Raw genomic sequence first — 40,885 nt, 5'->3', positions numbered from 1 at the left:
ATCAACAGCTTTTTGGACTCCGTATCGAATATTCAATATATAGGCGCATTGAATCAAAACGGCAACAACGCGGCTGCTTTTACTGTTCATGCCAGTGACGGCACGGTAAATCCGCTGTTGGGAACGGTCAGTGTCAATATTGCCGCCGTCAATGACGATCCGAATGTAACCGGGCTGCCCACGGATATTACGGCTGCGGAGAATACGGCCAGCAATGTTGACCTCTCGGCGGCGAGCTTTTCCGATGTGGACGCGGGCTCGAATTCCGTAACCTTGATCTTAACGGTGAACACAGGTATTCTCTCGGCCTCATCAGGGGGCGGCGTTGCTGTTGCGGGATCGGGTACATCAGAATTAACCTTGACCGGCACGGTCTCCAATATCGATACTTACCTGGACACCGCTTCCAATATCCAGTATACAGGTCCGGCGGGCATGAGCGGCGATAATGCGGCGACGCTTACCCTTGCCGCCAACGATGGAGGAAATACCGGCGCAGGAGGAGGCGCGGACGTCACCCTCGGCACGGTCAATATCGACATTACGGAAGCGCCTCCGGCCGTGACAAACGTAAGCTCGGCGAAAACGGACGGCACCTATGGCATCGGCGAAGTGATTGAGATCACCGTTGCTTTCACGAAACCGGTCACGATCACCGGCACGCCCCAACTGACACTGGAAACCGGAACGGTCGACAGGACGGCCAATTATTCCAGCGGGTCCGGGACGGCCGTTCTGAAGTTCACCTATACGGTGCAGTCGGGCGACGAGTCCGCCGACCTTGACTACGCCTCCGCCGCCGCGCTTTCGCTAAACGGCGGCACGATTCAATCGGCATTGGGCACGGACGCCGTTTTGACATTGCCGCTTCCGGGAGCGTCCGGCTCTCTGTCCGCAAACAAGTCCATCGTGATTCAGGCTTTTCCCTCGGTCAGCCTTACTGTAGACCCCGCATCCATTTCGGAAGCCGGCGGCGCTTCAAGCATTACCGCCATCTTATCTGAGCTTTCCAGCCAAGCTGTAACGGTGACTCTGTCCTATTCGGGAACAGCGACCAGCGGGAGCGATTACAACAGCTCGGCCAGCACGACCATTACGATTCCCGCCGGGGATCTGTCCGCCGATGCGGCTGTCGGCATTACGGCTACACAGGACGCTGACGTGGAAGGCAATGAAACGATCATTATCGATATTACCGAGGTTGCAAAAGGCTTTGAAAACGGTACCCAGCAGCAGACCATCACCATCATGGACGACGACATTGCCACGGTCAGCTCTGTCTCAAGTACAACGGCTGACGGCAGCTATAAGACTGGAGAGGGCATTACTGTTACCGTAACATTTAATGCTCCGGTTACGGTTGCGGGAACTCCTCAGCTGCTTCTTGAAACCGGAACAACCGATCGGGCTGCCGATTATGTGTCCGGTTCGGGAACAGACGTACTGACGTTTAACTACACCGTCCAAGCGGGGGATAGCAGCGGTGATTTGGATTATGCGGGTACAGGATCCCTGACCTTAAACGGGGGCACGATCCAAAACAGCGGGTTCGATGCGGACCTTACTCTTCCCGCGCCGGGCGCTGCCAACTCGCTGTCCGCCAATAAATCAATTGTGATCGACACCATGGCGCCTTCCGCGCCGGGGACGCCGGATCTGGCAGAGGGTTCAGACACGGGCCTAGCCAATACCGACGACATCACGAACGATATCACGCCGACCTTTACAGGGACGGCGGAAGCAAACAGCACGGTAAGCGTGATATCTTCCCTTAACGGAAGTTTAGGAACAGCCGCCGCCGACGGGAGCGGCAACTGGAGCTTCACGGCAGGGGCGCTGGCTTCGGGCAGCCATATTATCACCGCGACGGCGACGGACGCTGCCGGCAACACCAGCGCGGCTTCGGCGGGGCTGTCCATAGGCATCGATACCACGGCGCCGACCGCCACGGTGTCCATGGGCGATACCGCCTTGGCGGCCGGAGAGAGCACCATGGTGACCTTTATCTTCTCGGAGGCGGTAACCGGATTTAACAACGATGACCCGACTATCTCCAACGGCGTTTTGACTCCCGTCATCTCGGCGGACGACGGCGTAACCTATACCGCCACGTTCACCGCGGACAGCGTCAACTCCGATACCAATTCAATTTCCGTAAACCTCGCTGAGATAACCGACATAGCGGGGAACGCCGGCAGCGGCGCCGCGGCTTCGGAGAATTATACGATTATCATAATCACCGTTCCGGACGCGCCCACCATCGGAACGGCGACCGCCGGGAACGGCCAGGCCACCGTCAGCTTTACCGCCCCCGCGTCGGACGGCGGCGCGGCGGTCATAAGCTACACGGTAACGGCGAGCCCGGGAGGAATCACCGCCACGGGTGACTCGAGTCCGATCACGGTGACGGGGCTTACAAACGGTACGGCATACACCTTCGCGGTCACAGCGACAAACAGCGCGGGCACCAGCACGGCCTCCGCGCCTTCAAACAGCGTGACGCCGCAAAGAGCTTCCACAGGAGGCGGCGGATCCTCCACGCCCGCGCAGACATATCATGCCGACGTAAAAGCCGGCGACGGCGGCGGATCCACTCTGCCGGTCACGGTTGACAGGAATACCGGCAGCGCCTCCGTCGACACGGGCTCTCGGAGCAATTTGATATCCGACGGAAAAACCACCGTCATTACGGTACCTTCCATCACCAACGTCAGCACCTACACGCTGGGCATACCGGTTCCGGATTTGTCAATGACCGATAAGCAGGGCAGTCTGACCGTTGACACGGATAAGGGAAGCATTACCGTTCCGTCCAATATGCTGACAGGCGTCGCGGGCGCGGACGGGAATAAGGCGCAAATCACCATCGGCCAGGGTGATAAAGACAACCTGCCCGACGATGTGAAGGAAGCCATTGGCGACCGGCCGCTGGTACAGCTCACGCTGTCCATAGACGGCAAGCGGACAGGCTGGAATAATCCTGCCGCGCCGGTGACGGTGAGCATTCCCTATGCGCCAACCGCGGCGGAGCTGGAGCATCCCGAGAGCATCGTCGTATGGTACATAGACGGTTCTGGCGATGTTGCCACCATCCCCAACGGACATTACGACCCCGCGACCGGCACGGTTATCGTTGATGTCACTCACTTCAGCAACTACGCTGTGGCATATAACAAGGTAATCTTCAATGATGTAGCGGCGGGCGCATGGTACGACAAGGCCGTGAGCTTTATCGCGGCGCGAGAGATTACGGCGGGTACGGGCCATGGAAAATACAGCCCCGAAGCGAAGCTGACGCGGGGCGAATTCATTGTCCTGATGATGCGCGCGTATGGCATATCTCCGGATACCAACCCGGCCGACAACTTCGCAGACAGCGGCAATACCTATTACACCGGTTACCTCGCAGCGGCGAAACGGCTGGGCATATCCGCAGGGGTTGGCGACAACCTGTACGCGCCGGGCAGGGAGATCACCCGGCAGGAGATGTTCACCCTGCTGTACAATGCCCTCAAGGTCATCGGGCAGCTCCCCCAGGGCGATTCCGGCAAAACGCTGCTTGACTTCTCCGATGCTTCGCAAATTGATGAATGGGCGGGAGAAGCTATGGCAGCCTTCGTCGTAACAGGAACCATCGGCGGCAGCAATGGGTCGCTCACACCGCTCAGCACGACCACCAGAGCGGAAATGGCTCAGGTGCTGTATAATCTGCTGGGGATGTAGTCTGAATTAATGCCAAGCTAAACAAGAAAGCAGAGCCGGCCGCAAGTCGAGGCCGGCTTTGCTTTCTTTGTTGCCCCGTAACGGTTACCCCCTCGGTTCATTCGTTGTATCTGGGGTGACCGCACTGGGAGTTCCGGGCCATACACATTGTGAATAAAAGCACGAAACGTGTTGCAGGGCAATACCTGCAGTACGTTTTGTTGTATTCGTGTCACATTAAATATTTTGCTTATAATTATGGCCTGCCAATAATATAATATTGTAAGATATATATAGATGGCAAGAGAAAACAGGCCAACCAATTTGTACCAGGAGAGGGAGGATTTATATGAGTATCATGCTTCCCAGACGTGAGTACGTGGTGAGAGCTCTTAACGAAATGGATCAGACCGACGCTTTATTACTTCGAATGAGATGGGGCTTGGATGACGGCAAACCCATGCCGATCTCGTCATTAGCCAAATATTTCAACCTGACCCAAGACAAGATTATGGAAGAATTGAGAAGGGTCGGATTTCAGGTGTTCATGCTCGCCCGCCAACTAGAGGACACTGAAAAAACCGTACCAAGATCATAGCCCGCTATTACTTAAATACCTCGCCTTTATTTACAACTGCCTTAACTCGCTGCACAATCAATTCCACCAACTTTTCTTTCTTGCGCCAGCGCACGTAACTGCGGGACGGATCCAGGGCGTAATGACTGATAATATTTTTGCATTCCGCAGCGTCCATGTCTTCTAAGGTCTTGATTAAGAGAACGCTTCCCCCTTCCAGGAAAGCCTTGAAGGGATCGACAGAAGGGGGCTCCTTAATTGAGGCCTTCTTCTTTGGCGCCTTTGGCGCCGCTTGGCCGGCCGGCATCAGCTTTTCATTCATATAGGCCTGCCAGGGCACCGACAGCCGACTGGCCAGACGTTTGTTTCCCGCCACTTCTTCAGCCAGGATATGCAGCATCTGAGCCATGCATTCGCTCAGCCTTTCATCGGACATGGCTCAAAACCTCCTCGGTTAATTGACGATACTGCTGATAGGGGGCTTGGTATCCATATTTGCCGTGCAGACTGGGATAGTCCACGGAAAAATCCATGGCCGCTGCCGCTTGCGTACTCTCGGGGAGAATGGTGTCAAATACCCTGCCAAATCCTATTCTGCCCGCATCCATATAAAGAACATGAGACTGGGTGCGGTGCAATACGCTCTGCTGACGGTATTTATTGATCACCACCCCTAAAGGCTTGAGGTCTGCGCCGGTTTCCAGGACCAGCCGGCGCACCCGGCTGACAATCTGGGGTATACCGTAGGTGGACAGAATATCCGGTATCACCGGGATTAAGTAATATTGGCTAAAGACCAGCCCATTCTGAGTAATCAGGCCCAGGTTGGGAGGACAATCGATTAATACTAAATCGTATGCGGCGGCGGTTTCAGCCAGGGCCTCCCCAAGCACTGTCAAGGGCCGCTCGGAGAGAATCCCGCTGGCCTCGATACCGGCCAGATTATCCTGCAGGTCTATCAGGTCCAGACTGGAAGGGAGCAGATCCAGGCCAGGAATGCCGCCGTTGATATTAGAAACTTGATGAACAATGGCTTCCCGGGGATTGAAAACCGCGCGCTGCCGCATACGATCACGGAACAACTGCACTACCGTTTGTCCCCGGACGTTGCGTTTTTTCCATTCGTATTCATTCATCAAGGCCATGGTGGCATTAGTCTGAGGATCAAGATCTATGACCAGGACCTTGAGTTGATGCTGTAAAGCCATGAACTCGGCCAGGGCAACCGTTATAGTGGTTTTGCCCACTCCGCCTTTTAAATTAATAATGCTGATCACTGATGCCATATGTCACACTATCCGCCCAGAATGAACAGTATTTGTCGAAAGATGATTGTACCGTCATTGTATCTTATCACGGACAGAATGAATACCCTTCTCATTAAATGCAGGCTGAATTTACCTAACCGGGTGACAAATGGGGTGACAGGGTGGCAAAAAGGACCCCCGCGCCGCAACCGCCAAAAAAATAAAGGCGGCTCATGGCCGCCTTTCCCAGAAAGATATGAGGAGGACTACAGATTAGATGTCATTTTTTGCACCCCGTCGAGATAGTAACTGCGGTTCACAGTCTGCCCGTCGACGGTCACTATGACCGCCGGGGCGTTTTCCCGGTGAAGTTTACCCTGTAAGTACCACATTTCTTTATAACAGTTTTGCTCAGGCTGGTTTTCTATCCAGGCCGGTCCTTCCTCCCGGTGCAGTCTGCCTGCTTGATACCACTGCTGACATAATATCGAACCGTCGGAATCATAGATGGTTACAGCAGGCGCCCCGATGCGGTGCAGACGGCCATTATAATACCATTCTTCCTGCATGACAGCATTCTGATCGCGAAAATAGAGAATGGAAGCCGGACCATCCTGGCGGTGAAGCTGGTCATTGACATACCAGTGTTCGGCCAAAGGAGTACCATCCATCTTATAGACCGTAACCGCCGGGCCATTATCCCGGTGTTTGGTTTTTTTGATCCTGTCCTTGTAGTAAACCACCATTTCGACCTGCTGGTCATTAAACGAGGGATTAGCGGCAAACAAAGCGATTCCTCCCTGTTTGGTCCTGTAGAAACGGACCACATCAAATTCGTGAATATGTTAACAAAAGGGTAGCATGATATCCGGAATGAATTCAACCGATAAGCACGAACTGCCGTTGTCCAGGCATGAACTGCCGTATAATAGACATAAACTATCAATTTTCGAAAATATGCAACTATTGATACAAAAATGAGACAATACTTATTTTACAATCAAAACTGGACAGGAGGCCTGGCGCAATACTCGGTCACTGACACTGCCCAGAAGCAGGCCGCTGAAAGTACCTAACCCCCTGCTTCCCATTACCACCAGGTCATAACCCCTGGCCGTGATTTCATTAATGATAATTCTTTCGGGAGTCCCCCATACGGTTGTGGTGTTGATCTCCACTTTGCTTGGCGGCAGTTGCTTAACAGTATCATCGATGATGGTTTGCCCCGCTTCTTTGAGATTGTTCACAATAGCTTCGCTTATCAGGGGAGGATCCTGCATGGAACCAAGTCCGGTCAACTGACTTATGTTTATCACATGCAGGAGAGTAACGGAGCCATGGTATTTTTCGGCGATGTCTACCGCTCTCACCGCAGCCATAATTGAATGTTTAGATCCATCTACGGGCACCAGGATTTTTTTAAACATGATCTTGCTCCTCCAATGCTAGTTTGCTATTCCAATATTCTTTTCGATCAGGCGCGAGTTAACGACAGTCGTATATCAATCGCCGCGCACGATCAAGACCGGACACGGCGCCAGTTTGGCGACCCGGTCGCTCACGCTTCCCAATAAGAGACCGCTGATGGCGCCCAGCCCCCGGCTGCCCATAACTATCAGATTAAATCCGCCCTTTTGGGCCTTTTCCACTATGACATCGGCTGGATTGCCCCAGGCCAACTCGGTTTCTATACAGACTTTTTCACTCTGATCCGCGGCCTGAATAGCTTCCAGATTGGACTTCACTTCAGACAGTAGAGCCAGGCCCTCCTGCTCGCGTTCATGGGTGGGATTATTCTTCGAAGCAGGTCTGAGGTAACCGCCCCGATTATTTTGCGCGGTGTTGATGATGTGTAATAAAGTAATCCTACCCCCATGTTTGACTGCCATGAATACAGCCCGCTGCGCAGCGAGATCGGCAAAATCAGAACCATCGACGGGCACCAAAATCTTTTTAAACATGGTCAGGCCTCCTCGCAATAACAATAAATAAGAAAAAGAAAACAATCACTAAAGTTCGAATATTCTGAAAATAATTGACCACTGTATTTATCATAGTATAAACTATAAACACGGGAGAAGGGTTGAAGAAACTTGTCTCGCGAAAACACTCCTATAAGGACACGTTCTTTGAAAATCGATCAAACGATCAGGTTCTGGATCTGACCAAAAGCCTGACAGGTCTAATGAGAATTTGAGCGGGTGATCTCCCCCGGCAAGGAAATAGTGTTTTTGACTGGAGTGATAACAGGAGGTAATGGATTGTATCCAAAAGCTCCACAGTAAGAGGGTTGGCATTAAAAAGGTGCCGGCCTTTTTGTTATTTAGAGAAGAACGATTTGTTTGCCAAAGATGATCCGGGTTTGGCCATTTGGCATAGAAAAATTGGCCTATAAGCCGATAAAATCGCAGCGGATTTGGGTTAGCCGCCGATAACCAAAAGATGGAATCCTGGTAAGCAATCCATTAACGGCAGGGGTTTTAAACCTTCTTCACCACACTATTACAAAATATTATGGGAATATAAGCATTTTGTGCCTGTCGGTGTGATATGATATGAGGAAGGGGGTGATGTTCATGAACAGAGCCTATCTGTTGCAGGAACTCAAGTGTGCCGTCACGGAAATTGTTGAGTTACAAGAGCAGCTCACCCTAACCAATAATTTCCGGGAGGTGAGGCGGATAGAAAAACGCCTCAAAGAAGTGCGGTGTTTGAAAAACTGGTTGCTACAGCAGCTTGACTGCATCACTGACCAGCAAACCGCGTAACCCAATAATCCACTGACAGAGAGGCCAGACCTCCTTATTTTTTTGCCCATTTTGCGGTTCTGTTCATGGCAACAAGAGGAAATAAGATCTTCGCAACGAAATGTTTAGGGGAGGAGGTGTTACTCATGGGAATGTCCAAAGAAGATAAATTTGAATTCATGTTTGATACGGTCTTGGAAATCGCCAGAAAAACCAAGGCCATCCCTTACTCTGATTATCTGCAGGCTAAATTCGATATAGATGAAGCCGATATCGATCTAATGGATAAGATCAGCCGTCCCCTGATAGAGGAATACAAGCAGGGCAAGCGCACCGATTATAGCATCATACAGCAAAGCCTCACCAAAGCGGGTATGCCCCTTAATAAAGTAGACGCCTTGATATGTTTGTTCTATGCTCAGGGGGAAAAGGACGAGTTCTGGGAAATGCTGAAGAATAAGCCGCATTATATTGAAAACCGCTTTAAGCAAATTAAGGACACTATGAAGGCGCTGTACTAAGGCTATAAACCGGTAAGCTGCGAGAAGGCATCAGGGTGAAGCGGGGCGTAGTACCGATTCTGCTGCCGCGAGGATAGACATACCGCGGACTAAGCTTTCTTATGGAGCAGGCGGAAAACAATGAAAAGCAGCCAAGAGCCCATCACTATCAGGCTCACTATCTGCAATGGCGATAAAGATTGGAAGTCCAAGGTAATGATCCACAGAGTAAATGCGATAAGGAAAAGAATATCGATGATCGAAATACGCATGGTCGTTGCCTCACAATCGTTGGGGGGTGAGTTTAAACCTCTTTCTATTGTATAATCTGCGCCCTGGTCATGACAAGGCGCTAGTTTAATAATGGAAATTATTAATGCATATAAAGACATGATAACTGGGAAAGTTTGTAATATAATACATTTAGATTAGTTATACCAGCAGACAAGTTTAAGGTATCTCATTTACCGGGATACCTTTGTTTTCAAAGCCGGGTTTTTCCCAGGGGGTATGAAGTATGAATGAAGTCAATACTGTATCCTCGGCAGCAGATACGGAATGTGAAACCAACTTTAGCAAAGCTTTTCATTCCAGCTCGATAATGAAATTCATACTTGATTATGAAACCCTGAAATTTGTGGATGTCAACCATACCTGGCTTGAAACCATGGGGTATGAGCGCGAGGAAGTGGTGGGGCGAACCGCGACGGAATTGGATGTATACGAAAACATAGGGGTGCGCAAGGAGCTGGTTAGAGCAGTGCAGCAACGCCAGGCGATAAGCAACCAGGAGATCCGCACCCGTACCAAATGCGGACAGATTCTGACCACCATAACCGGAATCGACTATATTTATTATAAAGGCAAACTGTGTATTCTAGGAGAAACGGTGGATATCACCGGGCATAAGCACACCGAACTGGCTTTGCTGCAATCAGAGGAGAAATTCTACAAGGCCTTCAACAGCTCCTTTATCATTCAGATTATCAGCCGCCTGCAAGACGGCCTTATAATAGAGGCCAATGATGCTTGTTGTGCGGCTTTTGCTATGTCCAGGTCCGATATGATCGGCAAGACCTCTAACGAAATGGGGATGTGGGTGTCTGCAGACCAACGTCCGCGCATTATTGAACATTTGTTGCAGGATGGCTATTACTATAACCCCGACTGGAAGTATAAAATAGGATCACAAATCAAGTGCGGCATCGTCAACCTGAAAATGATTAAATTGGCGGGAGAATGGTATATATTAACCAGCCTGGTCGATATAACTGAACGCAAATTGGCTGAACAAGCCTTGGTCGAATCAGAGGAGCGGTTTTATAACGCATTTCACAACAGTCCGGTGATCATGGCGATTTATGATGCCGAGAGTATACAGCATATTGAAATCAATCAGAGGTATACCGCGGTATTCGGCTACACTCCGGAAGAAGCCGTCGGCAAGACCCCGGGCGAATTGGATCTGTGGAAGGACTTTATGCAAAAGCAGTCATTTATCAGCGCTTTGCAGGTTAATGAAAGGGTGGAGAATTTTGAAGCCCAGCTGGTTACCAAGCATGGCGTTGTCAGAACCGTTTTGCTTCAGGTACAAACCATCCATCTCAACGGAATACGCTGTTTCTTGAATTCTATGATAGACATTACCGCACTCAAGAATATGGAACAGGAGATCAACCGCCTGGACCGTTTGCATCTGGTGGGGGAAATGGCGGCTTCTCTGGGGCACGAAATCCGCAACCCCATGACCTCGGTGCGCGGGTTTCTTCAATTGCTCGGTGAAAAGGATGATTTGGCCCACTACAAGGACTACTTCAACCTGATGATAGAAGAGATGGATCGCGCCAATGAGATCGTCACCTCATTTCTATCGATGTCTACCAACAAACTTATCTCGCCGCAGCTGGAGGATTTGAACCAAACCATCAGCAGTATCTTCCCGCTTATTCAAGCAGATGCAACCCGCGCCGATAAGGTGGTAGAGCTGGATTTAGAGCCGCTGCCCAGGCTGATGATCGACCTCAATGAGATTCGCCAGATGATAATCAACCTGGCTCGCAACGGGCTGGAATCAATGCCGGGTCGGGGGACGTTGGTCATAGGCAGCCGGTGCCAGGGCTCTCAGGCGGTGCTTTTTGTGCGCGATCAGGGGACTGGTCTGGACCCGGCTGTGATTAACAAAATAGGCACACCATTTACCACCACCAAGGAAAACGGTATCGGCATCGGTCTGGCTGTATGCTACAGTATAGCCGCCCGCCATAAGGCCGAGATAGAATTTGAGACCAGCCCGAAGGGAACTACCTTCTACGTGAAGTTCAATATTTCTTGAAGTGCGGCTGTACATATAATCGTACACTGTACAAATTCAACAACATCCTGCCGTATAAAGCGGGGTGTTTTTTTACGGCCGGGGGATTCGGAAATCCACCAGTACGGCGGAGATGGCATCTGAGGAGAGGCGACCGGGCGATTGGCACGATTATTGCGATAAAAATTAATAACTTAAAAAGTTTAGCCACCCATTTACATATTCCCCTCTTCTTAAATGTTGGCAACGGTCCGGGGGGACCCGCATTCTTGCGATACCCCCCGGATCGTGCCATAACTTTTTAACTTCCATAGAACGTCAAGAATATTTGTAAGAAAGCATGGGCCGGGGTTTAATGCCCCGGCGCCATCGTTATTACCTATGAATCGGGTCTGGAGTGCCCTGTACTACAGTTCAATCCTGACAATATCCCGCGGGGTCGAAGACAGGTAGCGGGCGCCGCCGGCTCCATCGATGACCAGGTCATCTTCTATTCCCACCACCCCCTCACCGGGGAAGAAGAATTTGGGCTCGATCGCCAAAGTCATGCCCGGCTGCAGAACCTCTCTGGCTCCCTGGCAGATGATGGGGAGCTCATCAAGCTCCAGGCCGATGCCATGGCCGATGAAGCGTACCTGGGAGGGACCGAAACCCATGAAATTCTCGGCGAAAGGGGTCTCCTTTTTAACCCAAGTGAGGATCTCATCATAGACCTCCCCGGCGATGCGCCCGGGGACGAGCGCCCGGCGGATCATTTCTTCGACCTCCAGGGCGGTTTGATAAGCATTTTGCAGCTTTTGAGGAAGGTCTCCCATGACCAGCATCCGGGTCACATCGGCATGATAGCCTTTATAGGCCAGGGCAAAATCCATGACGATGGCCTCGCCGGTCTGAATCGGGCTCTGCGAAGGCCCTATGGGATGCGCCCACGAAGGCCCCAGTCCGCCGGTGGGACCATCGAAATAGGTGGGTACGGCTGCCCGTGCCCCGGCCGCAACTCCCCCGAAATGAAGCTCGCCGCCAAAGCTCCTCAAGCGGATCATGGGTTCGTGTCCAAGCTGTCTGGCCTTGACTTCAAGCAGGCTCTCCAGCTCGATTTCCGTCATGCCAGGGCGCAGCAATGATGATACGTGCTCCAGCAATCCCGAATAAATCTGGCCGGTCCTGGCGATCTGGGCTATTTCCCATTGGGATTTAACCGCCCTGAGCAGGCGCAGGGCATAGGAAACATCGACGAATTTGGTTTGGGCGAAAGCTTTGCGGTAGCGGTTGAAACATGCCACCGGCAGGACGTCATATTCCAGACCAAGTATGCTCGGTACCGGGTGTCCGGCTTCACCGATAATATCAGGCAATCTCGAAATCCCGGTAAGCGGCATAACCTCCCAGGGACATTCCGTCTGGGCCCGTTCTAAATCCCGGTAGGCGAGAATCACCGGTTTGCCCGCATCGGGTATATACACATGCAGGTCCTGGGCCGTACCCGTAAAGTACATGGTGTCAACCCGCTGTACGAGTAGTGCTCCGTCGATTTCTTTGTCCCTGAGGATCTCTTGAAAACAATCCAGTCTCTTTTGCAGCTCATCTCTTGACAACATAAACCCGCCCCCCAATTTTCCTTATTGACGGACTTCAGGGAGCCTCATTTGAACACTTCGATTATGTAATTATTTAAAGCAGTTGGCTTTCGGAAAATAAGGCTGGGCAGGTTGACAGCAAGCAATAGACAACCCCGGCAAATAGTGTTCTGCTCTGTGCTATCATTCCTCTTACTCCTTATCATTCAGTTGCTCGCAATTTTTCTCTGATCTGTTTATTGAGCCGTATCATTCAATTTAAATCTACCATGGAATAAAAATCCATGATGCCTGGACTCCCTTATAATAATATCATCCTTAAGCCTTTTGGTTAACAATTTTTGTATAAATATGTAGAACCCAAGAATTATAGGAAGGATATGACAGGGGAGGTGATTATGGTGAATGAAGCGCAAATCAGATTCATATGGGTGGCAATTATGCACTGTACTTAAATTAGTTCCCTCTGCTTCTACCGATTTGCTTCATACGCAGAGCTCCCCTGAACCGACTCAAGGAAAGATTAACACTCACTAGCCAATGGGACTATATTCTCGATCGAGGCATCCTCGAGCCAGGGAATGGCGACAAAATGATCTTCGCTAATTTCCTTTACTTTATCCAGCCAGGGTTTTTCTGCCTCAGCTCTGGCAAGCAACATGCTGTCCCGGGTATCGGTCAAAGAAAGACACTGATTTACGACCCACCATTTATTATGAATGCCAGCGCGGTGCAATTCCTCCCGCAAACGGCGCGCTTCCCAGACCGGTGTGGCTTCCGGCAGGGTAACGACAACCACATCAGCCTGGCTTTCATCTCTCAGACGGGGCAGCAGCCTTTGTACCGCGAGGGGGATTTCACCTTTGGTCCTTTGTACTTCACGATGGTAGCTCTGGGTGGCATCCAGCAGCAGCAGGGTATGGCCTGTGGGCGCAGTATCGATCACCACTACCTCATCTTCGGCCTTATCAACTATTTCGGCAAATGCTCTAAAGACAGCAATTTCCTGGGTACATGGGGAGCGCAGGTCCTCCTTGACATATTCCAGGTCTGCTTCACTCATGGTCTCGCGGGCCTTTTCAATTACCTCATTTTGATATTTTATAAGCTCTCGGCGTTCGTCGATGTGGCTCTGAGTGATGTTGGCGGTGGCCTCTATAGCATAGCTGAGGTGGTCGGCCGGATCTGTTGAGGTTAAATGTACCTTAGTCCCTCTATTGGCCAGTGCCAGTGCAATAGTGGCCGCCACGGTGGTTTTGCCCACCCCGCCTTTGCCCATAACAAATATAACTTTTTTACCGCTGGCATAAAGGTCGTTTATCAATACGTCAATGCTCTTTAGATTTAAGGGAGCGGCCGGGGAGTAACTCTTTCCATAATCATCGCCGCTAAAAAAGGACCTTAATTTATCCAGCCCCAAGATATTGTATGAGCGTAAGGGCAGGGTATAGGCGGCGTGTTTATGCAATCCTGGAGGCATGTGTTCCAAGGCATATTTCTGCTCTTCCATTATTTTCATTGAGAGCTGATCAGATGCCTGCCCCAAAACCGCATTAATAATCAGCATTTGGTTGTTGATATTCAGATCGCTGAGCTCCAGGCTGGAACGCTCCGCTTCCAAGAGCGGTGTTTTTTCGGGCTTGGCAACCAGTATCAGGATAGTCCGGTTTTTATCGGCCAGGGTGGCTACAGCTTCCCGGTACATATCTTTTTTGTCTTCCAAGCCGGACAGCTGACCTAAACATGAGGCCCCGTGGGTGCTCTCGCTGATAAAATTACTCCATGCTGAGGGCAGCTCCAGCATACGCAGCGTGTGCCCGGTGGGCGCAGTGTCAAATATGATATGATCATAGGCCTGTTCTGTTTGCTGGTCGGTAATGAAATGAGAAAATTGATCGAAGGCTGCGATCTCAACTGTACAGGAACCGGACAGCTGCTCCTCCATGTTGGCGATTATACCGGGAGGCAGCTTATCTATATAGGGAGCCAGCACGGCTTCTCGATATTCCCGGGCTGCCTCTTCGGGATTTAGATTAGCCACGATGAGGCCGGGCACGTCTTTAACCGGTACTCCATGACCGGTAAGTTCAGTGCCGAAAACATCCTGAAGATTGGAAGCTGGATCGGTGCTTATCAAGAGCACCTTCTTACCGCCGTCGGCCAAATTTACTGCTGCAGCGCAGGCGATGGAGGTTTTTCCAACTCCGCCCTTGCCGGTAAAGAATAGATATTTGGTCAGCTTAATCTTATCCAGAGCAAATGTTTCGTACATAGTCTACCCCCTTCGTTTAGGTGCGGAAAATAAGCGGCTAAACCGGAATGCCCAACCAGTCGGAAAGCTCCTGGTTGGTAGGGTATGCTCTGGTTTTGGCCACCTGACCGTCGAGGAGGGTAACCGGCAGTATGTCAGCTCCCTCTTTTCGCAGCAGGTCGTTTATTAGCTTGTTATTAATAAACTCCATTGGTTCGTTGGATAGACCGTGACGGCTTATATCTACGCTTTTTTCTTTGAGGTTGTCTATAACTACAGCCATTCTGAGCAGTTCGGGATCGATTGCCGGACCGCATACGCCAGTTGCACAGCACATTGCCGGGTCAAAAATCTCAATTTTTTTCATATTGAACGCTCCTTATCTATTGTTCAAAATACTCCCGCTTTTTCTTTAGCCGGATTTTCAAGAGCCTCACAGCCATGTTTACAAGCCTGGACCGCCTCGTTGCTTTCCAGCTGCAGATAGCGTTGGTTTTCTTGGGCCAGTTCAGGGATACTGTCAACGGAGCATTGCAGGAAAGAAGACCATGGTTCAATAATATTGCCGTTTATTAAGGCTTGATTAAGGCTGTAGTAAGATTTCTGTCTGTGTTTGCGTTCGTTAACCAATCCGGCCTGCTTTAGTACTTTGACGTGCTGGGAAACGCGTGGCTGGCTCATATCCAAGATGGCGACAAGTTCGCAGATACATAGTTCCTGGACGGACAGAAATTTAATGATGGAAAGCCGGGTAGGTTCGCCGAGCGCTTTAAAAATTAAGCTGGTTTGCCTGATCATAGATTTCACTCCTAATTATTAATGCTTTATGCTTTATATAATAATATAATTATATTATAACTTTGGGCATGATTGCTCAAGGGCGTTTTCTTAGAATATTTTGGCAGAGGCATATTGAACCAAAAGATGAAGCAGCAGCAATTTCAATCAAAAGCTTAAAACACGAGTATGGCGAAGAAGGCGACGCCATCCCTGAAGAAAAGCGTGAACAGGTCATTGAAAGCCTGAAGCTGCTGTTGGATGCATTTGAAAAGATCTATGTTGTTAAATGGAAGGAGCGATCAGTAATGGAAAGCGATGTTAGATCATCGGTAAAAGAGGTTTACGGGAATATAGCCAAAAACATTAACAGCGATTCAGGATGTGGCTGCGGCTGTTCACCGTACGACCCTAAAGGCCAAATTTCCAGCGGGATCTACGGAAAAACCGACCTGGAAAACCTGCCCCTAAAAGCGGTGGAAGCTTCTCTGGGTTGTGCCAATCCCTTGCTATTGGCCGAATTGCAGCAGGGAGAAACGGTCTTGGACCTGGGCAGCGGCGGTGGTATCGATGTATTGATGGCTACCCGGTATGTGGGGGAAACCGGCAAAGTATACGGCCTGGATATGACCGACGAAATGCTGGCCTTGGCTAATGAAAACAAACAAAAGATGGGTGTTGCTAATGTTGAGTTTTTGAAAGGATATATTGAAGAAATCCCTCTGAAAGATGAAGCGGTGGATGTCATAATGTCCAACTGCGTGATCAACCTTACCGAAGACAAGGAAAAAGCCCTGGCCGAAGCTTACCGGGTTCTGAAAAAAGGCGGCCGCCTGGCTATTGCTGATATCGTGACAATAAAAGACATTCCCGAGGACATAAAAAAGAAAGCAGCCATGTGGTCATCCTGCCTGGGTGGAACCTTAAGCATAGAAGACTATGAAAGCATATTAAAGAAAGTCGGCTTCACAAACCTGGTTATAGAGCCTGTGCAAATATACAACAAAGAGTTTATAACCGGGATGGCTTCTTGCAGCTGTTTTGAGCCGCTCATCGCTGAGGTCAACCTGGACGCGATTGACGGGGCGTTTGCCAGTGCTTATATTAAGGCGGAGAAGCGTTAATGGGAACGTTGTAGTGTACAAAATCGCAGACAACTTAATAATCCACTGGATATAAACAATACCGGGTCTAAAAATCCCGGTATTGTTGTCTCTTTAGCGGCGCCGGCTTTTGGCTATTATACCGATGCGCGAAGTAAAACAGCCGTAATGCCGGGCGATATACTGCTCGCAGGCTTGCCTCATCTTGCCCCAAGATTAATTATTCAGTGTTGAATAATAATGAAGAGATCTAAATACCATGACTCGCAAATAAGCCCAATAATCCTATTATTTCCCGCTGGCATATTTTGAAAGGGGAGCACTAGCATACGGCCGCCGAACCAGACGGAGAGCTGCTGGCAGCCGCCCTGTTGCTTGGGTTTGGTACTTCCTCCTCTTAATTGCTTGAATACTGTTTTATTATCAAACAGGTTTGACTTCATAAAATCTTCACAATAGCCAAATACAATTAAACACATAGGAAAAATGTATATTGAAGGAGAGGATGCACACATGAACATGACCCACTACATGGAATTATTGGCCACCAATCAGCCCTGGCAACTGCTGATTTTTATGGCTGTACCAGTAATTCTTGCCGAGACCCTGGCTGTCACCGAACTGATCATTTTGTTTAATCGTGATTTGACGGGGACAACCAGGTTAGTGAACAAAATAGCCGGAACATTAGCCGGATTCTATTTTTCTGGAGTATTTATCTATTTATTCTTTAATGCTGTCGTTCCTTTAACGGTTTCTGGAGGGTGGAGAGGACCGGCGGACGTTATTGCGGTTGGGTTCTATCTGTCAGGCATAGTGCCTTTCTTGGGAATAACTTTATTAGAATTGGGGATCATTGGCAAAAATCGGGATGAAATCGGCAAGCTAAAATTACATGCAACGTTTGTAGGCATCTTCCTGGTGGTAGCCCATGTAGCCATGATATTCGGCATGTTGGATCCAAATCTGCTGATGGCGGCGCCGACTGATTCGTCAATGCCCATGTAAACTGAAAGCACCACTTTTTGCAGTGGTACTTTTTTAGTTGATAAACTCCCTTTCCCAACGGAAGGTGGCGCTTTGCAGTGCCGTCTTCCGTTTCCCCCGTATGGAGCTGACAGAAATTGAGCCTGAGTAGAGATGGGAAATAAAAAGATGTTTGGCAGGAGGCGCCGGCAGGGCCAATGCCAGCCGAGCATGGCGCATAAGTTGGATTACCCAGGATTTTATATCATACTCCTCCTAATTAAAGAAAACGGCACGCGCGCGTGCCGTTTTCTGCCGGGGTAAACTTTATTCACAAATGACTTGTAGGGCACAGCGAGCCGTGCCCTTGCGTTTGGCTAATTTTTGTTTTAAGGGCGGTTCGCGAACCGCCCCTGCGTTAAATCGACCAGTCATCGGGGATAAATACCTTGAAATCTCGTGGTCTTATATAGACTCTTTGCTTCTCTTGGAAATTCAACTGCCGGAAGTATTCTTTGCTTATTTCGGCTTCAACGTAATCATCGTTGTCCAACCGCTTTAGTTCAAGGTTTACTATAGGCCCAACCGCCCGTATATAAAAAACCTCGGCTTCTATAAAACCTTTTCCCTCCGGGAAGGTTTTGATTTCGATATCATGCGGGCGTATATAGCTTATTATGTCTCTATCAGTAGTACTGGCATGTTCAGGCACATCGAGTTTTAGAGAACCGATTTCGACCTTCCCATTGTGCACCCGGCCATGAAAAAGATTTACATTGCCCAGGAAATTATAAACAAAAGCATTGGCAGGATTGTCATAAACTTCTTCCGGTGTGCCGATCTGTTCTACCCGGCCTTCGTGCAGAATAACGATCCGATCAGCTACGTCGAGGGCTTCTTCCTGATCATGCGTAACAAAAACACTGGTTATGGGATATTCGTTATGGAGTTTGCGCAGCCACCGGCGCAGTTCTTTCCTGACCTTGGCGTCTAGAGCGCCAAAAGGTTCATCCAGCAGCAATACCTTGGGTTCAACTGCCAGGGCCCGGGCCAGGGCTATTCTTTGCCGTTGGCCGCCGGAAAGCTGGGCCGGATAACGCCTGGCCAATCCCTCCATCTTGACTAAAGCCAGCAGCTCATGCACCTTTTTATTGATTGCCTCCTTGCCGGGCCTCAGTTTTGCAGGTCTAACCCTTAAGCCAAAGGCAATGTTTTCGAAAACCGTCATGTGTTTGAACAGTGCATAATGCTGAAACACGAATCCTACTCGCCGGTCCTGAGTGCTTTTTCCGGTATTGTCCTCACCATCGAAAATTATTTTCCCGCCATCAGTGGTTTCCAGTCCGGCAATTATCCTTAATAACGTGGTCTTGCCTGACCCGGAGGGACCCAATAGAGCCACTAATTCACCGGTATTTATAGTCAAACTTACATCATCAAGCGCTTTAAATGATTCAAAAGTCTTGATAACATTGGAAATTTCAATGCTCATTTGTATCCTCCCTGCAGTAGGGACGTCTGGCTTTCAAGCCCGTATCCCCAACTCGTGATCCCAGTACAACATACGGAACATTGTACCAGTTCAAAGATTTATGGATTAGAAACTTGATTCTGTTTCTCCATTTTCCAATCGGCAACATTTTTAATAATCAGATTCAAAAGGGCAATAAAGGTTAATAATGAAGCAACCGCAAAAGCAGCCGTAAACTTATATTCGTTGTATAAGATCTCCACATGGAGAGGGATCGTATTGGTGAGGCCCCTTATGTGTCCCGACACCACCGATACCGCGCCAAATTCACCGGCAGCCCTGGCCGCTGTCAGCATGACCCCGTATAATAAGGCCCACTTGATATTGGGCAGGGTGATAAGCCGGAAAGTTTTCCAGCCGCTTGCGCCTAAGGTAAGGGCCGCTTCCTCTTCCGCAGTTCCCTGCGCCTCCATTAGAGGAATCAGTTCCCGGGCCACAAAAGGAAGGGTTACAAATAATGTAGCCAGAATAATGCCGGGCGTAGAAAAGATTATTTTCAGATCCCATGCGTTTAACAGGGGGGCAAAAAGTCCATGGGTCGTACTAAAGAGCAAAACAAATATTAATCCTGCCACAACCGGCGAAATTGCAAAGGGCAGATCAATTAAAGTAATTAATACGTTCCTGCCTTTAAAGCTGAACTTAGCTATGGCCCAGGCAGCCGTAAGGCCGAAGACCGTATTGAACAGGACCGCAATAACAACGGCAGTGAGCGTAAGCTTCACAGCCTTTAAGGCTACCGGATCGCTTATGGCTGCCCAATATAAGCCTGTTCCTTGCTCAAAAGCCTTTACAAACACGAAGACCAGCGGAATGACCAGTACGACCACAAAAGCCATGAGCGCCACAGCGATCAGAATAGCCCGCACAGCTTTTGATTCACGGCCGGGCCGGCCATGATTGGGATTGTTCATCGTTGTACCACCAGCAACATTTCCAGCCATTTTATCACCCCTAACCCGTTGTTTTCTCTCTATTGCCGGCCCACCATTGCGTGAAATTGATGAACAGCAGCATCAAGAAGGAAATGATCAGCATGACCGCGGCAATCGCCGTAGCACCGTTGTAATCATACTGCTCCAGTTTGGTTCTAATTAATAAAGGCGCTATTTCCGTATGCATGGGCATGTTTCCGGAAATAAAGACGACCGATCCATATTCACCCAGAGCTCTGGCAAAAGCCAGGGCAAAACCTGTAATGAGAGCAGGAAGCAGCGCCGGTATAATGATTTTGTAAAAGGTTTGCCATTGGGTCGCTCCCAAACATGCCGCCGCCTCCTCAGCCTCAAGCTCCATGCTCTGCAAAACCGGTTGGACCGTTCTAACCACAAAGGGAAAGCTGATAAACAGCAATGCCAGGGTTATTCCCAATGGCGTATAGGATATTTTAATTCCCAAAGGGGCAACCAGTTGACCGATCCAGCCATTTTGAGCATACAGGGTGGTAAGCGTGATACCTGCCACCGCGGTGGGAAGGGCAAAAGGCAAGTCGATCAAGCCGTCGATGAATTTTCGTCCGGGAAATGAGTATCTTTCCAAAACCCAGGCCATGAGAAACCCCAAAAAAACATTGATTGCCGCCGCCAGGAAAGAAGTCCCAAAAGAAATTTTCAAGGCGGCCATAACTCTTTCCGTCGTAACGATTTCCCAGAATGTTGGCAGACCGATACTTGAGGTATTAATAAAAACCATAGCAACAGGAATTAAAACCAACAGGCTAAGATACAACAGGGAATAACCCATGGTAATGCCAAAACCGGGTATAACGCTTGGCTGCTTTACTCTTAGCAATTTCATTGTCGAATGCATAAATCCACCTCAAAAAGATAATGGAGCGGTTCTCAGGTCTATGTCTATAGCAGCAAACACGTTCGAACCGCTCCACCTTATTTCTACCTGGCTCTCTTATTTCTTGGTATAGATCTTGTCGAATATGCCTCCATCATTAAAGTGTTCTGCTTGCGCCTTGTTCCAGCCGCCAAAAACATCATCAATGGTAAACAGTTCAACGGTAGTGAACGTCGAGGCATATTTCTGAGCAACCGTCTCATTCCTGGGTCTGTAATAGTGCTTAGCAGCCAGTTCCTGGCCTGCTTCAGTATACAAATAATCTAAATAGGCTTGCGCAACCTCACGGGTTCCCTTTTTATCTACAACTGAATCGACGACTGCTACCGGCGGCTCCGCCAATATACTTACGGAAGGGACCACAATTTCGTATTTATCCGCATTTTTAGGATCCTTGGTGACCAGGAAAGCTTCATTTTCCCAGGAAAGAAACACGTCTCCTATGCCTCGTTCGGTAAAGGTCAGGGTTGAAGCCCGCGCGCCCGAATCAAGTACCGGTACGTTGGCAAATATCTTTTTAAGAAATTCCTGAGCTTGGGCGGCATCATTGCCGTTATTTTTAAGTGCATAGCCCCAGGCGGCCAGGTAATTCCAGCGAGCGCCCCCGGAAGTTTTCGGATTGGGCGTAATAACTGACACGCCGGTCTTAGCTAGATCATTCCAGTCCTTTATGTTCTTGGGATTTCCTTTTCTCACCAAGAATACGATCGTTGATGTATACGGGGTGGAATTGTTGGCTAAACGTTTTTGCCAATCTTTATTCAGAATTTCTTTATTCTTGTTGATAGAATCAATATCATATGCCAAAGCCAGGGTCACCACATCGGCTTCCAATCCGTCCAACACCGCCCTGGCCTGGCTGCCTGATCCTCCATGTGACTGTTCGATGGTTACATCCTGCCCGGTTTTTTCTTTCCAATATTTTGCAAAGTCAGCGTTGAACTCCTGGTACAGCTCACGGGTAGGATCATAGGAAACGTTTAGCAGGGTGACTGCCGGGGGATTCGTATTCGTCTCCGTTTTTTGGCCAGATGTCTTCTGAGAGCAACCTGCTACGGGAATAAGCAGCAACAATACCAGCAGCAAGACCAGTCCATTTTTATAAACCAACTTCCGTTTTTGGGGTTTCATCATATTAAGCCCTCCTTAATAGATAAGTATTCAGATATAATTAGTGGGTATTAAAAGAAAAAAATTTTCCTTTTTGAACAAAAGTTGTTTTTAAGTTTAAATGAAAAATAATCGCCCAAAAAGCTAGCGCTACTTAGGTTTTCCTGTAAGGCCTTTTTATTGGGATCACCTCCAATTTAAATAAAATCTTACTTTTATTATATGTTTACTATGCTATAATGAGTTTACTGGTTTATCAACCCTATGTCAACAAACTTCTTCCCATAATGGCAAAAAACTTATTGTCAAAATAAATAAAAGTATTTAAACTGATAATTGTTACATGGAAGGCAGGGAAAAAGGGATGGAAGATATCCGCAAGGTGTTTGGAAGCCTCACCCAGGACGCCAAAAAAATATTTAATCTTATTCATAAGAATGGTCCTCGGGCCAAGAACGAACTCCTGCTTCTTACCAATATGAAACTCAGTACCTTGAATCGGGTGATGGAGCCTTTGGAAAAGCGAGGTTTAATCATTCAGTCCAGCACAGGGCAGTCCACAGGGGGCAGAAAGCCGGCCCTGTATGATGTAAATGCCAGTCAGGGCTATTTGGCAGGGGTGGACATTTCCAGAACCTATACCCAGGTGATCATAACCGATTTAAAGATGGAAATTCTCTATAAGCAGCAGTTTACGATGGATGCATCCTATACCCCCGAGAAAACGCTGGAGATGGTCAGGGGGATTATTCAAAACGGCTTGCAGCAGATAAAGGCTCCAGGAAGCCAAATGCTGGGGGTTGGGGTAGGCACTGTGGGCCCCATGGACAGAGAAAAGGGAATTATAAACAACCCCGTCAACTTTGCGGCTCCGGGATGGCACGATGTACATGTGAAAGATATGCTGCAGGATAAAATTCAGTGTCCGGTGTTTATAGACAACGGGGCCAATACCGCAGTACTGGCGGAAATGCTGTTCGGCCAGGGCAGAAACCACTCCAATCTGGTCTATATTCATTGCGGAGTAGGGATCAGAACCGGGACCATTTCTTCCCGAACTATTATTCGGACCGTCAATGATGCGGAAGACGCATTCGGCCATATGGTTATTGATGTAGATGGAGAGCCTTGCGCCTGTGGAAATTATGGCTGTATAGAATGCTATTCTTCGATAGGGGCCATAAGCAGAAAATTTATTGCGGAGTTAAAGAAAGGCAGGGCTTCAAAGGTTTCGAAATCGATCGATGAGATTAGCTATATAGATATTTGCCAGGCAGCAGAAGAAGGGGATGAACTGGCCAGAGAAATCATTACCGGGTCGGCAGTAGTTTTAGGAACCGGATTGGCGAATTTCATCAATCTTTTAAATCCCGGTCTGGTCATATTAAGCGGGCCCTTGATCAAGAGATCGAAGTTATTTTACCAGAAATGTACGGAAGTGGCGGACAGAAAGTGCTATAAAAGTATTAAAGAGGGGGTTCTTTTCAGCCAGGGCGGAAATTTCGGGGATCATACCATTGCAATAGGGTCAGCGGCTATGGTATTTGAACATTGTATAAATAATAAAAGCGTATATGACACGGACTCACGCGACTCACGCTTATCCTTTGGCGCTTCCGGAAAGCTATGAATTGAGGCTTAAAAAGGGAAGTTTGCCGGATAAAACCTAGTAAATAGATAACTAAACTAAGCAATCTATTGGAGGTCGAGGGTGAAAACGGCTCGACAGGGTTGAAAGGTAGAATTTAGCAGCAAGAGGGTGGAAAGCCATGCAGTTAAAACTAGAGACGCTGGACACGGATATACTCATTATTGGCGGCGGAACCGCCGGCTGTTTTGCGGCCGTTACGATAGCGGAAAACTCAGAATGTACGGTGATTATTGCCGAGAAAGCCAATATCAAACGCAGCGGCTGCCTGGCCGCCGGTGTGAATGCCTTAAATGCCTACATAGTAGAGGGCCAGACGCCGGAGAGCTACCTGGAATATGTAATAAACGATTCCGAAGGCCTGGTTCGGGAAGATCTGGTCTACGGCCTGGCCAGGAACTTAAACCGGGTTGCGCATAAGCTGGAAGGCCTGGGGCTGATTATCCAAAAGGACGAAAACGGGAAGTACGTTTCCCGGGGAAACCGGAACATAAAAATCAACGGGGAAAACATCAAACCGCTGCTGGCTAAAGCGGTTGAAGAAAAGGCGCATGTAAGAGTTTTGAACCGGGTGAACGTCATTGACTACATCGTAAGCAACCGGAAGGTAATCGGGGCTTATGGCTTTTCCCTGGATGATGATATTTTTTACGTGATTCGAGCCCGGGCGGTCATCTGCACTACCGGCGGAGCGGCAGGGTTATACCGGCCCAACAACCCTGGTTTTTCCAGGCACAAGATGTGGTACTGCCCCTTTAACACCGGGGCCGGTTATGCCATGGGGATACGGGCCGGAGCGGAAATGACCACTTTTGAAATGCGCTTCATCGCCTTAAGATGCAAGGACACCATTGCACCCACCGGAACCATAGCTCAGGGCGTCTGGGCGCCGCAGGTAAACTCGCGGGGCGAGGAATATGACCGGAAGTACGGCCCCCCGAAAACCCACATCCGCATCTATTCCACGGTGGAAGAGAATAAAAGGGGAAGCGGTCCCTGCTTTTTAAAGACCGCCGGAATCAACCGGGAAGACGAAGCGGAATTATTTAAGGCCTACCTGAATATGGCTCCGGCCCAGGCCTTGAAGTGGATGGAGAACGGGCGCGGTCCGGCTGAAGAAAACGTGGAAATCGAGGGGACCGAACCTTATATCGTCGGCGGGCACACGGCCAGCGGCTACTGGGTGGATACCGGCAGAGCCACCACCCTGGCCGGCCTGTATGCGGCTGGAGACGTGGCCGGAGGCAGTCCCCAGAAATATGTGACCGGTTGCCTGGCTGAGGGTGAGATTGCCGCCCTATCGGCACTGGAATATATTAAGGAGCAAAGTTTTGAAGAGCTTGAAGAGCTGGAAACCATGCAAAAGCTTGAGAAAGTGAACCGCCGTCTTCATGGCAATCCCGGAATCTTTACGGCGGAAGATATGGAAGAGGCTATGCAAAAGGTGATGGATGAGTATGCCGGAGGCATATCTTCGGGCTATGCCGTAAACTCCAGCAGGCTGGCGCTGGCTGAGAAGTATATCGATGAGCTTCTGGCCGGCAGTGCGGACTTGAGAGCTGCGGATCTCCATGGCCTCATGCATATTTACGAAGTGACCGACCGCCTGTACGTGTGCAAAAGTTTGATCAAACATCTGCAGGCCCGCAAGGAGACGCGGTGGCACAGCTTTCAGGAAAATATTGATTATCCTGGGAAAGACGATGACAACTGGTTGAAATATGTTAACTCCCGCTTTGAGGATGGAGAAATAAAGATCGTATTCAGAGACCTGGTAAAGAGGGATGAAGTCTATGAGCATAAGAGTTGACAGTGAAACTTGCACAGGATGCGGCAAATGCCGGGATGTCTGCCCGGGGAGCCTTCTTTACGAGGCCCCCTCGGGTAAGACCATGAGCCGTTTTCCCAGAGATTGCTGGGGTTGCACGGCCTGCGTCAAGGAATGCGCTTTTGGGGCCATCAAATACTTCCTGGGCGCTGATCTGGGGGGAAGGGGCACCACCCTCCACACCCGTCAGGATGACGAATATATCCATTGGGTTTTTATCAAACCATCGGGTGGAGAGGAAGCAATAACGGTTCGGAAAAAAGAAGCCAACCGCTACTAGGGAGGAAACATGGATCATCTGGATAGATTGGAAGCGCAAAGTATCTATATCTTGCGAGAAGCGTATAAGAAATTCGGCAAATTGGGGATGTTGTGGTCCATCGGAAAGGATTCCACAGTGCTGCTGTGGCTGACCAAAAAAGCCTTTTTCGGCCATTCTCCTTTTCCTTTGATTCATGTGGACACAACCTTGAAGATTCCTGAAATGATTGTGTACCGGGATCAAATGGTCCGGGAATATCATCTTGATTTGATCGTCCACAGCAATAACGAAGCCCTGGAGGCGGGCATGGGGCCTGACCAGGGAAGATTGGAATGCTGCCGGGCCTTAAAAACCGATGCATTGCAGCAGGTGGTAAGCAATTATGAGTTTGAGGGTTTAATATTGGGCATCAGGCGGGATGAAGAGGGCTCCCGGTCCAAAGAGAGGGTTTTCAGCGAACGCAACAAAGACTCGGAATGGGATTATACCAACCAGCCCCCTGAACTCTGGGACCAATTTAAAACTGATTTCCCCAAGGGCAATCATATACGGGTGCATCCCATCCTGCACTGGAATGAAATAGACATCTGGGCTTATATCGAACGCGAAAAGATTCCCCTGGTAGATCTGTATTTTGCGAAAAACGGTAAGCGCTACCGAAGCCTGGGCTGCGCACCTTGCACGGGGAAAATAGATTCCCAGGCCAGCACGGTGGGGGAGATCATCGAGGAGTTAAGAAACACCCAGGTGAGCGAAAGAGCCGGTAGAGCCCAGGACCAGGAAGACGCCTATGCCATGCAAAAGCTGCGCAAGGATGGGTATATGTAAACCGCAGTAGACCAATAAGCCGGGAGAGGTTGATTATGCAAAAGGATAGAGAGATTTTGAAAATCGTGGTGGTAGGGCATGTGGATCATGGTAAATCAACCCTTATTGGCAGGCTGCTTTTTGATACCAAATCCGTCGCCGAAGGCAAGATTGAACGGGTTAAGAAGATATGCCGGGAAAAGGGCAAGCCCTTTGAATATGCTTATTTGCTGGACGCCTTTGAAGAGGAGCAGAAGCAGGGAATCACCATCGACACCACCCAGCTGCAATTTTTCACTGAAAAGAGAGATTATGTGATCATTGATGCGCCCGGGCATAAAGAGTTTTTGAAGAACATGATTTCCGGTGCGGCCAATGCCGAGGCGGCCTTGCTTATTATTGACGCTTGGGAAGGAGTGCAGGAACAGTCTAAAAGACATGGCTATATCCTTTCTCTTTTAGGGATTCAAAAGGTTTATGTGGTGGTCAATAAAATGGATCTGATCGAATACTCCCAGGAGAAATTCCATGAAATCAGGCAGGAAATGAATAAGTTCCTGAACAGCCTGAACGTCTACCCCCTGAAATATATCCCCATTTCCGCCTTTTACGGGGAGAACCTGACCGCAAATTCCAAGCAGATGCCCTGGTACCAGGGCGAGCCTGTCCTGGCCGCAATAGATCTCTTCGAGAAGGATAAGGGTTTAGAGGACAAAGCCCTGCGCTTTCCTGTTCAGGATGTGTATAAATTCGACCAGAGAAGAATTATCGCGGGCCGGATCGAGTCGGGAACGCTTGGGGTCGGAGATGAGATTCTGATATCACCCGGCAATAAGGTAACCAGAGTAAAATCCATCGAGTACTGGGCAAAGAGGGATCAAAGGGACGCTGTTTCGGCTGGCATGTCAGTAGGCATCACGGTTGAAGATGAATTTTTTAATAAAAGAGGGGAGTTCATCAGCCATAAGAACGGGGCGCCTCTGGTATCGGACCTGTTTAAAGCCAATTTGTTCTGGATGGGTAAGACCCCTCTGGTAAAAGGAAAAAGATACAAATTAAAGCTGGTCACCCAGGAACAGGAGTGCGAAATCGTATCCATAAGCAAAGTCATCGACGCCACCACCCTGGATGCGCTTGAAAACGCGGCCCAAATCAAGACCAACGATGTGGCTGAAGTGACCATAAGAAGCAAAGAGCTTATCAGCTTTGACGAGTTTAAAAACCATCCGGGCACCGGAAGGTTTGTGCTGGTTGACGGCTATGATGTCAGCGGCGGGGGAATTGTATCAGGGCTGGTAAAAGAAATTCAGCACGCCACCAGGCTGGCTCAAAACCAAACCATAATGGACGTGCAATGCTTTGACGAATACTATTTCACCCTGGCTGACGGAATCCTGCGTAAATACCCGGGCCGGCCGAATACCTTTGAACCCGGGGACGTGCTGCCGCTTATGGGAGAGAGCTACCATTACCCAGAGGATATAGATGTCATCGATCTGACTGGAAAACTGGCGGCCCGCATCCGCAAAGCGCGGCTGGAAAATATAGTGGGGCTTCATGAGTATAGATCTGATTCCGTTCCACTGATCGATATTCACGGCGCTTATATAAAAGTAAACGATTGGACATCGTTTAATCTTTTCATCAGCGAATACCTGACCGCGGATGAGGGCGAGGCAAAAAAACCAGCAGTCCTGGCCGACAAATGGATGGATTTTATGAAATTCAGAAATATCAGGTTTGAAAATGAACGCAGGATTGCGGAGGTGGATTATTTTATTTAAAGCTTTGCTAAATGAGTGAGGCAATCAGATATTTAGATTTATGCGGAGGTGGCCTGATTATGAAGATTAAGATTAACGGAGAAGATTTTATGTTTGATCATGACGCCCTTACCGTTGATGAACTTTTAATCGTTCACAAAATTGAAATGCCGGAATACGTGACGGTGCAGGTTAATGAAGAAATAATCGATAAGGATGATTTCGCTTCATTTAACATCCAGGACGGGGATGAAGTCGAGTTTCTATACTATATGGGCGGTGGGAAATAGTGAGTTTATCGAATCAACAGCTGGAACGATACTCCCGGCATATCATCCTCAAAGAAGTAGGCGGCAAAGGACAGGCCAAACTTTTAAACGCGAAGGTGCTTATTATCGGCACCGGCGGACTGGGGGCGCCGGCCGCCATGTATCTGGCCGCGGCCGGTATCGGCACCATCGGCCTGGTGGATTTTGATGATGTCGACTTGTCCAACCTGCAGAGGCAGATTATACATTCGACCAAAGATGTAGGCAAGCCCAAGGTGCTCTCCGGCCAGGAGACTATTTATGAAATGAATCCCGATGTTGAGGTGGTGACTTATCAGGAATGGATAAAGGCCGACAATATTAGAGACATCATTAAAGACCGGGATTATGACTTTATCATTGACGGGACCGACAACTTCCCGGCCAAATTCCTGATCAACGATGCCTGCGTCCTGGCGGGAAAACCCTTTTCCCATGCGGGAATCATCAGGTTTAACGGGCAGACCATGACCTATGTTCCCGGGCAGGGCCCCTGCTACCGGTGCATATTCAAGAACCCGCCTCCCCCGGATGCGGTTCCCACCTGCCGGCAGGCCGGAGTTATAGGGGTTATGGGCGGAATTATCGGAACCCTTCAGGCCAGCGAAGCGATAAAGTACATTCTGGGTGTGGGGAGTCTGCTTAATGGTTATCTTCTGACCTATGACGCCCTGAAAATGGAGTTCAGGAAGGTGAAAATAGCGCAGCGCAAAAGCTGCCCGGTTTGCGGCGACAACCCCGGCATCCATCAGCTTGAAGACTATGAACAGGCGCATTGCGAACTTAAATAACTGCTATGCAGGGTGAGAAAATGATTCATATATATAAATCACATTATGATGAAATCATAGATTATTCCCTGGCCGAACTTCCCAATGAAGCCTGCGGCCTGCTGGCGGGAAGACTGGAAAATGAAGAGAAGCGCGTGGAAAAAGTGTATTTCCTTCGCAACATCGATGAAAGCCCGGAGCACTTTTCCATGGACCCCAAAGAACAATTTGCCGCTGTAAAGGATATGAGAGTCAATGGATGGGTGCTCCTGGGCAATTTTCACAGCCACCCGGCGACTCCGGCCCGGCCCTCCCGAGAAGATATCAGACTGGCTTTTGACCCGTCCAAAAGTTATATGATTCTATCGCTGGCGGAAAAACAAAACCCTGTATTGAAGAGCTTCCTCATTGTTAATAAAGAAGTCAGTCCGGAAGATTTAGTGATAGGAGGAGAATAAACATGGCCCAGGTGGATTATGCAGAACTCAAAAAAGGCGGTTTTATGCGGCAGGTGCAGGCCGGACATTTTTCTTTGCGCCTGCGCATCGTCGGTGGGCAGATTAAAGCCGAACAGCTGCGCACGGTTAACGAAATAGCGGAAAAGTACGGAAGGGGATACATCCACATGACCTCCCGCCAGGGGATAGAAATACCCTTTATCAAGCTGGAGGACATAGACACGGTAAAGCAGGAATTAGCTAAAACGGGCTTGCAGCCCGGAGCCTGCGGACCCCGGGTAAGAACCGTCACCGCCTGCCAGGGGAACGGGGTTTGCCCCAGCGGTTTGATAGACACGACTTCCCTGGCTGCGGAGCTGGATGAAAAATATTACGCCCGGGACCTGCCGCATAAATTTAAGCTGGGCATCACCGGGTGCCGGAACAACTGCCTGAAAGCCGAAGAAAACGACCTGGGGATTAAAGGCGGTATGCTGACGGAATGGATTGAAGATCAATGCAACTATTGCGGCCTGTGCGAAGCGGTTTGTTCAGCCGGGATCATTAAGGTTGACCAGGACCGTGAAACCCTGACCTTCGATAAAAGCGGGTGCAACTACTGCGGGCGCTGCGTTAAATCCTGCCCCACCGAGGCCTGGGAGGGAAAAAGCGGATTCATCGTATATTTTGGAGGGCTGTTTGGAAACCGGATTGCAGTGGGCAGGCAGCTTTTACCTATTATATTTTCCACTGAAGAGCTGCACCAAGTCATTGAGGCTACCCTGGCCTTCTTTGACAAGCACGGCAGGGCTTCAGAGCGCTTTGGGACCCTGCTGGACCGGGCGGGTTGGGATTTATTGGAGAAGGAACTGCAGGAGGTCTTTTCATGAGTGCAGAAAAAGCCCGGGCATTTGTAGATATCAGCGATGTGGTATGCCCGGTAACCTTTGTTAAAGTAAAGGTAGCCCTTGAAGAGCTGGAGGACGGCCAGGTTATTGAAGTGCTGATCAACGAGGGTGAACCCATTCAAAACGTGCCCCGAAGTCTTAAGGACGAAGGCCATAAGGTCCTTAAGATAAAAAACAATCAAGATGGAACCTACACCATGCTGGTTGAAAAAGGCGGCTTGTTATGAGGTTTAATACGGCGCTGATCCATGGTCAGGCTGCTTCCGACCAGAAAACCGGGGCCACCAACATTCCCATATACCAGTCTTCTTCCTTTGAACATAGCACGGCTGAGGAATTGGAGAATATATTTAAAGGCACTCAACCGGGATTCATCTATACCCGCATCAACAATCCCACGGTTGAAGCTTTTGAAAGACGGCTGGCCTATCTGGAAGGGGCCGTGGGCGCGGTGGCCTGTTCATCCGGCATGGCCGCCGTCACTCTGGCGGTCATGAACATTTTGAAAAGCGGTGAAGAAATCGTATCAGGAACTGGAATATTCGGCGGTACCCATTCACTGTTTAAAGGCCTGGAGGACTTCGGGGTTTCGACCTGTTATGTAAAAGACAACCGCATCAGGAGCTTCGAGGACGCCATAACCGAAAAAACCCGGCTGATCTATATCGAAACCATTGGCAATCCCAAACTGGACGTACCGGATATACAGCAAATATCAGAACTGGCTCATAGCCATGGAATTCCTCTGGTGGTGGACAACACTGCCACCACACCCTATCTGGTCAAACCTATTGCGTTGGGAGCGGATATCGTCATCCATTCCACTTCCAAGTATATTAACGGCAGCGGTAATTCCATCGGCGGTATCATCCTGGACAGCGGTAAATTCAAATGGAATTACGAGCGTTATTCCTCTTTAAAGGATTTCAAAAAGTTCGGAGCTTTTGTTTACCTGGCCAAACTTAGAAAAGGCTTGTTCAAAGATTTCGGGGCCTGTTTATCTCCCTTTAACGCATTCCTAAACGGCATCGGTCTTGAGACCCTGGGACTCAGGATGGAAAGGCTATGTCAGAATACTCTCCTTTTGGCTTCGGCCTTAAAAAACCATCCCAAAGTTCTGGCCCTCAACTACCCCGGGCTGGAGGCGCATGCGGATCACCAGCTGGCTGCCGGGCAGTTTGGCGGCAGATATGGAGCAATATTCACTATACGGATAGGTTCGAAACAGAATGCTTTTAAACTGATTAACCATCTCAAATACGCCACCAATCTGGCCAATATCGGAGACGTGAGAACCCTGGTCATACACCCGGCTTCGACCATTTATATCACCAATACTATTGAGGAAAAGGAAAGCATGGGAGTATACGAGGACCTTATCAGGATCAGCGTGGGCCTGGAAGATGTCGAGGATTTGATCGAAGACTTCGAACAGGCCTTAGAAAGTATTGCTTAAATTTTATGGCCGGCTAGCTTAAAGAGAATATTTATGCTGTGGCGTAAAGGGTGAACGCCAAGCCCAGGAGTGGCAACTTAACTTAAGATCTTCATAAAATCACCACAAACGATTCTTAATATTAATGATAACCTGGGATAGAGAATAAATTCGATTTGTATTCTTAGGGAGGGATCGTTTATGGGCTTCAGTGAGACGTATGCTTACGGTTTTTGGACCATGGTGGTCTTCAACGTAGTCGTATTCAGTCTGTTTGCTTATTCGGCTTTTAGGCCTGCTACTAAAAGAGATTGGCAGACATTAGGAGCATTCATGGCTTTTCTAGTTGCTTTGTTCAGTGAGATGTTTGGTTTTCCCCTGACTATATATATTCTGACCAGCATTTTAGGCAGCAGGTATCCGGTGTTGAACCCTTATTCTCATATGAACGGCCATTTATGGGTAACATTAGCGGGCGGATCACCGGTTCTATTCAGCATTTTGCATCCGTTGAGCAACATTTTAATTTTTAGCGGATTGATCATCATTGCCATAGGGTGGAGAGAAATACATGCTGGATCAGGTGATCTGGTAACTGATGGAATATATAAATATGTGCGCCATCCTCAATACGTCGGGTTTTCTCTTGCAATTTTAGGTTTCTTGGTTCAATGGCCCACCATTATCACGTTTTTGATGGCGCCTATTTTGATGTATATGTACAAGAGATTGTCAAAACGGGAAGAGGATATTATGATTGAAACCTTTGGCGACGAGTACCGGAAGTATGCTCGGAGAGTGCCGGCTTATATCCCAAAGCTTTGGGGTAATACCGAACAACCGATAGGTTATAACAAAGCTTAGATTTTAAAATCTTCATAGAATCAACACACTGACATTTTATAATAAAAGCATGCTAGAGGGGCAATTAATTATAAATTTTATTGAGGCATCTGTAAGCATCACAGGTATTTCTTCAACAACTGCGCATTGATCGCCACGATGATGGTGCTTAAAGACATCACCACGGCTCCGGCCGCCATCGGTAAAACGAATCCCCAGGGGGCCAGCACGCCCGCTGCCAGCGGAATAACCACGGCATTGTAGCCGGTGGCCCAGGCCAGATTCTGGACCATTTTTCGATAAGTCGCTTTGGATATTTTGAATAAACGGGCTACATCGCGGGGATCGTTGTGGACCAGAATGATGCCGGCCGATTCTATAGCTACATCGGTTCCGGCGCCGATGGCGATGCCTACATCGGCCTGGGCCAAAGCGGGGGCGTCATTAACCCCATCTCCCACCATAGCCACGCGATAGCCCTGATTTTGAAGCTCACGTATTTTATCCGCCTTGTGCTCCGGAAGGACGCCGGCAAAATATTCATCGATGCCGATTTGTTGGGAGATCTGAGCCGCCACGGCGCCATTGTCACCGGTCAGCATAGCCACTTTGATGCCCATAGCCTTTATGATGTTTATAGCCTCCTGCGATTCTTCCTTAACTACATCAGCCAGGCTCAATAAACCGGCGACCTTTTTGTCAACTACCAGATAAACGCTGGTTATACCCAGATCATCGGAGTGCTGGAGGGATTCAAATAATTCGGACGGCAGGCTGATTCCGAGCGAGCTTATCAGGTTGGGACCTCCCACCTGCACCTCTTGACCGTCAATTTGGGCTATTATGCCCCGGCCGGGCATGGCCTCGAAGCCGGCAGCCTGAGGAATATCAAGGTTTTTCTCCCGGGCCGCATTTACTATTCCACGACCCAGCATATGCTCCGCCTCAAATTCAGCCGCAGCCGCCAGGCTCAACACCTTTTCTTCCGTAAACCCTGCAACGGGAATAATTTTGGAAAGTTTATGCTCTCCTTTGGTCAGTGTGCCGGTCTTATCAAAAACCACGCAATTGACATTCCGGGCTTCCTCCAGCATCAGCCGGTTGCGAACCAGAAGACCGGCTCTGGCGGTAATGGTCGTAGATATAGCCACCACCAGCGGGATGGCCAGACCGAGAGCATGGGGGCAGGCCGCTACCATAACCGTCACCACCCGCTCCATAATGATATTTAAGGGAGCTCCGGCCAGGTTCCAGGCCAGGGCGGTAAGCAGTGCCGAACTCAATGCAATGATGACCAGCCAGAAGGCGGCTCGGTCGGCCAGGACCTGGGATCTGGACCGGGACTTCTGGGCTTCTTCCACCAGGCGCATTATTCCGGCCAGATAGGTTTCAGCGCCAGTTTTCATCACTTGAATTCTTAAGGCCCCGTCTTCGTTAATCGTACCGGCAATGATACTATCGCCCGGCTGCTTGGCGACTGGAACCGATTCTCCCGTGACCATAGACTCATTGACCAGGCTGTTGCCCTGGACTACCTGCCCGTCAGCGGGAACCCTGGCGCCGGGGCGGATCAGAAGCAGGTCACCTGCCCTCAGTTCGGTAACCGCCACTTCGACCAGTTCATCATCCTTGACTTTAATTGCTGTATCGGGCAGCAGCCGGGCCATTTCATTCAAGGCGCTCCCCGCATTCTGGACCGCGCTCATTTCCAGCCAGTGTCCGAGCAGCATGATTACGATCAAAGTCGTCAGCTCCCAGTAAATCTCTTCGCCGTTCAGGCCAAAAGTAACCAATAAGCTGTAGCCGTAGGATACGGTTATAGCCAGAGCGATCAAGGTCATCATTCCCGGTTGGCGCGTTTTGATTTCCGCCCCGGCCCCCTGGAGAAAGATCAGGCCGCCATAGAAAAAGACCAGGGTTGCAAACAATGGAGCGATATAATGACTTCCCGGGAAACTTGGAGCCATTATGCCCAGCAAAGCCAGAAAATGAGGGCTGACGGCCAGGACCGGAATAGTGAGCAGGGCCGATAACCACAGTTTTTTGAAAAACACTTTCGGATTATGATGGGCATGCTGCCCTTTGCCGTGACCGCTTGAATGACCATTACGGGCGCTGTGGTCGATAGCATGATTTACTTGCGAATTCATGGTTTGAGGATGGGCATGAACATGTAGATTTTTAGCTCCAGTATTATGGGGTTCGGTTGTTTCAAGGGAGGGTGGTGCGGAATGACTGGCATGAATAGGGTGGTGACGCCCTGGTTCGGATGTGGGTCCGGGTTTGTCAGCGGCAGCCGCATGGTCCAAGTGTTTTCTGTGACTGTCATCATGATGATCATGCTGGTCCATCTCAATCCCTCCTCGATCACTGGCGTTATACTTAACGGTTCAAGAGCATACTGCCGGGGAAATAGTATTGATATCTCATTTTACCAGAGTGGTGATGTATGGAGTCGAGCTTGTTGAGAAACGGTGTCCAAGGCTGCAGGAATCTATACCAGGTCTCTTATTTGCGAAACGGCCCGGCTTAGAGATTCAACCAGGCGGACTATTTCTTGCCGGTTATTGCAGGGGGACAGACTGATGCGAACCGCGCCGTCGGCCCGCTCGCCAGGCAGATTGAGAGCCTTTAGAACATGGCTGCTTTTGGTTTTCTGCGAGGAGCAAGCCGACCCGGTGGAGATGTAAATATGATCTCTTTCCAAAAAGTGCATGAGAACTTCGCCTCTGATTCCGGGAAAAGATATGTTGAGAATATGGGGAGCGGAATATAATGAATCCAATGGATCGGGACCGTTGACTGCAAATGGTATATCCTGCTCACCGAGCAGCCTCAGCAGGTGCTCTTTGAGGCTGTACATGTGGCGACAGTCAGGTTCGAGATTTTTACAGGCATTTTCCGCAGCCAGTGCAAACCCGACCGCTCCGGGAACATTCTCGGTTCCCGACCTGCGGCCTCCTTCCTGGCCGCCACCCAGTGACAGGCTGTTCCACTTAATGCCCTTGTTTAGATAAAGGGCTCCCACGCCCTTGGGACCGTGAAGCTTGTGGGCGCTCAGCGACAGCATATCAATACCCAACTGGCGGGGTTTTACCATAACTTTACCAAAAGCCTGCACACAGTCGGAGTGAAAGTATACTTTCTGATTCACAGTCCGGGCGGCTTTAGCCAGGCCGGCGATGTTCTGCACGCTGCCGATTTCATTATTGACCATCATAATGCTGACTAAAATCGTGCTTTCCCTGACCATATCCGCCAGTACCGGCTGCTCAACTATTCCATGCTTATTGACGGGACAGACTTCAACCTCGAAACCCTTTTGACTTAAAAACTTCATGGGTTCGATAACCGAGGGATGTTCTATGGCCGAGTAAATAATATGGCGCCCTTTTCTCTGGTTGGCCAGGGCTGCGCCCAGCAGAGCCAGGTTATTGGCTTCGCTGGCCCCGGAAGTGACGATAATTTCGTCTTCTCCGGTTCCCAGGCAGGAGGCCAGCGTTGTCCTGGCCGCCCTAAGGTGGTTGGCGGCTTTCAGGCCTAATCCGTGCAAAGATGAGGGATTGCCGTAATTATGGACCATAATCTCCTTTATCGCTTCTGCAATTTCAGGCGCCACAGCGGTGGTGGCGGCATTATCAAGATAGATAATATTGTCGGTGCCCAATTTATTTTACCCCCAGATCTAGCTCAGCGAAGCCGCCAGATTAATTACTTCCCGGGTATTGAAGGCATTTTCCAGGAGCGGCTGCCATTCCACCAGGGCTTCAGCCTGCAAAGTTTCCCGTAAAGCCGGGCGGGTGGCCGGGTGCCGGGGCAGGAAAAGCGAGCAGCAGTCCTGATAAGGCAGTATCGAAGTCTCATAGGTCGCTATTTGACGGGCTAAAGCGGTAATCTCGGTTTTATCCATAGCGCATAACGGGCGCAGCAGCAGCATATCCACCGCCTCTGAAATCACATTTAAGCTTTCCAGGGTTTGGCTGGCAACCTGACCAACGCTATCGCCGGTTATAAGCACCTGAGCCTTTATTTGAGCCGCGAGGCTTTCCGCCAGGCGCAGCATCATACGCCGCAACAGGGTTACCCGCAGTTTTTCGGGGCATCTTTCGATAATCGTTTCTTGGATGGATGCCACATCCACGATCACCAGCTGCATGGAGCCGCGGTTGTACGCGGCCAGCCTCCTGGCCAAATCAATGACTTTTTGCTTGGCGTGGTCGCCGGTGAAAGGAAAACTATGATAGTAAACCGCTGTAAGTTTAATGCCTCGCTTCATGGCCATCCATCCCGCCACCGGACTATCCAAGCCTCCCGACAACAGCAAAACGCCATGGCCGCTGCTTGAAACCGGCAGGCCGCCGGGGCCTGGGTAAACAGCTGCATATACCAGCGCCAGGCTCTCCCTGACTTCTACATTGACTGCCAGGTCGGGGCTGCCCAGATCTACTTTTAAATCGGGGTGATTTTCAATGATGCGGCTGCCCAACCATGCCCCCAATTGAGGGGATTTCATAGGGAAACGCTTATCCGAACGGCGGCACCGTACCGCGAAGGTTTTAGCATTATAAAATCCGCTAAATAAATGTTCTGCCGCCTGGTATATTTCCTCCACATCGGGTTTAACTACTATCGCCGGGCTTATTGATACCAGGCCGAAGACCAGGCGCAATCGCTCCAAAACTGACTCAACATTTTGCTGGTAAGTCACCAGTATCCTGCCGGAAAGACGCTTTACCGAAACCCCCGCTAGAGGTTCCAGGACCTGCACGATGTTGCTCAACAGGGTTTTTTCAAAATAACCCCGGTTGTCTCCTTTTAATCCCAGCTCTCCATAACGGCATAAAATGGCATTAAACATTGAATATCCTTCCTAATGATCAAAAGGTATTGCTTAGTATTATACAAAGCTGCCCCGGTTAAACAGCATAATCATATTACTATAAAATCTATAGAATAAATAGGAATAGTGAAAGGGTACCGTAGCTGTCTGAAACTGTCAACGGTTTGACTGAAATTTATTTGATGCCGGCCTGAGGTTTTGGTATAAATAAACCGGGAATCCTATAAATATTATAGGAAATTGGCCGCTTATAAAGCATTTGTGCAAAGCGGCTGTATACAGGTATCATCGCCTCCAGGATAAGCAGCCGGTAATAAAGCCATGTTAATTATACTTGCATCCGCTCTTGCGGATATATTATTATTCATATAAGAAAACTATCTGGAGGTTGAATTATGAGAATGTCCACCAAAGGCCGTTACGGTTTGAGGGCCATGCTTGATCTGGCGCTAAACTCGGGCGGCGATCATGTGGCTTTAAATACGATTGCTGAACGGCAGAATATTTCTTCCAATTATCTGGAACAGGTTTTTTCAATTTTAAGAAAAGCCGGTTTGGTCAACAGTGTAAAAGGGGCTCAGGGAGGTTATGTGCTGGCTGACAGTCTTAACCGCATTACGGTCGGCCAAATACTTCGTGCCCTTGAAGGGGATTTGGTTGTCGCGGGCGACAGCGCGGACAGCGAATCAAAAAATCCAGTTGAATACTGTTTGAAGAAACAGGTGTGGGATCAAATCAACGAGAGCATTAATAGCGTGGTTGACGCCATTACTTTGGAAGACTTGCTGCTTGAGTATAAGAAAATGCAAGGGCATATGTCGCTTATGTTCTATATTTAGGCAATTTAGGGCAATAATTTTTTGGGCTGAAAAGCAGTAAAACTATTGGAATAATAATAACAACCGCGATTTACTGCGAATGGGACTGATTTATGGTGGGAGGCAGCTTAGATGGGGCTGAGGATAGAGAGCAAGATCGTAAGGGGTCATAAAGGAGCGGATCCGCACACCGGGGCGATCAGCTTCCCCATTTACCAGACGGCTACTTTTAAGCATCCGGGACTGGGACAGAGCACCGGCTATGATTATACCCGCTCGGGCAATCCGACCCGGGAAGAAATCGAGAAAACCATAGCCGATTTGGAAGGGGGGCTGGCGGGATTTGCATTTTCCAGCGGCATGGCGGCTATCGCTACGCTCTGTGAAATATTTTCGCCCGGCGACCACCTATTGGTGTCTGATGACCTTTATGGAGGGACATACCGGCTTTTCGAAGAAATCTCGCGAAAGCACGGTTTGGACTTTACATATCTTGACACCGGCATAACTGAGAACGTTATTAATGCTATCAGAGCGAATACCCGGGCTGTTTTTATTGAAACCCCTTCCAATCCCATGATGAAGGTTACCGACATAAAATCTGTGGTTGAAATCGCCAGGGTTCATCAAATGCTCACGATTGTCGACAACACCTTTCTCACTCCTTATTTGCAGAGGCCTTTACAGCTGGGGGCCGATATCGTGGTTCACAGCGCTACCAAGTATCTGGGAGGACACAACGATACGCTGGCCGGTTTTGTCATCGTGAAAGACCAAGTCCTGGAGGAGCGGCTGAGATTTTATCAAAACGCTATTGGCGGCGTTCTGGCGCCTTTTGACAGCTGGCTGATTTTGAGGGGCTTGAAAACGCTGGCTATACGCATGGAGAGACAGGAGCAAAATGCCCGCATTATTGCCAATTGGCTTAAAGACCACCCCCGGGTGGAGAAAGTATATTACGTTGGGTTAAGCGATCACCAGGGGCATGCTGTTTGCAGAGAGCAGGCTTCCGGATTCGGGGCTATGATTTCATTCTCTGTCAGGGACCCGGCCTTGGCGGAAGCAATATTGGGCAGGGTTAAACTGATTGCCTTTGCTGAAAGCCTGGGAGGGGTAGAGAGTCTGATTACTTATCCCATTACTCAGACGCATGCCTCCATACCCAAAGAAATACTGGATCATTTGGGCGTAGATGAAAAATTATTGCGTCTGTCGGTTGGGATCGAAGCAGTGGAAGACATCATCGATGATTTAAAGCAGGCGCTGGCTTAACTCAGTTGTATTGCGACAGTTTCCGAAATACGTAAATTAAGGGAGGAAAAGATGCGTTTTGGCACCAGGCTAATCCACAACGGCAATGAGATAGACGAACATACCGGGGCGCTAAGTATACCCATTCACCAGGTTTCCACCTTTCATCAATCCGACATAAATAAAGCGCAGCGCTTTGACTATTCGCGCTCGGGCAATCCTACCCGTCAGGCGCTGGAAAACACTATCGCGGTGTTGGAGGGGGGGCATAGGGGTTTTGCCTTTGCATCCGGCATGGCCGCTACAGCATCGGTTTTGTCAATATTCGCGGCGGGCGACCATATCGTGGTCTGCGAAGATGTTTACGGCGGCACCTTTCGCATCATGAATTCTTTATTTAAGCGTTTCCGCCTTGACAGCACTTTTGTAGACGCAGCGGATCCGGATCGAATTAAAGCAGCTATCCGAAATAATACCCGCGCCTTGTTTTTGGAAACCCCTTCCAACCCGTTGATGAAAATAACGGATTTAAGAGCAGCCATTGATATTGCCAAGCAAAACGGCCTTTTGGTTATCGTCGACAACACCTTTATGTCCCCCTATCTGCAGCGCCCCTTGGAATTGGGCGCGGATATAGTCGTCCATAGCGCCACTAAATTTATAGGCGGGCACAGCGATGTGATCGGCGGCCTGGCAGTGGTTAGCGATGAAGATATAGCC

39 protein-coding genes are annotated in these 40,885 nt (G+C 49.3%); 22 read left to right on the top strand and 17 right to left on the bottom strand.

Annotation, left to right across the window (positions count from 1 at the left end; all coding sequences use genetic code 11):
• Positions 1 to 48: 48 nt before the first annotated feature.
• Entirely contained in the window at positions 49 to 3,723 is a 3,675-nt protein-coding gene (locus tag B2633_RS07895) for an Ig-like domain-containing protein (protein WP_483170058.1), read from the top strand.
• 328 nt (positions 3,724 to 4,051) lie between these two features.
• The gene (locus tag B2633_RS07890) at positions 4,052 to 4,300 is read left to right on the top strand and encodes a hypothetical protein (protein ID WP_481039327.1); all 249 of its coding nucleotides are present in this window, start codon (positions 4,052 to 4,054) and stop codon (positions 4,298 to 4,300) included.
• Positions 4,301 to 4,307: 7 nt separating this feature from the next.
• Here the strand turns inward: B2633_RS07890 and B2633_RS07885 are convergent, their stop codons facing one another.
• The 5 genes from B2633_RS07885 to B2633_RS07865 all read right to left on the bottom strand — a co-directional run bounded on the left by B2633_RS07885 (position 4,308) and on the right by B2633_RS07865 (position 7,487).
• Entirely contained in the window at positions 4,308 to 4,715 is a 408-nt protein-coding gene (locus B2633_RS07885; RefSeq protein ID WP_483170057.1) for a hypothetical protein, read from the bottom strand.
• Positions 4,705 to 5,565: a ParA family protein gene (locus B2633_RS07880; protein WP_483170056.1), complete on the bottom strand. Its 861-nt coding sequence runs from the start codon at positions 5,563 to 5,565 to the stop codon at positions 4,705 to 4,707. The genes B2633_RS07885 and B2633_RS07880 overlap by 11 nt, the downstream gene beginning before the upstream one ends.
• Before the next feature lie 227 nt (positions 5,566 to 5,792).
• Entirely contained in the window at positions 5,793 to 6,314 is a 522-nt protein-coding gene (locus B2633_RS07875; RefSeq protein WP_483170055.1) for a toxin-antitoxin system YwqK family antitoxin, read from the bottom strand.
• Positions 6,315 to 6,515: 201 nt separating this feature from the next.
• The gene (locus tag B2633_RS07870; RefSeq protein WP_483170054.1) at positions 6,516 to 6,953 is read right to left on the bottom strand and encodes a universal stress protein; all 438 of its coding nucleotides are present in this window, start codon (positions 6,951 to 6,953) and stop codon (positions 6,516 to 6,518) included.
• A gap of 75 nt (positions 6,954 to 7,028) precedes the next feature.
• Positions 7,029 to 7,487 carry a universal stress protein gene (locus B2633_RS07865; RefSeq protein ID WP_481039317.1) on the bottom strand — a complete coding sequence of 153 codons (459 nt, stop codon included), beginning with the start codon at positions 7,485 to 7,487 and terminating at the stop codon, positions 7,029 to 7,031.
• A 615-nt stretch (positions 7,488 to 8,102) separates the two neighbouring features.
• Between B2633_RS07865 and B2633_RS07860 the strand changes: the two genes are divergently transcribed.
• The 3 genes from B2633_RS07860 (at position 8,103) to B2633_RS07850 (ending at position 11,105) form a co-directional block, all read left to right on the top strand.
• A complete protein-coding gene (locus tag B2633_RS07860; RefSeq protein ID WP_481039315.1) occupies positions 8,103 to 8,294 on the top strand; it encodes a hypothetical protein in 192 nt (63 codons plus the stop codon).
• A 125-nt stretch (positions 8,295 to 8,419) separates the two neighbouring features.
• Complete coding sequence (locus tag B2633_RS07855) at positions 8,420 to 8,794, top strand: hypothetical protein (RefSeq protein WP_483170053.1); 375 nt, start codon at positions 8,420 to 8,422, stop codon at positions 8,792 to 8,794.
• A 496-nt stretch (positions 8,795 to 9,290) separates the two neighbouring features.
• Complete coding sequence (locus tag B2633_RS07850) at positions 9,291 to 11,105, top strand: PAS domain S-box protein (RefSeq protein ID WP_483170052.1); 1,815 nt, start codon at positions 9,291 to 9,293, stop codon at positions 11,103 to 11,105.
• A gap of 386 nt (positions 11,106 to 11,491) precedes the next feature.
• Here the strand turns inward: B2633_RS07850 and B2633_RS07845 are convergent, their stop codons facing one another.
• From B2633_RS07845 to B2633_RS07830, 4 genes are all read right to left on the bottom strand, one after another.
• Entirely contained in the window at positions 11,492 to 12,682 is a 1,191-nt protein-coding gene (locus B2633_RS07845) for a M24 family metallopeptidase (protein ID WP_483170051.1), read from the bottom strand.
• Between the two features lie 502 nt (positions 12,683 to 13,184).
• Positions 13,185 to 14,933, bottom strand: coding sequence for an arsenical pump-driving ATPase (gene arsA, locus B2633_RS07840; protein ID WP_483170050.1), 1,749 nt, complete (start codon positions 14,931 to 14,933; stop codon positions 13,185 to 13,187).
• Between the two features lie 37 nt (positions 14,934 to 14,970).
• Positions 14,971 to 15,279: an arsenite efflux transporter metallochaperone ArsD gene (gene arsD, locus B2633_RS07835; RefSeq protein WP_483170049.1), complete on the bottom strand. Its 309-nt coding sequence runs from the start codon at positions 15,277 to 15,279 to the stop codon at positions 14,971 to 14,973.
• 23 nt (positions 15,280 to 15,302) lie between these two features.
• Positions 15,303 to 15,710 carry an ArsR/SmtB family transcription factor gene (locus B2633_RS07830; protein ID WP_483170047.1) on the bottom strand — a complete coding sequence of 136 codons (408 nt, stop codon included), beginning with the start codon at positions 15,708 to 15,710 and terminating at the stop codon, positions 15,303 to 15,305.
• Between the two features lie 68 nt (positions 15,711 to 15,778).
• Here B2633_RS07830 and arsM point away from each other — a divergent pair, with 68 nt between their 5' ends.
• Entirely contained in the window at positions 15,779 to 16,813 is a 1,035-nt protein-coding gene (gene arsM / locus B2633_RS07825; protein ID WP_483170046.1) for an arsenite methyltransferase, read from the top strand.
• 203 nt (positions 16,814 to 17,016) lie between these two features.
• Here arsM and B2633_RS07820 read toward each other — a convergent pair whose 3' ends face one another.
• Entirely contained in the window at positions 17,017 to 17,235 is a 219-nt protein-coding gene (locus tag B2633_RS07820) for a hypothetical protein (protein ID WP_483170045.1), read from the bottom strand.
• A gap of 70 nt (positions 17,236 to 17,305) precedes the next feature.
• Between B2633_RS07820 and B2633_RS07815 the strand changes: the two genes are divergently transcribed.
• Complete coding sequence (locus B2633_RS07815; protein WP_483170044.1) at positions 17,306 to 17,800, top strand: DUF6803 family protein; 495 nt, start codon at positions 17,306 to 17,308, stop codon at positions 17,798 to 17,800.
• Positions 17,801 to 18,176: 376 nt separating this feature from the next.
• Here B2633_RS07815 and B2633_RS07810 read toward each other — a convergent pair whose 3' ends face one another.
• The 4 genes from B2633_RS07810 to B2633_RS07795 form a co-directional block, all read right to left on the bottom strand.
• On the bottom strand, positions 18,177 to 19,250 hold the full coding sequence (locus B2633_RS07810; RefSeq protein ID WP_483170043.1) for a sulfate/molybdate ABC transporter ATP-binding protein: 1,074 nt from the start codon (positions 19,248 to 19,250) through the stop codon (positions 18,177 to 18,179).
• A gap of 98 nt (positions 19,251 to 19,348) precedes the next feature.
• Positions 19,349 to 20,203: a sulfate ABC transporter permease subunit CysW gene (cysW, locus tag B2633_RS07805; RefSeq protein WP_483170042.1), complete on the bottom strand. Its 855-nt coding sequence runs from the start codon at positions 20,201 to 20,203 to the stop codon at positions 19,349 to 19,351.
• A gap of 40 nt (positions 20,204 to 20,243) precedes the next feature.
• Positions 20,244 to 21,086 carry a sulfate ABC transporter permease subunit CysT gene (gene cysT / locus B2633_RS07800; protein ID WP_483170041.1) on the bottom strand — a complete coding sequence of 281 codons (843 nt, stop codon included), beginning with the start codon at positions 21,084 to 21,086 and terminating at the stop codon, positions 20,244 to 20,246.
• A 108-nt stretch (positions 21,087 to 21,194) separates the two neighbouring features.
• A complete protein-coding gene (locus B2633_RS07795) occupies positions 21,195 to 22,271 on the bottom strand; it encodes a sulfate ABC transporter substrate-binding protein (protein WP_483170039.1) in 1,077 nt (358 codons plus the stop codon).
• A 319-nt stretch (positions 22,272 to 22,590) separates the two neighbouring features.
• On the opposite strand from B2633_RS07795, the gene B2633_RS07790 reads away from it, so the two are divergent.
• The 12 genes from B2633_RS07790 (at position 22,591) to B2633_RS07735 (ending at position 33,277) form a co-directional block, all read left to right on the top strand.
• Complete coding sequence (locus B2633_RS07790) at positions 22,591 to 23,877, top strand: ROK family transcriptional regulator (protein WP_483170037.1); 1,287 nt, start codon at positions 22,591 to 22,593, stop codon at positions 23,875 to 23,877.
• 139 nt (positions 23,878 to 24,016) lie between these two features.
• A complete protein-coding gene (locus tag B2633_RS07785) occupies positions 24,017 to 25,705 on the top strand; it encodes an adenylyl-sulfate reductase subunit alpha (RefSeq protein ID WP_483170036.1) in 1,689 nt (562 codons plus the stop codon).
• Positions 25,689 to 26,003, top strand: coding sequence for a 4Fe-4S dicluster domain-containing protein (locus B2633_RS07780; RefSeq protein WP_483170035.1), 315 nt, complete (start codon positions 25,689 to 25,691; stop codon positions 26,001 to 26,003). Before B2633_RS07785 ends, B2633_RS07780 begins: the two co-directional genes overlap by 17 nt.
• A gap of 9 nt (positions 26,004 to 26,012) precedes the next feature.
• Positions 26,013 to 26,813, top strand: coding sequence for a sulfate adenylyltransferase subunit CysD (cysD, locus tag B2633_RS07775; RefSeq protein ID WP_483170034.1), 801 nt, complete (start codon positions 26,013 to 26,015; stop codon positions 26,811 to 26,813).
• A 35-nt stretch (positions 26,814 to 26,848) separates the two neighbouring features.
• A complete protein-coding gene (locus tag B2633_RS07770) occupies positions 26,849 to 28,576 on the top strand; it encodes a sulfate adenylyltransferase subunit 1 (RefSeq protein WP_483170033.1) in 1,728 nt (575 codons plus the stop codon).
• A gap of 59 nt (positions 28,577 to 28,635) precedes the next feature.
• Positions 28,636 to 28,845 carry a sulfur carrier protein ThiS gene (thiS, locus tag B2633_RS07765; protein WP_483170032.1) on the top strand — a complete coding sequence of 70 codons (210 nt, stop codon included), beginning with the start codon at positions 28,636 to 28,638 and terminating at the stop codon, positions 28,843 to 28,845.
• A complete protein-coding gene (locus B2633_RS07760; RefSeq protein WP_483170031.1) occupies positions 28,845 to 29,654 on the top strand; it encodes a HesA/MoeB/ThiF family protein in 810 nt (269 codons plus the stop codon). The genes thiS and B2633_RS07760 overlap by 1 nt, the downstream gene beginning before the upstream one ends.
• Positions 29,655 to 29,674: 20 nt before the next feature.
• Positions 29,675 to 30,091, top strand: a complete 417-nt coding sequence (locus B2633_RS07755; protein ID WP_483170030.1) for a M67 family metallopeptidase — start codon at positions 29,675 to 29,677, stop codon at positions 30,089 to 30,091.
• 2 nt (positions 30,092 to 30,093) lie between these two features.
• A complete protein-coding gene (locus tag B2633_RS07750) occupies positions 30,094 to 30,960 on the top strand; it encodes a 4Fe-4S binding protein (RefSeq protein ID WP_483170029.1) in 867 nt (288 codons plus the stop codon).
• Positions 30,957 to 31,205, top strand: coding sequence for a sulfurtransferase TusA family protein (locus B2633_RS07745; RefSeq protein WP_481039273.1), 249 nt, complete (start codon positions 30,957 to 30,959; stop codon positions 31,203 to 31,205). The genes B2633_RS07750 and B2633_RS07745 overlap by 4 nt, the downstream gene beginning before the upstream one ends.
• Positions 31,202 to 32,434, top strand: coding sequence for an O-acetylhomoserine aminocarboxypropyltransferase/cysteine synthase family protein (locus B2633_RS07740; protein WP_483170028.1), 1,233 nt, complete (start codon positions 31,202 to 31,204; stop codon positions 32,432 to 32,434). Before B2633_RS07745 ends, B2633_RS07740 begins: the two co-directional genes overlap by 4 nt.
• Positions 32,435 to 32,614: 180 nt before the next feature.
• Positions 32,615 to 33,277: a methyltransferase family protein gene (locus B2633_RS07735; RefSeq protein WP_483170027.1), complete on the top strand. Its 663-nt coding sequence runs from the start codon at positions 32,615 to 32,617 to the stop codon at positions 33,275 to 33,277.
• Between the two features lie 98 nt (positions 33,278 to 33,375).
• Here B2633_RS07735 and B2633_RS07730 read toward each other — a convergent pair whose 3' ends face one another.
• The 3 genes from B2633_RS07730 to thiI form a co-directional block, all read right to left on the bottom strand.
• A complete protein-coding gene (locus B2633_RS07730; RefSeq protein WP_483170026.1) occupies positions 33,376 to 35,607 on the bottom strand; it encodes a heavy metal translocating P-type ATPase in 2,232 nt (743 codons plus the stop codon).
• 143 nt (positions 35,608 to 35,750) lie between these two features.
• A complete protein-coding gene (locus B2633_RS07725) occupies positions 35,751 to 36,923 on the bottom strand; it encodes a cysteine desulfurase family protein (RefSeq protein WP_483170025.1) in 1,173 nt (390 codons plus the stop codon).
• An 18-nt stretch (positions 36,924 to 36,941) separates the two neighbouring features.
• Positions 36,942 to 38,114 (bottom strand): tRNA uracil 4-sulfurtransferase ThiI, encoded by a 1,173-nt coding sequence (gene thiI, locus B2633_RS07720; protein ID WP_483170024.1) that lies wholly within the window; start codon positions 38,112 to 38,114, stop codon positions 36,942 to 36,944.
• Between the two features lie 377 nt (positions 38,115 to 38,491).
• Between thiI and B2633_RS07715 the strand changes: the two genes are divergently transcribed.
• The 3 genes from B2633_RS07715 to B2633_RS07705 form a co-directional block, all read left to right on the top strand.
• Positions 38,492 to 38,935, top strand: a complete 444-nt coding sequence (locus B2633_RS07715; protein ID WP_483170023.1) for an RrF2 family transcriptional regulator — start codon at positions 38,492 to 38,494, stop codon at positions 38,933 to 38,935.
• A gap of 111 nt (positions 38,936 to 39,046) precedes the next feature.
• Positions 39,047 to 40,186: a trans-sulfuration enzyme family protein gene (locus B2633_RS07710; RefSeq protein ID WP_483170022.1), complete on the top strand. Its 1,140-nt coding sequence runs from the start codon at positions 39,047 to 39,049 to the stop codon at positions 40,184 to 40,186.
• A 51-nt stretch (positions 40,187 to 40,237) separates the two neighbouring features.
• The coding region (locus B2633_RS07705; protein WP_483170021.1) for a trans-sulfuration enzyme family protein at positions 40,238 to 40,885 on the top strand (648 nt) is incomplete at its 3' end.

It is taken from the genome of Syntrophomonas sp. UBA1041, from assembly GCF_002316705.1.
In the GTDB taxonomy this organism is placed as follows: domain Bacteria; phylum Bacillota; class Syntrophomonadia; order Syntrophomonadales; family Syntrophomonadaceae; genus DTU019.
Note: the sequence above shows the minus strand (reverse complement) of the source record. Positions and strands in the feature narration are given on the sequence as shown.

Bases quoted from the DNA above. Each gene is read 5' to 3' on its own strand.
- B2633_RS07890 (WP_481039327.1), top strand. From the start codon at position 4,052: ATGAGTATCATGCTTCCCAGACGTGAGTACGTGGTGAGAGCTCTTAAC.
- B2633_RS07885 (WP_483170057.1), bottom strand. From the start codon at position 4,715: ATGTCCGATGAAAGGCTGAGCGAATGCATGGCTCAGATGCTGCATATC.
- B2633_RS07880 (WP_483170056.1), bottom strand. From the start codon at position 5,565: ATGGCATCAGTGATCAGCATTATTAATTTAAAAGGCGGAGTGGGCAAA.
- B2633_RS07870 (WP_483170054.1), bottom strand. From the start codon at position 6,953: ATGTTTAAAAAAATCCTGGTGCCCGTAGATGGATCTAAACATTCAATT.
- B2633_RS07865 (WP_481039317.1), bottom strand. From the start codon at position 7,487: ATGTTTAAAAAGATTTTGGTGCCCGTCGATGGTTCTGATTTTGCCGAT.
- B2633_RS07860 (WP_481039315.1), top strand. From the start codon at position 8,103: ATGAACAGAGCCTATCTGTTGCAGGAACTCAAGTGTGCCGTCACGGAA.
- B2633_RS07855 (WP_483170053.1), top strand. From the start codon at position 8,420: ATGGGAATGTCCAAAGAAGATAAATTTGAATTCATGTTTGATACGGTC.
- B2633_RS07850 (WP_483170052.1), top strand. From the start codon at position 9,291: ATGAATGAAGTCAATACTGTATCCTCGGCAGCAGATACGGAATGTGAA.
- B2633_RS07845 (WP_483170051.1), bottom strand. From the start codon at position 12,682: ATGTTGTCAAGAGATGAGCTGCAAAAGAGACTGGATTGTTTTCAAGAG.
- arsA (WP_483170050.1), bottom strand. From the start codon at position 14,933: ATGTACGAAACATTTGCTCTGGATAAGATTAAGCTGACCAAATATCTA.
- arsD (WP_483170049.1), bottom strand. From the start codon at position 15,279: ATGAAAAAAATTGAGATTTTTGACCCGGCAATGTGCTGTGCAACTGGC.
- B2633_RS07830 (WP_483170047.1), bottom strand. From the start codon at position 15,710: ATGATCAGGCAAACCAGCTTAATTTTTAAAGCGCTCGGCGAACCTACC.
- arsM (WP_483170046.1), top strand. From the start codon at position 15,779: ATGATTGCTCAAGGGCGTTTTCTTAGAATATTTTGGCAGAGGCATATT.
- B2633_RS07820 (WP_483170045.1), bottom strand. From the start codon at position 17,235: ATGAAGTCAAACCTGTTTGATAATAAAACAGTATTCAAGCAATTAAGA.
- B2633_RS07815 (WP_483170044.1), top strand. From the start codon at position 17,306: ATGAACATGACCCACTACATGGAATTATTGGCCACCAATCAGCCCTGG.
- B2633_RS07810 (WP_483170043.1), bottom strand. From the start codon at position 19,250: ATGAGCATTGAAATTTCCAATGTTATCAAGACTTTTGAATCATTTAAA.
- cysW (WP_483170042.1), bottom strand. From the start codon at position 20,203: ATGAACAATCCCAATCATGGCCGGCCCGGCCGTGAATCAAAAGCTGTG.
- cysT (WP_483170041.1), bottom strand. From the start codon at position 21,086: ATGAAATTGCTAAGAGTAAAGCAGCCAAGCGTTATACCCGGTTTTGGC.
- B2633_RS07795 (WP_483170039.1), bottom strand. From the start codon at position 22,271: ATGATGAAACCCCAAAAACGGAAGTTGGTTTATAAAAATGGACTGGTC.
- B2633_RS07790 (WP_483170037.1), top strand. From the start codon at position 22,591: ATGGAAGGCAGGGAAAAAGGGATGGAAGATATCCGCAAGGTGTTTGGA.
- B2633_RS07785 (WP_483170036.1), top strand. From the start codon at position 24,017: ATGCAGTTAAAACTAGAGACGCTGGACACGGATATACTCATTATTGGC.
- B2633_RS07780 (WP_483170035.1), top strand. From the start codon at position 25,689: ATGAGCATAAGAGTTGACAGTGAAACTTGCACAGGATGCGGCAAATGC.
- cysD (WP_483170034.1), top strand. From the start codon at position 26,013: ATGGATCATCTGGATAGATTGGAAGCGCAAAGTATCTATATCTTGCGA.
- B2633_RS07770 (WP_483170033.1), top strand. From the start codon at position 26,849: ATGCAAAAGGATAGAGAGATTTTGAAAATCGTGGTGGTAGGGCATGTG.
- thiS (WP_483170032.1), top strand. From the start codon at position 28,636: ATGAAGATTAAGATTAACGGAGAAGATTTTATGTTTGATCATGACGCC.
- B2633_RS07755 (WP_483170030.1), top strand. From the start codon at position 29,675: ATGATTCATATATATAAATCACATTATGATGAAATCATAGATTATTCC.
- B2633_RS07750 (WP_483170029.1), top strand. From the start codon at position 30,094: ATGGCCCAGGTGGATTATGCAGAACTCAAAAAAGGCGGTTTTATGCGG.
- B2633_RS07745 (WP_481039273.1), top strand. From the start codon at position 30,957: ATGAGTGCAGAAAAAGCCCGGGCATTTGTAGATATCAGCGATGTGGTA.
- B2633_RS07740 (WP_483170028.1), top strand. From the start codon at position 31,202: ATGAGGTTTAATACGGCGCTGATCCATGGTCAGGCTGCTTCCGACCAG.
- B2633_RS07735 (WP_483170027.1), top strand. From the start codon at position 32,615: ATGGGCTTCAGTGAGACGTATGCTTACGGTTTTTGGACCATGGTGGTC.
- B2633_RS07730 (WP_483170026.1), bottom strand. From the start codon at position 35,607: ATGGACCAGCATGATCATCATGATGACAGTCACAGAAAACACTTGGAC.
- thiI (WP_483170024.1), bottom strand. From the start codon at position 38,114: ATGTTTAATGCCATTTTATGCCGTTATGGAGAGCTGGGATTAAAAGGA.
- B2633_RS07715 (WP_483170023.1), top strand. From the start codon at position 38,492: ATGAGAATGTCCACCAAAGGCCGTTACGGTTTGAGGGCCATGCTTGAT.
- B2633_RS07710 (WP_483170022.1), top strand. From the start codon at position 39,047: ATGGGGCTGAGGATAGAGAGCAAGATCGTAAGGGGTCATAAAGGAGCG.